This is a genomic window from Mycobacterium montefiorense (assembly GCF_003112775.1).
Classification (GTDB): domain Bacteria; phylum Actinomycetota; class Actinomycetes; order Mycobacteriales; family Mycobacteriaceae; genus Mycobacterium; species Mycobacterium montefiorense.
Genome location: NZ_BFCH01000002.1, coordinates 56,176 through 113,846, shown reverse-complemented (window position 1 = coordinate 113,846; position 57,671 = coordinate 56,176). Strand labels below are relative to the sequence as shown.

Genomic DNA, 57,671 nt, shown 5'->3' with positions numbered 1-57,671 from the left:
ACCCTACCGAATCGCGGCGCGAGGAACCGACCATGGCGACGAAGTCGACCGACCTCACCAGCTACCTGCGTGACCAACTCCATCCGGCACTGATGACATTCGGCGGATTCTTCCTGATGTGTGCATTGACGGGAAAAGTACTGGTACGTAGACCAATTCACTGGCGCGAGTTCGTCCTGCAATGCTGGTTCATCCTGAGAGTGGCCTTGCTGCCCACGCTGATGGTGTCTATCCCATTGACGGTGCTGTTCGTCTTCAGCCTCAACATCCTGCTATCCGAGTTCGGTGCGGCCAGCCTGTCCGGGGTGGGGGCAGCTCTCGGTGCGGTCACCCAACTCGGGCCTGCGGTCACCGTTCTCGTCGTGGCCGGCGCCGGCTCGACCGCCATCTGCGCGGATCTCGGAGCGCGCACCATCCGAGGAGAAATCGACGCCATCGAAGGTATGGGCATCGATCCCATCTACCGGTTGGTGGCCCCCAGGGTGGTCGCCGCCATCGTCATCTCGACTCTTCTCAACAGTCTGGTGATCACCGTGGGGCTGGTCGGGGGATACTTTTTCGGCGTTTGCTTGCAAAACGTTTCGGGCGCCGATTACCTGGCCACCTTGACCACCATCACCGGGCTGCCGGAGGTCATCATCTCCATGATCAAAGCGGCGTCGTTCGGGCTGATCGCCGGCTTGGTCGGCTGCTATCGCGGATTGACCACTCGCGGTGGACCCACCGGACTTGGCCGGGCTGTCAACGAGACCGTGGTGCTGTGCGTGCTTGCGCTCTTTGCGGTCAACGTCGTGCTCAGCAGCATCGGTGTACGCTTCGGGACCGGACGCTGAGGCAGTCGATCAGCCGTAATCCCAAGTCGCTATCCGGGTTTGGGCTGTGCAGCCCACCGACAGCCGGAGGCCGGGCTAGCCGTCATTCATTGCGGCGCTAGGAGTGCGCGGCCCTCGTCCTGACAACCGGCTATGAAGTCTGGTCCAGAATCCACTCGGGCTATCTTGCCGCTTTTGAGATCGCTCATGAGAACCTTTTGGCAGTACTGATTCAGGTCGGTGCTGGGACTCAACTGCACGTGGTACTGCTGAACCTGTTCATCAATGGCCTGTTTGCCCTGACCGTAAGAAGGCGAGCCGGGATCGGCCGCTGCGGCAGGCGCGAAGACAAAGGCGACGGCGCCAATGGCCGCTACCAACGTCGATCCGCGATTACAACTCACGGAGGACATCTTACCTTCACACTGGCAGAATCACGACAGGGATGTTTGCCACATGCTATGACCGCTCTTAAAAGGTCCACGAACCGGAGGATTGAAGTACAAACCCGCGATTCGTGATTGGGTCGATGCAAGCAGTCAGTCGGTCCGCACCCACCAAGCAGGTGGTGTTTGCGGCAGTGATTTTTTGACCGACGTTCAGCACAGGCGCGGTGATGACCGGGCAGGTGCCTTGATAGAAACCGTAGGGGCCCAGATCCGAGTGCAGCGAGCTTGCCACTCCAACCCTTTCGCAGCCAGCTTGTCCACGGGGAGCGTTTTCCGGCAGGCCCGGTAGTGGCCCGTTGCACTCGGCACTGACGTGATCTGCCGGCCCGTTAGCCAGCGAACCCCATCCGCACTGCAATCCGTCGGGGGTTGCGAAAAATACCCCGCCGCCACCCCGCCCGAAGTGCATTGTGTACGGCACGGGATTGATTGATTGAAAGGCGTTGAGGTCGGGGAATTTTGGAGGCGCTGCTGTCGCAACGACATTTCCGGCGTGGCAAGAGCCCAGCCCCAGAATCGCGAAGGTCCCGCTTGCTACAGCAATGGCCATCCGTATCAGCATGCGACGCCGCCTTCTACTCAGTGTTGGACGGTAAAGGTTGTCGTCCACGTGTTGGGGTCGTAGAAATTCGGATCGGCCGGGTTGAAAGGCCAAGTGCTTACCCGCATTTGAATCGTCTCGAGCCCTGTCACCGGATCCAGCGTGGTGCCCGTGACGGTGGGTCCGTACACGCTCGGGAGGGTACCCTGGGTCACCAGCGGAACCGGCGCAGCGGTAATCAGTCCTTGTGGGGTAGCCGCAGTTATCGCTTGCACCGCGTCGCCGTTGGTCGCGCCGACAAGCATGAAACCGCCGCCCTTGAGTGAAACCAGTTGGCTTTCACGATCACCGGGAAGGCTGACATTGCCGGCGGGCTGCAACGAAGTGACCCAGCCGTTGGGGTTAGCCGGGTCGATTGGTCCGGACACCCACAGGCCGCGGTTGAGATCGCCCGTCCTGTTGCTGGTGTTGCCGACGATCACCATCCGTCCGGTGGCAGGGTCATAAGCGCCGCTTGCCTGGAATATCCCTGGCAGGTCACCAACTTTCACGGGATGAGCGGGATCCGTGTAATCCCACACAGATCCGTTGGTCGCGAACTGGTTGACCCCTTCTTGGACACTCCCGTCTGGGTTGCTGAAAAACGCGTACCGGTGTCCATCTGGCCCGAGCGCGGTCCCCGTCGGCAGCGGCCGGGTGCCCGGGGGGCCTTGGGCCAGCTGGGAAGCCGGACTCCGGGGCAAGCCATCTCGGGGATCGCCACCGAAGATGGGACCTTGGCCGTCTTGGAATTGGTCTTGCAGGTCGTAGGTGTTCTGCTCGTGTTGAGGCTGGCCGGCTGGACCGGTGATCCTGGGATCGCCGGGCGGATCTCCTTGGCCTTCGCCGAAGTCGGCAGGCTTGAACTCGGTGGTGAGGACAGCCTCCTGTGGGCTGAGGTTTCCGTTTGCTTGCGCTTGATGCAGTAATCGCGTGTAGGTGTCCCGGGTTGACTGCAGATCGCCGACCGCGGCCTTGGTGTCGCGGATGGCATCGTCTTCACGGCCGGTGATAAACGCATTCAGCGTTTGTCTATCCGCGGCGGTGAGGGTTGGGTCTTTCTCCATCTCCACCGCCTGGCCGATCATGTTGTCGAGCGTCTGCAATTGAGTCTCGAGAGCGGCGATCCGTCCGGCCGCGGCCTTTTGTGCCTCGGCCAGTGCGGCGGCGATGTTTTCCAAGTCGACCCCGATCTTGGGCAACTGCAGCGACTGCGCACCGAGCAGCTTCGTCACCCGCTGCACTTCAGCGGAATCATTGATCGGGTGCTCGCCACCCTCCCGGTTCCACGAGGCCTCGAAGCGGCGACGGGCTTCCTCGAAGGCCTTGCTGGACTCCGCCGTACAGACACCCGCGGCGTGAAACGCCTCGGCAAGGTCAGAAATCTGAGCGGGGCGGCCAGTTTGCAGGCTTTGATTGAGTTTCCAGGGATCACCGCCGGCCTCTGCGACCAGAAGCGGAATGCTTATGTAGCGGAGCTGCATCGCGCAACCCGCAGTTTTGCGGCGTTGCGTAACATCGCCACCCCTCCCCTGCTGGCCGTAAGACTACCGCGACGGACTGGTCGCCGATTGCAAAATGGCGTTCAGGATGGGAGGTGCCGGAGGCCACGAAAGGTCTCTGACTAAGGCTTGAACGGGTTGGCCGCGAACTGGATCACCCGATAGGGCGCGGCCACCCGGGCGCGAGTGTCCCACTGGCTGACAAAGATTCGTAGCTCGTCGAGCGTGGAGCCGGGCGAGATATACCCGCCATAGGGTTGTGCCAGCCGGTTATCAGTAGGTGGCGGAAGGCTTTCCGCCGGCTCCGGCCACTCGTCGTGCTGCACCACCGTGGTCACCGGAGCGTCGCCCAACCCCGTCGGGCCGTCCGCCACCCGGACCTCCATGTTGAGGGTGCTGGCATTGAAGTAAGACAGCACCGCCTTGCCGTCGATCTGCCTGACGGACATCTCGCCCACCTGATCGGGCCACAACGGCGTCGGTGGTTTGTTCCACCCGCCGCCCGGCCCGGCCGCCCAGCCCTGCCAGCGCGACCGGTCCGTGAAGTTCTGCGGCGTAACCCGATACAGCACCACCGGCTGACTGCGGGTGAAGCTGTTGGCCACGATGTACACCCACCCCGTCGTCGAATCGGCGGTCGGGATCGGGTCGTAGTACCCGCTGATCTGCGTCTGGGAGCCGCCCTGAAAGGAGCTGTCGCGCGTGGACCCCGGAACCGTCTGCCAACCGGCGCGCGCCGCTTCGGCCGTCACCAGCCGCGAGCTCTGCGGCGCGAGGTCCTTCGTGGTCGTCACCATCAGGTAGTTGCGCCGGTTGATCTGCACCACACCGGCCGGCAACTGTGAGTCACCCGGGGGCGCGGGGTCGGCCAGCAGCGGCTTGCTGATCCCGGTGACGCCTGTGTAGCGCACCCCGGCCGGATCATCGACCGACGAGGTATCGACGTGCAGGGCGACCGGCGAATACCAGCCGCCGAACCCCACGCCCTGTCCGGCGAAGCTGTCGCCGCAGACCTGCAGCAGTTCGGTTGGAAACTCCAGGAATTCACAGAGATCTGTGGCTCCGATTCCGTAATCCTTTGTGGGAGTGCCAGTTCCGGCCGTCGGGCCGATTCGCAGCACCTGACCCGGCGCCAGCGGTGCCACGATTGGCCCCGGAGCGGGTGCCGGAGGATCTGCATGCACGACCCAAACAGATTGTGAGACAACCACACACACTGCCAACGCGACCAATAGCGGGTACCGCGCACCGAGGCGAGTGTGAGCGGACCTCACCCGCGGATCACAATGCCGATTGCAATTCCGAGGCCAGCAGCTCGGCGATCTGAATGGTGTTGAGTGCGGCACCCTTACGCAGATTGTCCCCCGAGACGAACAGCGCGAGTCCCCGCCCGTCCGGCACCCCTTCGTCGCGGCGGATCCGGCCGACCAGCGATTCGTCGACTCCGGCGGCATCCAAAGCGGTTGGTACGTCCACGACCTTCACGCCGGGTGCGACACTGAGCAGTTCGGCCGCCCGCTGCGGCGAAAGTGGCCGGGCGAACTCGGCATTGATCGACAACGAGTGCCCGGTGAACACCGGAACCCGCACGCAGGTCCCGCTTACCAGCAGCTCGGGAATGCCGAGGATTTTGCGGCTCTCGTAGCGCAGCTTCTGGTCCTCGTCGGTCTCCTCGGAGCCGTCGTCCACCAACGCCCCGGCCAGCGGCAGCACATTGAACGCGATGGGCGCGACGTAGGTCTTCGGCGCCGGAAAATCCAGGGCCCGCCCGTCGTGCACCAGTTGCTCGGCGTCGTCGATGACCGCACGCGCCTGCGTCACCAGCTCCTCGACACCGGCCAGCCCGCTACCGGACACCGCCTGATAGCTCGACACCACCAGACGCTGCAGCCCGGCTTCCTCGTGCAGCGGCTTGAGCACCGGCATCGCGGCCATCGTGGTGCAGTTCGGGTTGGCAATGATGCCCTTCGGCCGGTTAGCGGCGTCACGGGCGAAGTTGACCTCCGACACCACCAACGGCACATCCGGGTCCTTGCGCCACGCCGAGGAGTTGTCGATCACAATCACCCCGGCTGCAGCGAACCGCGGGGCCTGCACCAGTGACATCGTCTTTCCGGCCGAGAACACCGCGATGTCCAGGCCGGTCGGGTCCGCCGTCGCGGCGTCTTCAACCTCGATCTCCTGGCCGCGGAACGGCAGTTTGCGGCCCTGCGAGCGGGCGGACGCGAAGAACCGCACCGTCGTCGCCGGGAAATCGCGCTCGTCGAGCAGATTGCGCATCACCTGGCCCACCTGACCGGTGGCGCCTACTACCCCTATTGCAACCATCTAACGGCCCGTCCCCGCATACACCGTGGCCTCCTCGTCGCCGCCGAGCCCGAACGCCTCATGCAACGCCACGACGGCCTTATCTAGTTCGGTGTCGCGGCACAGCACCGAGATGCGGATCTCGGAGGTGGAGATCAGCTCGATGTTGACGCCTACGGCGGCCAGCGCCTCACAGAAGGTCGCGGTAACGCCGGGGTGGCTGCGCATGCCCGCACCGATCAGCGACACCTTGCCGATGTGGTCGTCGTAAAGCAGTTGGGTGAAGCCGATCTCGTCTTGGAGTGAGTCCAGCTTGGCCACCGCGGTGGGCCCGCTGTCGCGCGAGCAGGTGAACGTGATGTCCGTCTTGCCGTCCTCGACCTTGGACACGTTCTGCAACACCATGTCGATGTTCACGTCGGCCTCGGCGATGGCGCGAAAGACCCGGGCCGCATAGCCGGGGATGTCCGGAATCCCGACGACGGTCACCTTGGCTTCGCTGCGGTCGTGCGCAACTCCGGTCAGCAGGGGGCTTTCCATAGTTATGTCCTTGATCGATCCGACGACGACGGTGCCTAGTTTGTCCGAGTACGACGACCGGACGTGTACGGGCAAGTTGTACCGGCGGGCGTATTCCACGCAGCGCAGCATCAGCACCTTGGCTCCGCACGCCGCCAGCTCAAGCATTTCCTCGAAGGTGACGGTGTCCAGCTTGCGAGCGGTACGCACGATCCGCGGGTCCGCGCTGAAGATGCCGTCCACGTCGGTGTAGATCTCGCAGACGTCGGCATTCAGGGCGGCGGCCAGCGCGACGGCCGTGGTGTCCGAGCCGCCGCGGCCCAGCGTGGTGACGTCCCGGCTGTCCTGGCTGACGCCCTGGAAGCCGGCGACCAACACGACGTCGCCTTCGTCGAGCGCGGACCGCAACCGGGTCGGCGTGACGTCGATGATCTTCGCGTTCCCGTGCGTGCCGGTGGTGATTACACCGGCTTGCGAGCCGGTGAACGACCGGGCGCGGGCGCCGAGCGATTCGACCGCCATGGCCACCAGCGCGTTGGAGATGCGCTCACCGGCCGTGAGCAGCATGTCCAATTCGCGGGCCGGTGGCACCGGGCACACCTGCTGGGCCAGATCCAGCAGGTCATCGGTGGTGTCACCCATCGCCGAGACCACCACGACGACGTCGTTGCCCTGCTTCTTGGTCTCGACGATGCGTTCCGCGACACGGCGGATCCGGTCGGCGTCGGCCACCGAGGATCCGCCGTACTTCTGTACGACGAGCGCCACTGTTTCTCTGCCTGCCCTTCCACACCCACAGACGTGGTTCAAGTTCACAACAGGATACGTGGCGGCGCATCTTGTTTTTTGACCCGATGGCGAGTGCCACAGCCTGCGGTTTTGGTCTCGATGCGGCGTAGTTTTCGCCCAGGCGCTGATCGCGGTAGAGTTCACAACGTGCAGCGGATGCTCCTTCTCGGACGCCGCGACGGGGTCTGATCCAGACCGGCCTCCCGTCGCGGGTGTTCGCGATGCGCCGGTTTGAAGCCCCTTCTGACACCCCCGGAGCAATTACCGTGACCAACTTCCCTGAACCTGCCCACCCCGACGCGTACGCGTCGTCGCCTGTCAAGGCCCGCACCATCCAAAAGCCCGCGGGCCCGCACCGATCTGATCAGCCCACGTGGAACCCCCAGCGTGGCTCGTCGATGCCAGTGAATCGATACCGCCCGTTTGCCGACGAAGTCGAGCAGGTCCAGGTCGCCAACCGCGGCTGGCCGGACCGCGTCATCAATGGCGCCCCGTTATGGTGTGCGGTGGATCTGCGCGACGGCAACCAGGCGTTGATCGACCCGATGAGCCCGGCTCGTAAGCGCCGTATGTTCGAACTGCTGGTTACCATGGGCTACAAGGAGATTGAAGTCGGATTCCCGTCGGCCAGCCAGACCGACTTCGACTTCGTTCGCGAGATCATCACCGACGGCGCCATTCCCGACGACGTCACCATCCAGGTGCTGACGCAGTGCCGCCCGGAGCTGATCGAGCGCACCTTCCAGGCGTGCCAGGGCGTGCACCGGGCGATCGTGCACTTCTACAACTCGACGTCAATCCTGCAGCGGCGCGTGGTATTTCGCGCCGATCGCGCCGCGGTGCAGGCCATCGCGACCGAGGGCGCGCGCAAGTGCGTCGAAGAGGCGGCCAAATACCCGGACACGCAATGGCGATTCGAGTATTCGCCGGAGTCCTACACCGGAACGGAATTGGAGTACGCCAAGCAGGTGTGCGACGCCGTTGGCGAGATCATCGCGCCGACACCACAAAACCCGATCATCTTCAATCTGCCCGCCACGGTGGAGATGGCCACCCCGAACGTCTACGCCGACTCGATCGAGTGGATGAGCCGCAACCTGGCCAACCGGGAGTCGGTGATCCTGAGCCTGCATCCGCACAACGACCGCGGAACCGCTGTTGCCGCAGCCGAATTGGGTTATCAGGCCGGCGCTGACCGGATTGAGGGCTGCCTGTTCGGCAACGGGGAGCGCACCGGCAACGTGTGCCTGGTGACGCTGGGGCTGAACCTATTCTCCCGCGGCGTGGACCCGCAGATCGACTTCTCCAACATCGACGAGATCCGCCGCACGGTGGAGTACTGCAACCAGCTTCCGGTGCATGAGCGTCACCCGTACGGCGGCGATCTGGTCTACACCGCGTTCTCGGGCAGCCACCAGGACGCCATCAACAAGGGCCTGGACCAGATGAAGGCCGACGCCGACGCCGCGGACAGCGATGTCGAAGAGATGCTCTGGCAAGTGCCGTATCTGCCGATCGACCCGCGCGATGTCGGCCGCACCTATGAGGCGGTGATCCGGGTTAACTCCCAGTCCGGCAAGGGCGGGGTGGCCTACATCATGAAGGCCGACCACGGTCTGGCCCTGCCGCGACGACTGCAGATCGAGTTCTCGCAGGTGATCCAGAAGATCGCCGACGGCGAGGGCGGCGAGGTGTCGCCGAAGGAGATGTGGGACGCGTTCTCCGAGGAGTATCTGGCGCCGATCATGCCGCTGGAGCGGATAAAGCAGCGGGTCGATGCCTCCGAGGAGGACGGCGGCACCACCAGGATCGCCGCGACGGTCAAGATCAACGGGACCGAGACCGAAATCGGCGGCTCCGGCAACGGCCCGCTCGCCGCGTTCGTCGACGCGCTGGGAGACGTGGGGTTTGACGTCGCCGTCCTGGACTACTCCGAGCACGCGATGAGTTCCGGCGACGACGCGCAAGCCGCGGCGTACGTGGAGGCGTCCGTGGGTGGCCGCACGGTCTGGGGGGTGGGCATCGCCCCGTCGATCACCACCGCCTCGCTGCGTGCTGTGGTGTCCGCGGTCAACCGCGCATCGCGCGGCTAGCGGCGCTGGGCGTCGAGGAACGCGTGCACCGCAAGGTTCGGTCTAGAACAACGCGAGCTGGTCGTCGGCCGTCGTAGCGTCGACGAACTCCTCCATGTTGGTGCCGCCGATCACGGCCCCGACGCCGTCCATGAACTGGGCGTCGGATACCACCGGAACCCCCAGCTGCTGGGCCTGATAGCCCTTGCCCTGCTCGGGGGCATCGTGGTTGCAGACCACCAGCGAGGTCTCGCGGTCGACGACATCGGTGTAGGCCAGCCCGGCGTGCAGGATCCGTTCGACGAGCTCCTCGTGGGTGCGCCGCACCTCGGCGGCCAGCGCCACCCGCATGCCCTGGACCAGTGGCCGGCCGCGGACATAAGGCCCCGGGTTGAGATATGGGCAGGGCATCCGGGATGCCAGCGACTTCAGCGGGCGCAGCTCGTCATGGGTCACGCGGCCGTTGGGCCAGCGGCGCCGGGTGACCGGATGCACCGGCAGCCAGATGTCACGTTCGCGGGCGCGGGCGAGCGCCGACGCGAGAACCCCGGTCAACACCATCGCGTCGTCGAAGGCGTCGTGCGGTCGCTCCTGGATCACGCCCCAATGCGCGGCGAGGGTCTCCAACCGCAGGTTCTCGACGCCCAGATTGAGTCGCCGGGCCAGCTCGACCGTGCACATGACGCTGTCGACGGGCAACTCGGTGGCGGTGAGCTCGGCCTCCGCGGCCAGGAATGCGTAGTCGAATGCGACGTTGTGCGCCACCAGCGTGCGGCCGCGCAGCACCCCGATCACGTCGCCGATGATGTCGCCAAACTGCGGCTGATCCTCCAGCATGGCGGCGGTCAGCTCGTGTACGTGGGTGGGGCCGGGGTCGACGCCGGGGTTGAGCAGGCTGACGACGGATTGCTCGACGCGGCCGTCGACGTCGAGTCCGAGCACCGCAAGGCTGATGATCCGGGCCTGACCAGGCCGGAAACCCGAAGTTTCGACGTCGATGACGGCCCAACCCGCGTCCGGATCGCTCGCGGGCCGGCCCCAGGGCGTCGGATTTTTGGGGCTCATGAACTGAGAATGGCACGTCTAACCGACATCATCCGGTCGCTGCGCAGCCGTGTCGGCCGTTAACTCGAGCTGGCAAAAGGTGCCGCGCTGGCGATCGCCCTCGACTTGATCAGGGCGACCCGCTGCACCCGGCAAAAAGCGCCGCGCTGGCGATCGCCCTTAAACTGCGCGGGTGGTCACCACCCGTGCGCGTCTAGCCCTCGCCGCAGGGACGAGCGCGCGCTGGGCATCGCGGGTGACCGGGCGCGGCGCCGGGGCGATGATCGGCGGCCTGGTCGCGATGACATTGGACCGCTCGATCCTGCGCCAGCTCGGTGCGGGACGGCGCACGGTCGTCGTCACCGGCACCAACGGAAAATCCACGACCACCCGGATGGCCGCGGCGGCCCTGGGCACGCTGGGGTCGGTGGCCACCAACGCCGAAGGCGCCAATATGGACGCTGGCCTGGTGGCCGCGCTAGCCGCCGACCGCGGCGCCGGGCTGGCGGCGCTGGAAGTCGACGAGATGCACGTGCCGCACGTGTCCGATGCCGTCGAGCCCAGCGTCATCGTGCTGCTCAACCTGTCGCGCGACCAGCTGGACCGGGTCGGCGAGATCAACGTCATCGAACGCACGCTGCGGGCCGGCCTGGCCCGCCACCCGAATGCGGTCGTCGTCGCCAACTGCGACGACGTGCTGATGACGTCGGCAGCCTACGACAGCCCGAACGTGGTGTGGGTTGCTGCCGGCGGCGGGTGGACGAACGACTCGGTCAGCTGCCCGCGCAGCGGTGAGGTGATCGTCCGCGACCCGGGCCACTGGTATTCCACCGGCGCGGACTTCAAACGGCCCAGCCCGCAGTGGTGGTTCGACGAGGACACGTTGTATGGACCCGACGGGCTGGCCCTGCCGATGCGGTTGGCGCTGCCGGGCGCGGTGAATCGGGGCAATGCCGCCCAGGCCGTCGCGGCCGCCGCCGCGCTGGGCGCCGACCCCGCGAAAGCCGTCGCCGCGGTGTCGGGAGTCGACGAGGTCGCGGGTCGCTACCGGACCGTGCGGGTCGGCCAGCACGACGCGCGAATTCTGCTGGCCAAGAACCCGGCCGGCTGGCAGGAAGCGCTGTCGATGGTCGACAAGCACGCGGCCGGGGTGGTCATCTCGGTCAACGGGCAGGTGCCCGACGGCGAGGACCTGTCGTGGCTGTGGGATGTGCGCTTCGAGCATCTCGCTGGTGAGCCTCGTGCGCCACGAGGCGAATCAAGCGAGGAGCCGCAGCGCGAGGAGACCGCCGTGGTGGCCGCCGGCGAACGCGGCACCGACCTGGCGGTGCGGTTGGGGTACGCCGGCGTCGAGCACACGCTGGTGCACGACACCCTGGCGGCGATTGCGTCCTGCCCGCCGGGGCGAGTCGAGGTCGTCGCCAACTACACCGCCTTCCTGCAGCTGCACCGAGCACTGACCCGGCATGGCTGAATCGGCGGTGCGGATCGGGCTGGTGCTGCCCGACGTGATGGGCACCTACGGCGACGGCGGCAACGCGGTCGTACTGCGCCAACGGCTCCGGCTGCGGGGTATCGACGCCGAGATCGTGGAGATCACGCTGGCCGACCCGGTGCCGGAATCCTTGGACCTGTACACCCTCGGCGGCGCCGAGGACTACGCGCAGCGGCTGGCCACCCGGCACCTGCAGCGCTACCCGGGCCTGCAGCGCGCGGCGGAGCGCGGCGCGCCGGTGCTGGCGATCTGTGCCGCCGTCCAGGTGCTCGGGCACTGGTACGAGACGTCGTCCGGGGAGCGGGTCGACGGTGTGGGCATGCTGGACGCGACGACCTCCCCGCAGGATGCGCGCAAGATCGGCGAGCTGGTGAGCAAGCCGCTGCTGGCCGGACTGACCCGGCAGCTCACCGGCTTTGAAAACCACCGCGGCGGCACGGTGTTGGGCCCCGCCGCCGCACCGCTGGGCGCGGTCGTCAAGGGGGCCGGCAATCGGCTCGGCGACGGCTTTGACGGCGTGATTCAGGGCAGCGTCGTGGCGACGTACATGCATGGGCCGTGTCTGGCCCGCAACCCGGAGCTGGCCGACCTGCTGCTGAGCAAGGTGGTGGGCGAGCTAACACCGCTGGAGCTGCCCGAAGTGGACCTGTTGCGCCGCGAACGACTGGCGGCGCGCTAGCCGTGCGAGCAGCGACGACGAAGATCAGCCCGAGACTGGCCGCCGGTGCCGCACTGCTGGCAGGTGCCGCGTTCATCACGTCGTCAACACCGGCGAACGCCAACCCCGAAGTCCTGAACGGCCGGTACAACGTGCGCTACGCGGACAACGACAAATCGACGGCCTGGCTTTTCGTCCCGTGCGGATCGGACTGCATCCTGGCGACCTCGCAAGATGGCGGAACATTCGTCATCAGCTGGGAATTCCACCTGGCGAATGGACGATGGACTCACACCGGCACGGCCCAGGCGCCGTGCCCGAACGGGGCATCGGCCCCGGTGACCGTCGACTACAGCTTCGATGCCGTGTCGCTTGCCGGCGAAGGCCAGCAGACGACGACGTCCGACGCGTGTGGTGCAGAGCCGGGCAAGACCTTTACCAGACCATTCCAATTGAGCAAGGTCTGAACCGTCGGCTCGCGGCCGGCGAGTACTCGGCCCTACCTGCACAACAAGGTTCCTTATAGGCCCATATCGAATCCTTTCCTCGACACCGACGCGTCTCGCGGCGGCTCGAGAAAGGGGCTCCGATGACGAGCACCGCAGGAACCGTGGTCCCGACGGCACGCCTCGGCGCACTCGTGGCGTTGTTGACCGCGGCCGCCGCCGGCTGGGCGATCGGAATCACCGGTGTGGCCAACGCCGCTCCGAGGGTGCCTGCCCCACACATCGCCGCCGGGATGCATGGCGACCCGGCCGCCGCCGCCGCACCCTACTGGCGCTATCAGCAACAGAAACTCGACTGTGGGGAGATGGCGGTGGCCGACGTGATCGGCCAGATCAGCGGGCACGAGCCCAGCGAGGAAGAGATCACCGGCGCGGCCGAAAACATCCCGAGCGCCGCCCACCCCGGGCCGATCTACCACCCCGGCGGCCGGACGAGCAATCGCGACATCGTCCCGCTACTGGCGCACTACGGCATCCACGCCGACGCACTGCACCCCGACACTGACGCGCTGGCGCGCGATCTGGACCGCGGGCGCAAGGTGATCATCGGGGTGAACGACAACGTCATCTGGAACAGGCCCGGCGATCGCACCAGGGAAAACCACTTCGTGGTGGTCATCGGTATCGACACCGACGCCGGTGTGGTGCACCTCAACGACAGCGGCGTGCGCACGGGCCGCGACGAGCAGGTTTCCCTCGCGACATTCGAAGAAGCGTGGGCCGCCAGCGACAACTTCGCCGTCGTGACGACGTGACGGACGGCCCAGCGATCAGACCATGGACCGGCGGCCGGTGAGCGCGCGCCCCAATGTCAGCTCGTCGGCGAACTCCAAGTCGCCGCCCATCGGCAGCCCGGACGCGATTCGCGTGACCGTCAGACCGGGGATGTCGCGCAACACCCGGACCAGGTAGGTAGCCGTCGCCTCCCCCTCGGTGTTGGGGTCGGTCGCGATTATCACCTCGGTGATGTCCACACCGTCGACTCGCTCACCGATGCGGCTCAGCAGCTCGCGGATCCGCAGCTGATCGGGGCCCACGCCGGACAGTGGATCAAGCGCACCGCCCAGCACGTGGTAGCGGCCGCGGAATTCGCGAGTGCGCTCGACGGCCGCGACGTCCTTGGGCTCCTCGACGACACACACCTGCGAGCCATCCCGGCGCGGATCGCCGCAGATCCGGCAACGCTCGTCGTCGGAAACGTTGCCGCACACCGCACAAAAGCGCACGCCATCGCGGACCTTCGACAGCACCGCGGTGAGTCGGTCGATGTCCGGCGGTTCGACCGACAACAGGTGGAAAGCGATGCGCTGCGCACTCTTTGGCCCGATACCCGGCAGCTTGCCGAGCTCGTCGATCAGATCCTGGACCGGTCCCTCGAACATGGCGGTAAGTGAGTTAGAGCCCCGGGATCTGAGTCGGCGAGCCGGGGGGAGCCGGGGGGGCCGGCGGGCCGCCCAAGCCGGCCGTCAATGACCCCAACTGCTCCTGTGCCATCCGGGTGACCTGCTTGGAAGCATCGACCATGGCGCCGACGATCAAGTCCTGCAAGGTCTCGATGTCCGAGGGGTCGACGACCGAAGGATCGATCTTCACCGCGATGACCTCGCCGCTGCCTTTGACGATGGCCTCGACCAAGCCGCCACCGGCCTGACCGCGGATCTCGGCGTTCGCGAGTTGTTGCTGAGCCTCCATTAGCTTTTGCTGCATCTGCTGCGCCTGGGCGAGCAGCGCCGACATATCGCCTCCGGGTTGCATGACAATCCCCTCGCATCTTGGTCTCGAGTTGGTTTCGCCTGTGGGTGTCGGGCGATTCGAAACACCCAGCGTAGACTGCGCGGCGTTACCTTTGCGCCGTGGACCTACCAGTGAGCAGGCGTGTCGGGATCCGGACGCTCGTCGGCATGATTGTTGCTGTTTCGACGATCATTATCCCGACCGCCACCGCAACCCCTTCCAACATCGCCGGCATGGTGGTCTTCATTGACCCCGGCCACAACGGCGCGAATGACGCGTCCATCGGCCGACAGGTGACCACCGGTCGCGGCGGCACGAAGGATTGTCAGACCAGCGGCACCGCGACCAACACCGGCTATATGGAGCACACGTTCACCTGGGACACCGCGTTGCGGGTGCGGGCCGCGCTGACAGCACTCGGTGTCAGGACCGCATTGTCCCGCGGCAACGACAACGCGCTGGGGCCGTGTGTCGATGAGCGCGCCAACATGGCCAATTCGTTGCGGCCCAACGCGATCCTAAGCATCCACGCCGACGGCGGCCCATCGTCGGGGCGCGGGTTCCACGTCAACTATTCGGCCCCGCCGCTTAACCAGGTGCAGGCCGGCCCGTCAGTGCAGTACGCGCGGATCATGCGCGACCAGATGGCGGCCGCCGGCATCCCGCCGGCCACCTACATCGGCCAGAACGGGCTGTACGGACGCTCGGATCTGACCGGTCTCAACCTGGCGCAATACCCCTCGATCCTGGTCGAGTGCGGCAACATGAAGAACCCTGTCGATTCGGCTCTGATGGAGTCCGCGGACGGTCGCCAGAAGTACGCCGACGCGCTTGTCCGGGGCGTCGCGGGCTTCCTGGCCACCCAGGGCCAGGCGCGCTGAACCCCGGGGCGGGGCTGCAGCATGACTGTCCGGGTGGCGGCCACGCCTTACAGTCGGTAGCCTGGACAGGACTTTGCAGGATCTTCGCTCCTGCCGGCTAGGAGGCGGGATCACTTGCGGCGCTGGCACTTTCGCAACGCGAAATTGGCCGGGCAAAATACGGCGCCGTACGCCGAGCGAAGATCGCGAACTTTGCCGAAACCTTGTTAGTGCCCGATTTTTTCCACTAGCGTTTGTTCCACTCATGTCGATTAGACGTGTGGGGAGTACTGGTGAGCAACAATTCGTCGGCGCCGACAAGGACAGCCTCGAGCCGAGGGTCAACGACGACCAGCGGCACCGCCCGGAGTGAGCTTTCGCAGATATCAGTGCCCATGGTGAAGCGGTTAGCCAAGCGGCAAATCATGCCGCCGTTTTCGACTGCGCCGCACGCTATTGCACCGAAGTACGGCCAACGGATCTGCGGAACCCGGCACCAGATAAGGCCGTTATCACGTAGGCCATTTGGGTAGGGGCAATCGAATGAAACTTGACGCCCGTGCCCTTCCGCTGACGCGCCGGCAATTAGATATTTGGCTCTCGCAGGAAACGGGTCGCTCCGGCACTGACTGGCAACTCGGCCTATTCATCAGAATCGAAGGCTCAGTTGAGCCTGATTTGCTCAAGCAGGCAATCAGCAAAGCCCTGCAAGAGGCCGAGCCCTGTCGCGCTACCTTTTTCGAAGCCGACGGTCAGGTCTTCCAAAAGGTGATCGATTACCCGGATTTCGAGCTGGCCGTCCACGATCTCAGAGGTTCGCGCGACGCCGTGGCCGAAGCCCGAGAAATTGCGTCATCCATCCAACGCACACCGATGCCGCTGGATGGCCGGTTACTCAAATTTGCTTTATTCCGAACGAAGTTCGACGAATACTACTGGTCCGCCTGCTGCCACCACATAGTCCTCGACGGATTGGGTATTGGACTGGTTGGCCGTCGGATTGCAGCTATCTACACCGCAATTGTTTCGGGTACGCCCGCCTCTCCCCCGTTCTTCGGCTCACTGCAGGACCTGGTTCGCAGCGAGCTGGAGTACGAGGCGTCGACCGACTACTCCGAAGATCAGGCCTACTGGAGCGCGAACCTCCCGTCGGAAAACGGACCGGATTATCGATTACCTCAGGCCACCGGCCGGCAGCAATCGAATCAGCCGACCACACCGGTTCAGTTGGACCCGTCCCTCGTCGGCCGAATCAAACAGCTAGCCAAGGCGCTGGGTGTCCGTCGAACCTCGATCATCACGGCCGCGTGCGCCCTGTTGGTGCGGGGGTGCGCTGGCGGTTCGGAGGTCGTGCTCGACTTCCCGGTCAGCAGGCGCGTGGATCCCAAGTCGAAGACGCTTCCCGGGATGGTTGCCGGGGTGGTGCCACTCGTCTTGAAGGCGCCACCAGGGTTGACGGTGGCCGACTTTTGCAAGCATGTCGACGCCCAAGTACGAGAAGCGTTGCAGCATCAACGATTCCCAGTGCAGGTTGCTGGGACCGGTCGGGTGGTAGTCAATTTCATCCCGTCCAGACTCACCCTGAATTTTGCCGGGGTACCGGCGACGGCGACCTACACGAGTTTTGGACCAATAGGCCACTTCGGGCTTTTCTTCGTCGGTGCCGGTGACGAACAGTTCCTTACCACGGCCGGCGCGGGACAGCCGTACGCGAATTTCGCCGTCGCGGAACTGACGCAGCGGTTGCAACGCGTCTTGGCGGCGATGATCGCCGACCCCGGCTTGGCGCTTTCGTCGATGGATCTGTTGGACGTCAACGAGCACGCCGAGATGGATCGGTTGGGCAACCGGACGGTGCTGACGCGGCGCGCGACCGAGGTATCGGTGCCGGCATCGTTCGCCGAACAAGCCGCTTGCACCCCCGATGCGGTCGCCGTTACCCATGACGGCCGCTCGATGACATACCGCGAACTCGACGAAGCCGCCAACCGGCTAGCACACTTGCTCGCCAGCCGGGGCGCGGTCCCGGGACAGTCTGTGGCACTGCTGTTTTCGCGTTCAGCCGACGCCATTGTCGCAATCTTGGCGGTGTTGAAAGCCGGCGCGGCGTATCTCCCGATCGACCCGGCCCACCCCGCAGCGCGGATCGAGTTCATGCTCGCCGATGCGGCGCCGGCGATCGCACTGACCACCACCGCACTTGCCGACCGTTTGAGCGGCTACGACCTGCGGGTCATCGATATCCACGACCCCGCGGTCGTCGCACAACCCGGCACCGCACCCCCGATACCGGCAGCCGCAGACATCGCCCACATCATCTACACCTCCGGCACCACCGGCGTGCCCAAGGGCGTGGCCATCACCCACCTCAACATCACCCAGCAGCTCGACTCACTCGATGTCGGCCTGCCGCCGGGACAGGTGTGGACCCAGTGCCACTCCTACGCGTTCGACTTCTCGGTGTGGGAGATCTGGGGTGCCCTGCTGCACGGCGGACGACTGGTGGTGGTACCCGAGACGGTGACCGCCTCACCGGATGACTTCCACGCCCTGCTGGTCGGCGAACGCGTCACCGTGTTGACCCAAACCCCCTCCTCCGTGACGGCCTTGTCCCCGGAAGGCTTGGAATCGGCGACACTGCTGATCGGCGGGGAGGCATGCCCGGCCGAGGTGGTCGATCGCTGGGCGCCCGGACGCGTGATGATCAACGCCTACGGCCCCACCGAGACCACGATCTATGCCGCGATGAGCGCGCCCCTGAGCGCGGGGGCAACGGTACCGATCGGTGCGCCGGTGTCGACGGCGGCGCTGTTTGTGCTCGACGACTGGCTGCGCCCGGTGCCCGCCGGGGTGGTCGGCGAGCTGTACGTAGCCGGTCGCGGTGTGGGATACGGCTATATGAGCCGAGCCCGGTTGACCGCATCACGGTTTGTGGCCTGCCCATTCGCGGGGGCCGGCGCGCTTGGACAAAGGATGTACCGCACCGGTGACCTGGTTCGCTTTGGTGCCGATGGGCAACTGGACTACGTCGGGCGTGCCGACGAGCAGGTCAAGATTCGCGGTTACCGCATCGAACTCGGCGAAATTCGTTCTGCCCTAGCGGGATTGGACGGGGTGGAGCAGGCGGCGGTGGTCACCCGCGAAGACCGCCCGGGTGACAGGCGTTTGGTTGGCTATGTCACCGGAACCGCCGACCCAGCCGCACTGCGCGGTGCGTTGGCCCAGCGGTTGCCGGCGTACATGGTGCCGGTTGCGGTGGTGGTGATCGACGCGTTTCCGTTGACAGTCAACGGAAAACTCGACACGCGGGCCCTGCCGGCACCGGACTACCGTGACATTGAGCATTACCTCGCGCCGGCCACCGCGGTCGAGGAGATCCTGGCCGGGATCTACGCCCAGGTCCTCGGTGTGGCGCGGGTAGGGATCGAGGAGTCCTTCTTCGATCTGGGTGGCGACTCGCTCTCGGCGATGCGGGCCATCACCGAGGCCAATCACGCACTCAATGCCGGACTTTCGGTGCGAACATTGTTCGAGGCTCCCACGATCGCCGAGCTGGCACCCCGCATCGGCACGGGCCAGGGTGGGCTGCAGCCGTTGGTAGCTTTCGAGCGGCCGGCGGTGATGCCGTTGTCGTTCGCCCAATCGCGGTTGTGGTTCCTGGGCCAGTTACAGGGACCGTCCGCGATGTACAACATCGCGGTGGCGTTGCGGCTGTCCGGCCACCTTGATTCCGACGCTCTAGCCGCCGCACTGGCCGATGTGATCGCCCGTCACGAAACCCTGCGTACGATGTTCCCGGCGGTCGGCGACACCCCACAGCAAGCGTTGCTGGCCGCTGATCGCACCGAGTTCGGCTGGCAGATCATTGATTCCGATGGCTGGCCCGCGGCCCGACTGGACGAGGCTATCGAGGCGGCGGCAAGCTACACCTTCGACCTGGCCGTCGAAATCCCCTTACGGGCCACCCTTTTCCGCCTCGGCGATGACGAGCATGTACTGGTGGGCGTGGTCCACCATATCGCCGCCGACGGCTGGTCTATCGCGCCGCTGGTCCGCGATCTGGGCGGAGCATACGCCGCCCGGTGTGCGGGAGAAGCACCGCGCTGGGCCGAATTACCGGTGCAATACGCCGATTACACCCTATGGCAGCACACACAATTCGGCGCTCCGGACGATCCCGCCAGCCCGATCGCGTCGCAGTTGGCCTATTGGGAAGATGCGTTGGCCGGGATGCCCGAGGTACTGGCGCTGCCCACCGATCGGCCTTACCCGCCGGTGGCCGATTTGCGCGGCTCCAGCGTGGCCGTGCAGTGGCCGGCCGAATTGCAGCAGCGGGTGCGCGAGGTGGCTCGCGAACACAATGCGACCAGCTTCATGGTGGTCCAGGCCGCACTTGCGGTGCTGCTGTCGGCGCTGTCCGCGAGTAGTGATGTGGCAGTGGGATTCCCGATCGCGGGACGCAGTGACCCCGCTCTCGACGAGCTGGTGGGCTTTTTCGTCAACACGCTGGTGCTGCGTGTTGACACGGCCGGAGATCCCACTGTCGGCCAGTTGTTGGCCCAGGTTCGCCAGCGAAGCGTGTCCGCCTATGAACACCAAGACGTGCCCTTCGAGGTCCTCGTCGAACGCCTCAACCCCATCCGGTCCCTGGCCCATCACCCGCTGGTGCAGGTGATGTTGGGCTGGCAGAACGCCGAGCCCGCCGGGGTGGAATTGGGCGATCTGCACGCCACACCGATACCGATCGACACCCACACCGCACGAACGGATTTGGCTTTCACCCTGACCGAACGCTTCACCGCATCCGGTGAGCCCGGCGGGATTTCCGGAACAGTGGAGTATCGGACCGACGTGTTCGACACGGGAACCATCGAGGCGCTGCTCGGGCGGCTGCATCGGGTGTTGGTGGCGATGACCGCTGATGCGGCACAGCGACTTTCCTCGATCGAGATGCTGGGTGCCGACGAGCACGCCCACCTCGACGAAATCGGCAACCGCGCGGTCCTGACCCGGTCAGCGGCCCGGGTATCTGTTCCGGCGCAGTGGGCCGCGCAGGTTACCCGCGCCCCAGAGGCGGTGGCGATCACCTTCGAGGGTCGATCGATGACCTACCGCGAGGTCGACGTGGCCGCCAACCGGTTGGCGCACCTACTTGCCGCCGAAGGAGCGCGCCCCGGACAGTTTGTCGCACTGCTATTTTCACGGTCCGCCGAAGCAATCATCGCAATCTTGGCGGTGCTCAAGTCCGGCGCGGCATACTTACCGATCGACCCGGCCCACCCCGCGGCGCGAATCGAGTTCATGGTGGCCGATGCCGCGCCGATCGCCGCGATCACCACCCCCGAGCTGAGACCGCGGTTGCAACAGTGCGGCCTACGGATCATCGATGTCGACGACCCGCGCATCGACAACCAGCCCGACACCGCGCTGCCCGCGCCGTCGCCCGATGATACCGCCCACATCATCTACACCTCGGGTACCACCGGCGTGCCCAAGGGTGTTGCGGTCCGTCATCACAACGTCACTCAACTGTTCGACTCGTTGGATGTCGGGCTGGACCTGTCGGCCGAACAGGTGTGGACACAGTGCCATTCGTATGCGTTCGACTTCTCGGTATGGGAGATCTGGGGCGCGCTGCTGCACGGCGGACGGGTGGTGGTGGTACACGAGGCTGTGGCCGGTTCACCGGAAGAGTTCCACGCCCTACTCGTCGCCGAACAGGTCACCGTTCTCACCCAGACCCCGTCGGCGGTCGGGATGCTCTCGCCACGGGGGTTGGAGTCGACCGCGCTGGTGATCGGCGCCGAACCCTGCCCGGTCGACTTGGTCGATCGGTGGGCCAGCGGACGGACAATGGTCAACGTCTACGGACCGACCGAGACAACGATGTGGGCATCCAAGAGTGCACCGCTCGTACCGGGTTCGGGTGTGCCGCCGATCGGTTCGCCGGTGACAGGTGCGGCGTTCTTTGTTCTCGACGAATGGTTGCGCCCGGTACCCGTCGGGGTGGTCGGTGAGTTGTATCTGGCCGGCCGCGGCGTGGGACACGGGTATTGGCACCGGGCAGAGTTGACCGCGTCGCGGTTCATGGCGTGCCCGTTCGCGGAGGCCGGCTCCCCGGGACAAAGAATGTATCGCACCGGGGACCGGGTGCGATGGCGCACCGACGGGCAGCTCGACTACCTGGGCCGCACCGATGAGCAAGTCAAGATTCGCGGCTACCGCATCGAAATCGGCGAAATCCGGTCAGCCCTAGCTAATTTCGCGGGAGTGGAGCAGGCCGCCGTCGTCGCCCGCGAGGACCTTCCCGGGACGAAGCGCCTCGTCGGCTACATCACCGGGACTGCCGACCCCGCCCAAGCACGCGCGGCACTGGCCGATCGGTTGCCCACGTATATGGTGCCGTCGGCAGTGGTCGTGATCGACGTGTTGCCGATGACGGTCAACGGCAAACTTGACACCCAAGCCTTACCCCCGCCCGAGTATCACGATGCGGATCACTACCGCGCCCCCACCGACGCCATCGAGGAGATCCTGACCGAGATTTACGCCCAAGTTTTGGGGTTGGAGCGAGTGGGGGTCGACGAGTCCTTCTTCGACCTGGGTGGCGACAGCATCTTGTCGATGCAGGTGGTGTCCCGGGCGCGCGCGGCCGGGGTGGTGTGCCGTCCGCGGGATATCTTCGTCGAACAGTCCGTCGCCCGGGTGGCTCGAGTAGCCAGTGTCTCGACGGATGAGGCCGGTGTAGTTGATGAGGGTGTGGGCGAAGTCCTGGCCACACCGATCGTCCGCTGGCTAGAGGACGTAGCGGGTCACGTCGAGCAGTTCAACCAGGCAGTGGCCATTGCGGCCCCGGTCGCGGCGACCGAGGCCGACGTGGTGGTGGTGTTGCAAGCGTTGCTCGATCGACACGCGACGCTGCGGCTGCGCGTCGACGAAGACGACGCCGGGAGCTGGTCATTGTGGGTCCCCGACCCCGGCGTGGTGGATGCGCGCGGCTGCCTGAACACCGTCGAAGAGCTATCCGACGAGGCGCTGGTCCGGGCGCGGGCCCGGTTGAATCCGGCCACCGGAACGATGCTGAGCGCATTGTGGGTGGCGCCGATGGGTGAGCTGGTGTTGATCATTCATCATCTGGCCGTCGACGGAGTCTCGTGGCGAATTCTGTTGGAAGACATCAACCTTGCCTGGGCCCAGCTGTGCGCCGAGCAAGAGGTGGCCTTGCCGGCGCCGGGGACCTCGTTTGCCCGGTGGGCGTCGTGGCTCGATGAGCACGCTCAGGCTCCCGAGGTGGTAGCTCAGGCGGAGGTGTGGCGGCAGGTGGCCGCGACCCCGGCATTACTGCCCGCACCCCAGCCCGAGCTGGATACCTACGCCAGCGCGGGACGCTTATCGGTGGATCTGGACATCGAGACAACCCGGATGCTGCTGAGAGAGGTGCCCGCGGCGTTTCACGCTGGGGTGCAAGACATTCTGCTGGTCGCATTCGCGTTGGCCTGGGCCGAATTCTTGGGTACCGGCCGTGCGCCGATCGGCATCGATGTGGAGGGCCATGGGCGCTACGCCGATCTGGCCGGCGACGTGGACTTGTCGCGCACCGTGGGTTGGTTTACCAGCAAATATCCAGTAGCCCTGAGCGTTGGCGGGCTGAGCTGGGCGCAGGTGATCTCAGGTGAGTCGGCACTGGGCGCGTTGATCAAAGACGCCAAAGAGCAACTGCGCGCGCTGCCCGACGGCCTGAACTACGGACTGCTGCGCTACCTCAATCCCGAGGTGAATCTGGATTCGGCCGACCCGGCGATCGGGTTTAACTATTTCGGGCGCCTGGGCGCCGGTGCCGTCGAGCACTCCGACGACTTGTGGCTGATCAGTGAGGACGGTGTGTCGGTGGCCGCCGTGGCCTCGGCGATTCCAATGCCGTTGGGGCACAGTGTGGAACTCAATGCTGGCACGCTCGACACGGACGCCGGGCCGCATTTGCACGCGACCTGGACCTGGGCAGTCTCGGCGCTCGACGTCGAGCAAGTCAGCCGGCTGAATCAATTGTGGTTTACCGCTCTGGCCGGGATCTGCGCGCATGTCTGCGGCGGCGGCGGCTTGACGCCGTACGACATCTCGCCGGCCCGGCTCAGCCAGTAGCAGATCGATGAGCTGTGCCGGCGCGAGCACATCGCCGACATCTTGCCGCTGACTCCGCTGCAGCAGGGTCTGCTTTTCCACGCCAATAGCCACGGCCGCAGCGCTTTGGGCGAGTTGTATGCGGTGCAGCTGGACATCACCGTCGCCGGCTCGCTGGAGCCCGACCGGCTGCGGAAGGCGGTCAACGTCGTGGTCGGCCGCCATCCCAACCTGGCAGCCCGATTCTGCCCGGAGTTCGATCCGCCGATCCAGGTCATTCCCGCCGATCCCGTATTAGCTTGGCACTACGCCGAACTCGCTGACGACGTCGATATCGAGGAACAGATCCAGCGGCTATGCACCGCCGAGCGTGCCGCGGTCGCCGACCTGACCAATCCGCCCGCATTCCGAGTCGTGTTGACGCGCACCGACAAAGACCTGCACCGGTTGGTGCTGACGAACCATCACATTGTGCTCGATGGCTGGTCACTGCCAATCCTGTTGCAGGAGATCTTCACTACATACTGCGGACAGCGGCTTCCCGCACCCGCGCCCTATCGCCGGTTCGTGGCCTGGCTGAGCGAACAAGACCGTCACAGCGCCGCGACGGCCTGGCGTGAAGTCTTCGCCGGCTTCGAGGTCCCCACCCTGGTAGGTCCGCCTGGCCGGGTCGGGCTCGGCCGGCGAGAGGTGGCCACATCGCGGGTCTCCGCCGAAACGACGCGGGCCGTGGTCGAACTGGCGCGCGGGCACCACACCACCATCAATACCGTCTTGCAGGCGAGTTGGGCGCAGCTGCTGATGTGGCTGACCGGTCAGCGTGACATCGCCTTCGGCACCGCGGTATCCGGGCGCCCCGTCGAGCTGGCCGGTTCGGATTCAATGGTGGGCCTACTGATCAACACCATTCCGGTTCGGGCCACCATCACCACGACCACCACCACCGCCGACCTACTCGAGCAGTTGCACCGGGCCAACAACCACACACTTGAGCACCAGCACCTGGCGCTACCCGACATTCACCACGCTGCCGGACACGACCAACTCTTCGACACGCTGTTCGTCTACGAGAACTACCCCGTCGACCCCGCTCTTTTCGGCGTCGACGGTTTGACCGTGACCGGGTACACCGCCCGCGAGAACAACCACTATCCCCTGACGCTGCAGGCCATGCCCGGCGACGAACTCGGCCTGCGCGTCGAGTACGACAGCGAGATCTTCACCGCCGACAGCATCGACACGCTCATCCGGCAATTGGAGCGAGTGCTGGTGGTCTCGACCACCGTACCCACCCGCAGGTTGTCGTTGATGGACCTGCTCGACGCCGAAGAGCACATCCGCCTCGACGACATCGGCAACCGGGAAATCTTGGCCAGGAACGGTATTGGCGTATCGATCCCGGAGTTGTACGCCGCGCAGGCCGCGCGTACACCCGATGCGGTGGCGATCACCTTCGAACGCAGCTCGATGACTTACCGCGAGCTCGACGAGACGTCCAACCGGCTGGCACACCTGCTCGCCGACCGGGGAGTATGTCCGGGACAGTCGGTGGCGTTACTGTTTTCGCGCTCGGCCGAGGCCATCGTCGCGATACTAGCGGTATTGAAGACCGGGGCGGCGTATGTGCCGATCGATCCGGCTCATCCCGCGGCGCGAATCGAATTCATGCTGACCGACGTCGCACCGATCGCTGCACTGACCACCACCGAGCTGCTCGTGCGGCTCGACGGGTACGACTTGGTCACGGTTGATGTCCGCGACCCCGCCGTCGCTACTCAGCCTGCCACCGCGCTACCGATGCCGGCACCCGACGATGTCGCCCACATCATCTACACCTCAGGGACCACCGGTGTCCCCAAAGGCGTCGCGGTCAACCACGCCAACGTCACCCAGCTGTTCGACTCGCTGGAAGCCGGTCTCGAGCTGACAGCGAAACAAGTGTGGACGCAATCCCACTCGTATGCGTTCGACTTCTCGATCTGGGAGATCTGGGGTGCCCTGCTACACGGCGGACGGCTGGTGGTGGTGCCCGAGCCGATGACCCGCTCACCGCAGGACTTCCACGACTTAGTCGTCAACGAACACGTCACTGTGCTTACCCAGACTCCGTCTGCGGTGGCGGCGCTTTCGATCGACGGTCTGGGCTCGGCGGCATTGGTGATCGGTGCCGAGGCTTGCCCACCCGAGGTGGTCGATCGATGGGCGCCCGGTCGAACGATGATCAACGTCTATGGCCCCACCGAGACGACGATGTGGGCATCCAAGAGTGCGCCTCTGGCCCCGAAAGCCGGTGCAGTGCCAATCGGTTCGCCGATTGCCGGCGCAGCCTTCTTTGTGCTCGACGGCTGGTTGCGCCCGGTGCCCATCGGGGTGGTCGGCGAGTTGTATCTGGCCGGCCGCGGCGTGGGACACGGGTATTGGCGCCGGGCGGGTTTGACCGCGTCGCGGTTCATAGCGTGTCCTTTCGCCGGCGACGAGGCGTCTGGACAACGGATGTACCGCACCGGGGACCTGGTGCGCTGGGATGCCGACGGGCAGCTGCAGTACGTCGGGCGGGCCGATGAGCAAGTCAAAATCCGCGGCTACCGCATCGAGCTCGGCGAAATCCGGGCGGCCCTAGCTGGTTTGGAAGGTGTCGAACAGGCCGCCGTGATCGCCCGTGAGGACCGCCGCGGGACCAAGCATCTCGTCGGGTATGTCACGGGAACCGCCGATTCGGCCCTGGTACGCACTCAACTCGCCGAGCAGCTGCCGCCCTACATGGTGCCGGCCGCGGTACTGGTGATCGACGCGTTGCCGATGACGGTCAACGGCAAACTCGACACACGGGCCCTGCCGGCACCGGACTATCGCGACGCCGATCACTATCGCGCGCCGGCGACCACCGTCGAGGAGATCCTGGCCGGGATCTATGCCCAAGTGCTTGGTGCGGAGCGGGTCGGAATAGACGATTCCTTCTTCGACCTGGGTGGAGACTCGCTATCGGCAATGCGGGTGATCGCCGCGATCAATACCCTCCTCGACGCCGATCTGAAGGTGGGCAAGCTTTTCGACGCACCGACGGTCGCCCAGTTGGCATTCCAACTCGACGTAGACGCGAGTCACCGTGAGCCGCTGGTTGCTCTCGAGCGGCCGGCGGTGCTTCCCTTGTCGTTTGCCCAGTCGCGGTTGTGGTTCCTGGAGCAGTTGCAAGGGCCTTCTGCCGTCTACAACATGACGGTGGCGTTACGGCTGTCCGGCCGGCTTGAGGTCGACTCACTGGCTGCCGCGCTGGTCGACGTGGTGGCACGGCATGAGAGTCTGCGAACAGTGTTCGTGGCTCCCGACGGCATACCCGAGCAAGTGGTGGTGGCGGCCGATCGGGCCGAATTCGGTTGGCAAGTAATCGATGCCAGCGACTGGTCCGCAGCCCGACTTCACCGGGCAATCGACGCCGCGGTGAGCCACCCATTCGATTTGACCGCCGAACTCCCACTGCGGGCCACGCTCCTGCGCGTTAACGAAGACGCGCACGTGCTGGTGGGAGTCGTGCACCACATTGCCGCCGACGGCTGGTCGATCGCACCACTGGTGCGCGATCTGGGCCAGGCGTACGCCGCCCGATGCGCAGGACAAACCCCCGGGTGGGCCGAACTGCCCGTGCAGTATGCCGATTACGCCCTGTGGCAGCACACCCATTTCGGCGATCTCAACGATGCCGAGAGCCCGATAACCGCCCAGCTGGACTTTTGGCAGGATGCCCTGGCCGGGATGCCCGAACGCACAGCGCTGCCAACCGATCGGCCCTACCCGCCGGTGGCCGACCAACGCGGGGCAACTGTGCCCGTGGATTGGCCCGCCGAACTGCAGCACCGGGTGAGCGAGGTGGCTCGTGAACACAACGCGACCAGTTTCATGGTGGTCCAAGCTGCCTTGTCGGTTCTGCTATCGGCCGTCAGCGCGAGTTCAGATGTGGCCGTCGGGTTCCCGATAGCGGGACGACGCGACCCCGCACTCGATGAGCTGGTGGGCTTTTTCGTCAACACCCTGGTGCTGCGCCTCAACGTGGGCGGCAACCCAACCGTCGCAGACCTGCTGGCTCAAGTCCGCCAGCGCAGCCTCGCCGCCTACGAACATCAAGACGTGCCCTTCGAGGTCCTCGTCGAACGCCTCAACCCGATCCGGTCCCTGGCTCACCACCCGCTGGTACAGGTGATGTTGGGCTGGCAGAACACCGAGCCCGCAGACCTGGCTTTGGGCGAAGTACAGGCCACCCCGCTGCCGATCGACAGCCATACCGCCCGAATGGATTTGTCGTTCTCACTGACCGAACGCTGGACCCAAAGTGGTGAGCCCGGCGGCATCTCCGGGATGGTGGAATACCGCACCGATGTGTTCGACGCCGAAACCGTCGAGGCACTCGTCAGCCGGCTGCAGCGGGTACTGACGGCCATGACCACCGATGCGGCGCAGCGGCTTTCCTCGATCCAGTTGCTGGGCGCAGACGAGATCGCACGGCTGGATATCCAGGGCAATCGCACGATGCTGGCGTTGCCCGCTCCAGCGACGGTGTCGGTGCCGGAGTTGTTCGGCCAGCACGTGCAGCGGACCCCGGATGCGGTGGCGGTGACTTTCGAGGGCGGCACGCTGAGCTATCGGGAACTCGATCGGGCCGCTAACCGGATAGCAAATCTCTTAGCCAGCCGCGGCGCCGGCCCGGGGCAGTTTGTGGCGCTGCTGTTTTCGCGCTCGGCCGACGCGATTATCGCGATGCTGGCGGTACTCAAATCCGGCGCGGCGTATCTGCCGATAGACCCGGCCCACCCCGACGCCCGCATCGACTTCATGCTCACCGACGCCGCCCCGGTCGCCGCGCTGACCACCGGCGAGCTGCGGTCACGCCTGGACAGGAACGGCCTGGCAGTCATCGATGTCAACGACCCGGTCGTCAACCGCCAGCCCGTCAGCCCGCCACCGGCACCGGCACCGGCACCGGCACCGGCACCCGACGATCTCGCGTACCTGATTTACACCTCGGGCACCACCGGTGTTCCCAAAGGCGTTGGTGTCAGCCACCGCAACCTTGCCCACCTCGCTGTGTCAACACCAACCCAGCTGTGTGTGGCGCAGGTGTGGACGCAGTGTCACTCTTATGGCTTCGACTTCTCGGTGTGGGAAATCTGGGCAGCGCTGCTCAGCGGTGGACGCCTGGTCGTCGTACCAGAATCAGTGACCGCCTCACCGGAAGACTTCCGTGCCCTGCTCATCACCGAACACGTGAATGTGCTCACCCAAACACCCTCGGCCGCAACGGTATTAAGGCCGGACGGGTTGGAATTCGTGGCGCTGTTACTCGGCGGGGAGGCCTGCCCCGCCGAAGTGGTGGACCAGTGGGCTCCCGGCCGGGTGGTGCTCAACGCCTACGGCCCCACCGAAGGCACGGTGTACGCATCCATGAGCGCGCCGTTGGCAGCGGGATCGGGCGCCGCACCCATCGGCGCACCGGTGGCCACCGCGGCCCTGTTCGTCCTGGATCCCTGGCTGCGCCCGGTACCCGCCGGGGTGGTCGGCGAGTTGTACATTGCCGGAGCCGGAGTGGCGTGCGGATATCTCGGCCAGGCCGAATTGACCGCATCGCGGTTTATCGCCTGCCCGTACGGCTACCCCGGAACTCGGATGTATCGCACCGGCGACCTGGTTCGCTGGCGCACCGACGGCCAACTGGACTACCTCGGCCGCGCCGACGAACAAGTCAAGATCCGCGGCTACCGCATCGAACTTGGCGAAATCCAAACGGCTCTAGCCGGTTTGGAAGGTGTGGAGCAAGCTGTCGTCATCACCCGCGACGAGCACGCCGCAACCCGCCTTGTGGCCTACACCACCGGCGCCGCCGACCCCACTGCGATACGTGCGCAGCTGGCCGAACAACTCCCCGCCTATATGGTCCCGTCTGCTGTCATGGTCCTCGACGAGCTACCGCGGACCGTCAACGGAAAACTCGACACTCGCGCCCTACCCGCCCCTGACTACCACAGCGCCGATCACTTCCGCGCCCCCACCGATGCCATCGAAGAAATCCTGGCCGGCATCTACGCCCAAGTACTCGGCCTCGAACAGGTCGGCGTCGATGACTCATTCTTCGACCTGGGCGGCGACAGCATCTTGTCGATGCAGGTCGTCGCGCGAGCGCGGGCGGCCGGCGTATTGTGTCGTCCACGTGACATTTTCGTCGAACAGACGGTTGCCCGACTGGCGGGCGTAGCCAGCGTGGTCACCGGTGACGGCGACGTCGTCGATGAGGGCATCGGTCCCCTGCCGGCCACACCGATCATGCGCTGGCTGCAGGGCGTGGATGGCCCCATCGAGCAGTTCAACCAGACGATCGTGGTGCAAGCACCCGCCGGAGCGACGGAGACTGATGCGGCGGTCATGTTGCAGGCCTTGCTGGATCGGCACGCCATGTTGCGGTTGCGTGTCGACATCGACGACAGCGGTGCCTGGTCGTCTCGGGCGCCCGAGGCCGGGTCGGTCGATGCGCAAAGCTGCCTTCAATCCGTGGAAGTGTTCTCCGGCGAGGCGCTCGCCGGAGCCCGGGCCCGGCTGAACCCGGCAACCGGCGCGATGGTGAGCGCGCTCTGGGTTACCTCGACGTCGCAGTTGGTGTTGATCATTCACCATCTGGGCATCGACGGGGTGTCATGGCGAATTCTATTGGAAGACCTCAATATCGCCTGGTCCCAGCATCGCGGTGGGCAGCCGGTGGCGCTGCCGGCTCAAGGAACCTCATTTGTCCGGTGGGCGTCGCTGCTCGAAGAACACGCCCGCACCCCGGATGTCCTAGCCCAGGCCGAAGCCTGGCGTGAAGTGGCGGCTGTGCCGGCCGCACTGCCCGCAACCCAGCCCGCGGTGGATACCTACGCCAGTGCGGGACAGCTGTCGGTGAAATTGGATGTCGAGACCACCAGCATGCTGCTGGGTGAGGTCCCCGCCGCGTTTCATGCTGGGGTGCAAGATATTCTGCTGATCGCATTCGGGCTGGCCTGGGCCGAGTTCTTGGGTCAGAGCTCGCCAATCGGTATCGATGTCGAGGGTCACGGCCGCCACGAGGAGCTAGCTCCCCACGTCGACCTGTCGCGCACCGTGGGGTGGTTCACCACTAAATATCCAGTGGCCCTGAGTTTTACGGGCCTGAACTGGGCGCAGGTGCTTGCGGGAGATACCGTCTTAGGCGCGGTGGTCAAGGACGCCAAAGAACAATTGCGCGCCCTGCCCGACGGACTGAACTACGGCCTGCTGCGCTATCTGGGCCCCGAAGCGGATCTGGACGGCGCCGACCCCGCGATCGGGTTCAACTACCTTGGACGACTTGGCGCTGGGGCCGCCATGCTGTCCGACGATGTCTGGCGGGTCAGCCAGGACGGCGCGTCAGTGGCGGCCGCGTCCTCTGCAATCCCAATGCCGTTGGGGCACACGGTAGAACTCAATGCCGGCACCATCGACGCCGAAACCGGCCCACATCTGCAGGCGACGTGGACATGGGCAACTTCCGCGCTCGATGATGAGCAGGTCGGCCGCGTGAGCCGGCTGTGGTTCGAGGCCTTGGCCGGGATCTGTGTACACGTGCGGCGCGGCGGCGGCGGGCTCACTCCGTCCGACATTCTCCCGGCACGCTTGAGCCAGCAGCAAATCGATGAGCTGTGCCGGCACGAGCGCGTCGCCGATATCCTGCCGCTCACCCCACTGCAGCAGGGGTTGTTGTTCCACGCCAACGCAACCGCTCGCAATGCCGACGACCTATATGCGATGCAGCTCGATATCACCATCACCGGTCCGCTGGATCCGGACCGGCTGCGTGCGGCCGTGCACACCGTGGCCACCCGCCATCCCAACCTGACCGCGCGCTTCTGCCACCAATTCGACGAGCCGGTGCAGGTCCTGCTCGCCGAACCCGTTGTGCCCTGGCGCTATTGCGAATCGCACTCCGAGGAACAGATCCAGCAGATCTGCGCAGCCGAACGCGCCGCGGTCTGCGACCTCAGCCAACCGCCGGCCTTCCGAGTGGCGTTGATCCGCACCTCCGACGACCTGCACCGGTGCGTACTGACCAATCACCACATCGTGCTGGACGGCTGGTCGCTGCCGATCCTGGCGCAAGAGATCTTCGCCAGTTATTTCGGGCAGCGACTCCCCGCACCCACGCCCTATCGTCGATTTGTCGGCTGGCTGGCCGAGCGAGACGTAGCGGCCGCCGAGGCAGCCTGGCGTAAGGCGTTGGCGGGCTTCGATTCCCCGACACTGGTGGGTCCGCCGGACCGCGTGGGGCTAGGACGCCGCGGCATCGCCACCTCTTCAGTTTCGGCGCAGACAACCGCGACTCTGGGTGACTTGGCGCGTACGCATCACACCACCGTCAACACGGTGTTGCAGGCCGCCTGGGCGCAGCTGCTGATGTGGCTGACCGGCCAGCACGACGTCGTCTTCGGCACCGCGGTCTCCGGCCGGCCCACCGAAGTTCCCGGCGCCGACGCGATGGTGGGCCTGTTGATCAACACCGTTCCGGTCCGGGCAGTCTGCACGGCGGGCACGACGACCACCGACTTGCTCGACCAATTGCACCGGGCCAACAATCACACTTTCGACCACCAGCACCTGGCGCTCACCGATATCCACCGGGCCACCGGACACGACCAACTCTTCGACACGCTGTTCGTCTACGAGAACTATCCGATCGACACGGACGCGGCGCTCGGCAACGGGTTGGCGCTCACCTCGATTACCGCCCGCGAATACAACCACTACCCACTGACACTGCAAGCCATGCCCAGTGACGAAATCGGGCTACGCATCGAATACGACACCGGCGTGTTCGACGCGGAACTCATTGAGTCGCTGGTACGACGGCTGCACCGGGTGCTGGTAGCCATGGCCACCGCGGCGGCACAACCGCTTTCCTCAATGCAGCTGCTGGACCACGACGAGCTCGCCCGCCTCGACGCGATCGGGAATCGGGAGGTGTTGACCCGACCCGGCCCGGCAATCGCGTCGATTCCGGCGTTGTTCGCCGACCAAGTCGCGCGCGCTCCCGATTCGGTGGCGGTGAGCTTAGCGGGCCACTCGCTCACTTACCGCCAGCTCGACGACGCGGCCAACCGGATAGCGCATCTATTGGCCGACCAGGGAGCAGGCCCGGGACAGTCAGTGGCACTGCTGTTTTCCCGCTCCGCCGACGCCATCGTCGCGATGCTGGCGGTGCTCAAGGCCGGGGCAGCGTACCTGGCGATCGACCCGGCCCACCCCGACCCTCGCATCGGGTTCATGCTCGCCGATGCCGCGCCGATCGCCGCGCTCACCACTGCACAGCTGCGCCCGCGGCTGCGCGGGTATGACCTACGGATCATCGACGTCGATGACCCCGCCATCGACCGCCAACCCGCCACGCCACCACCGTCACCGAGCCCGGAAGATATCGCATATCTGATTTACACCTCGGGTACCACCGGCGTCCCCAAAGGCGTTGCGGTCAGCCACCGCAACCTGGCTCACCTGGCTGCATCAACACCCCTCGAGCTACCCGTCGCACAGGTATGGACGCAGTGCCACTCCTATGGCTTCGACTTCTCGGTGTGGGAGATCTGGGCCGCCCTGCTCGGCGGCGGACGGCTGGTGGTGGTACCCGAATCGGTGACTGGTTCGCCGCGGGACTTCCATGCACTGCTTGTCGCCGAACAGGTCAATGTGTTGACCCAAACCCCCTCGGCTGCAGCACTATTGAACCACGACAGCCTGGAATCCGTTGCGCTGTTGCTCGGCGGGGAGGCCTGCCCCGCCGAAGTGGTGGACCAGTGGGCGACCGGCCGGATGGTGATCAACGCCTACGGCCCGACCGAAGCCACCGTGTACGCCTCCATGAGTGCGCCGTTGACACCGGGTATGGCCGTGGTGCCGATTGGCGCGCCGGTATCGACCGCCGCGGTGTTTGTACTCGATGGCTGGTTGCGCCCGGTGCCGGCGGGGGTCGCCGGCGAGTTGTATGTGGCCGGTGCGGGAGTGGCGTGCGGATATCTCGGCCGGCCCGACCTGACGGCGCCGCGGTTCATCGCCTGCCCGTACGGCGACCCCGGCACCCGGATGTATCGCACCGGCGACCTGGTCCGCTGGCGCACCGACGGCCAACTGGACTACCTCGGCCGCGCCGACGAACAAGTCAAGATCCGCGGCTACCGCATCGAACTTGGCGAAATCCAAACGGCTCTAGCCGGTTTGGAAGGCGTCGAACAAGCTGTCGTCATCACCCGCACGGACCGCCCCGGTGCCACACGTCTGGTCGGCTACATCACCGGAACCGCGGACCCGGCCGTAGTGCTCAGCGCGCTGGCCGAGCGACTGCCGTCTTACATGGTGCCAGCCGCGCTGGTGTCGTTGGAGGCGCTGCCGCTGACGCCTAACGGCAAACTCGACACCCGCGCGCTGCCCGCACCTGAATACCGAGGCGTTGCGGTGGATAACCGCCCTTCGGCCAGCGCCATCGAAGAGATCCTCGCCGGCATTTACGCCCAGGTCCTAGGTGTCGAACAGGTCGGCGTCGACGACTCGTTCTTCGACCTGGGCGGTGACTCGCTTTCGGCGATGCGCCTGATCGCCATGATCAACTCTGGCCTCGACCCGGGCCTGCAAGTGCACACTTTGTTCGACGCGCCCACCATCGCCAGGTTGGCTCCCCTCATCGGCTCGGGCCGTGGATGGCAGGAACCGTTGGCGGCCGGGGAGCGACCCACCCTGGTGCCGTTGTCGTTTGCCCAATCGCGACTGTGGTTCTTGGATCAGTTGCAGGGGCCTTCCCCGGTCTACAACATGGCAGTCGCACTGCGGCTCTCCGGCCGCCTCGACGTCGATGCACTAGACGCCGCGCTCGTCGATGTGATCGCACGCCATGAGAGCCTGCGAACACTGTTCGTGGCGCCCGACGGCATCCCCCAACAAGTCGTTGTCGCCGCCGATTCGGCGCAGTTCAGTTTGCAAGTAGTAGATGCCGCCGCCTGGTCCGCCACGGAGCGTGGCCAGGAGATCGAAGCCGCGGCGCGCTACACATTCGACCTGGCCACCGAAATTCCGTTGCGAACAACGCTTTTCCGCCTTGGCACCGATGAGCACGTGCTCGTCGGCGTAGTACATCACATCGCCGCAGACGGATCGTCGGTCGCGCCGCTGGTGCGAGATCTCGGTGAGGCATACGCCGCGCGGCGAGTGGGGGAACCACCACGCTGGGCACCACTGCCGGTGCAGTATGCCGACTACACCCTGTGGCAGCACGTCCAGTTCGGGCGCCTCGACGACCCGGCCAGCCCGATCGCGGCCCAGCTGTCCTACTGGGAAGAAGCCTTGGCCGGCATGCCGGAGCGCTTAGCGCTTCCCGTCGATCGGCCTTACCCGCCGGTGGCCGACCAACACGGAGCCACCGTCGAGGTGGCGTGGTCAGCTGAATTGCAGCTGCAGATACGCCAATTGGCTCGCGAGCACAACGCGACGACCTTTATGGTGGTCCAGGCCACTTTGGCGGTGCTGCTATCGCACGTCAGCGCGAATTCGGACGTAGCCGTGGGCTTCCCGATCGCCGGGCGCCGCGACGCAGCCCTCGACGACCTGGTGGGCTTCTTTGTCAACACCCTGGTGCTGCGCGTCGAGGTCGACGGCGACCTTACCGTTGCCGAGCTGCTGGCCCAGGTCCGCCAGCGCAGCCTGGCCGCCTATGAGCACCAAGACGTGCCGTTCGAGGTCCTCGTCGAGCGACTCAACCCCACCCGAAGCCTGACGCATCACCCGCTCATCCAAGTGATGTTGGGCTGGCAGAACCTGCACGGCGAGGACCCCACCCCCGGATTGGCGCTAGGCGATGTCCAGGCCGCCCCGCTGGCGATTGAGACCCACACCGCACGAATGGATTTGGCGTTCTCATTGGTCGAGCGCTACACCCGGGCCGGCGAGCCGGCGGGAATCTCCGGGACGGTGGAATACCGTACCGACGTGTTCGATCGCCGCAGCATCCAGACTCTGGTGCAGCGGTTCGAGCGGGTACTCGAGGCCATCACCGCCGACTCCGGCCGCCGGCTTTCCTCGATCCAACTGTTGGATGCCGATGAGCACGCCCGCCTCGACGAAATGGGTAACCGCGCGGTCCTGGCTCGACCCGCACCAGCCGCGGTGTCGGTCCCGGCGCTGTTCGCCGAACACGTAGCCCGGGCACCCGACACGACGGCAGTCACATTCGAGGGCCGCTCACTGACGTACCGTGGCCTCGACGAGGCGTCTAACCGGTTGGCGCACTTACTGACTGCTTATGGCGTGCGGCCGGGCCATAGTGTGGCGCTACTGATGCAGCGGTCGGCCGAGGCGATCGTCGCGATGCTGGCAGCACTCAAGGCGGGCGCGGCCTATCTGGCGATCGACCCCACCCTGCCCGACGCCCGAATCAAATTCATGCTCACCGATGCCGCCCCAGTTGTCGCGATCACCACCGCCGAGCTGCGCCTCCGGCTCGCCGGATACGACCTCGCGGTCGTCGATATCGACGATCCCGCCGTCGCCGCCCAGCCCAGCACGTGGCTACCGGGTCCGTCGGCCGAGGACATCGCCTACCTCGTGTACACGTCGGGCACCACCGGTGATCCCAAGGGCGTGGCCGTCACACACCGCAATCTCGCCCACATAGCGCAGTCGACTCCCGAAGAGCTGCCGGCGGCGCAGGTATGGACGCAATGCCACTCATATGCGTTCGACTTCTCGGTGTGGGAAATCTGGGCCGCCCTACTCGGCGGGGCACGTCTGGTGGTGGTGCCCGAGTCGGCAACGACCTCGCCCGAAGACTTCCACGCCCTGCTGATCGCCGAACAGGTCAACGTCCTCACCCAGACCCCCTCCGCGGTAGCGGTGTTGGCCCCGCAGCAATTGGAGTCGACGGCGCTATTGCTCGGCGGGGAGCCGTGCCCGGCCGAGATAGTGGATCAATGGGCGGATGGCCGGGTAGTAATCAACGCCTACGGCCCCAGCGAGGCCACCGTGTACGCGTCGATGAGCGCACCGTTGACACCGGGCACAGCCTTGGTGCCGATCGGCGCGCCGGTGTCGACCGCGGCGCTGTTTGTCCTCGATGCATGGTTGCGGCGGGCACCCATCGGCGTGGTCGGTGAGTTGTACATCGCCGGTGCCGGTGTGGCATGCGGATACCGCGGCCAGGCCGAGCTCACCGCGTCGCGATTCGTCGCCTGCCCGTTCGGCCGGTCCGGATCGCGGATGTACCGCACCGGGGACCTGGTGCGCTGGCGGGTCGATGGCCAACTGGATTACCTCGGGCGTGCCGACGAGCAGGTTAAAATCCGCGGCTATCGCATCGAGCTCGGCGAAATTCGCTCGGCCCTAGCAGATTTGGATGGTGTTGATCAAGCTGCGGTGGTCACTCGCGAAGACCATCCCGGCGCGACTCGTCTGGTCGGCTACATCACCGGCACCGCCGATCCCGCACGTGCGCGCGCGGCGCTGTCCGACCGGCTGCCGCCGTACCTGGTTCCGTCGACGGTGGTGCTGATCGAAGCGCTTCCTCTCACGGTCAACGGGAAACTCGATACCCGTGCCTTGCCGGCACCGGAATACAGCGACATCGACCGCTACCGCGCTGCGGGCACCGCGACCGAGGAGATCCTGGCCGGGATCTACGCCGACGTGCTCGGCGTAGAGCGAGTCGGCGTCGACGACTCCTTCTTCGATTTGGGTGGGGACAGCATTTTGTCGATGCAAGTCGTGGCCCGAGCGCGGGCGGCCGGCGTAATGTGCCGTCCGCGTGACATCTTCGTCGAGCAGACCGTGGCCCGACTGGCTCTGGTAGTCAACGTCACGTCCGCAGACAGCGGCATCGTCGACGAGGGCATCGGGCCGGTGGTGCCCACCCCGATCATGCACTGGCTGCAGAACATTGAGGGCCCGATCGAGCAGTTCAACCAGACACTGGCGGTACAGGCCCCGGCCGGCGTCACCGAAGACGACGTGGTGGTGGTGCTCCAGGCATTGCTGGATGCGCATGCCATGCTGCGGCTGCGCATCGACGACGATGGCTCGCTACGGGTGCCCGAGGTCGGCACGGCGGATGCCCGCGCTTGCCTGAACACCGTTGACGGGCTGACGGACGCCGCACTGACCGAGGCGCGGGCACGGTTGAACCCGGCGAGCGGGACGATGCTGAACGCGGTGTGGGCTACGTCCACCCGTCAGCTCATGCTGATCATTCACCACCTTGCCGTCGATGCGGTGTCATGGCGAATCCTGTTGGAAGACCTCAATATCGCCTGGGCCAGCGGCACAACGGGCAGCCCATCGAGCTACCCGCGGGCGGCACGTCGTTTGCCCGGTGGTCGTCACTGCTTGCCCAGCACGCGCGCGCCGCCGACGTCGTCGGCCACGCCGACACGTGGCGGCAGGTGGCGGCAGTGCCAAGCGCGCTGCCCGCGCCCCACCCCGAGCTCGACACCTACGCCAGCGCTGGTCAGATGTCGATGGAGCTGAACGCCGAGACCACCAGGATGCTACTGGGTGAGGTACCCACGGCGTTTCACGCTGGCGTACAGGACATTCTGTTGATCGCGTTCGGATTGGCCTGGGCAGAGTTTTTGGGCACCGGCTCGCCGATCGGCATCGACGTCGAAGGCCACGGCCGTCACGACGAGCTGGCATCGAACGTCGACCTATCGCGCACCGTGGGGTGGTTCACCACCAAATATCCTGTGGCCCTAGAGTTTAGGGGACTGGACTGGGCGCAGGTGATCTCCGGCGACTCCGCGCTCGGCGCGGCGGTCAAAGCCGCCAAAGAGCAACTGCGCTCGGTGCCCGACGGCCTCAGCTACGGCCTGCTCCGTTACCTCAACGCCGAGGTGGAGTTGACCGGGACCGACCCCGCGATCGGGTTCAACTATCTGGGCCGACTCGGCGGCGCGGCGGAACTCTCCGACATGCTGTGGCAAATCAGCCAGGACGGCCTGCTGACGGCGGCGGGTTCCTCCGCGATCCCAATGCCGTTGGGACACAGCGTCGAACTCAACGCCAGCACCCTGGACACCGAAGCCGGCCCACACCTGCATGCCACTTGGACCTGGGCGCCCTCGATAGTCGACGGCCCCGTGATCAGCCGGATCGCCCAGCTATGGTTTGACGCCCTCGCGGGAATCTGCGCGCACGTCCAGCACGGCGGCGGCGGGCTGACCCCGTCGGATATCCTGCCGGCCCAGCTGAGCCAGCAACAGATCGACGAGCTTTGCCGGCGAGACCGCGTCGCCGATATCCTGCCGCTCACTCCGCTGCAGCAGGGACTGTTGTTCCACGCCAACACAATCCGTGGAAGCAGCGACGACATCTATGCGATGCAGCTCGACATCACGATTACCGGGCCGCTGGACCCGGACCGGTTGCGCAATGCCGTCCACACCGTGGTCGGCCGCCATCCCAACCTGGCCGCCCGCTTCTGCGGGCAATTCGACCAGCCGGTCCAGGTCGTTCCGGCCAACCCCCAGCCGGCGTGGCAATACATCGAGGTCGGCGAGGATACTCAACGAGTCGATGGGGTGGCCGCCGCCGAACGCGCCGCGGTCTGCGATCTGACTGAGCCGCCGGCGTTCCGGGTCGCGTTGCTGCGTACCGCTAAAGAGCGCCACCGATTGGTGCTGACCAATCACCACATCGTGCTCGACGGCTGGTCGCTGCCGATCCTGGCGCAGGAGATCTTCGCCAGTTATTTCGGGCATCGACTCCCCGCACCCACGCCCTATCGCCGATTTGTCGGCTGGCTGGCCGAGCGAGACCTCGACGCCGCCCACCGGGCTTGGCGAGAGGCGTTCGCGGGCTTCGAGACTCCTACGCTAGTGGGCCCGCCGGCGCGGCTCGGGCCGGGGCGGCGCGCAGTGCAGACGTCTCGCGTCAGTGAACAGACGACGCGGGCGCTGGGCGCGCTGGCTCGCGCACACCACACCACCGTCAACACCGTGTTGCAGGTCGGCTGGGCACAGCTGCTGATGTGGCTGACCGGTCAGCACGACGTCGCCTTCGGCACCGCGGTCTCCGGCCGGCCCACCGAAGTTCCCGGTGCGGACGCAATGGTGGGTCTGCTGATCAACACCGTGCCGGTTCGGGCCAACTGCACACCGCTGACCACCACCGCCGACCTACTCGACCAACTGCACGGCGCCAACAACCACACCCTCGAGCACCAACATCTGGCACTACCCGAGGTCCACCGTGTCACTGGCCACGACCAACTCTTCGACACGCTGTTCGTTTTCGAGAACTACCCCGTCGACGCCGCCAACCTCGCCGGGGTCGACGGGTTGGCCATCGGCGAAATTACCGCCCGCGAGTACAACCACTATCCGTTGACCTTGCAAGCCATGCCCGGCAGTGAGCTCGGCCTGCGGGTGGAATACAGCACCGACGTTTTCGCCGCCGACTGCATCGACACACTCCTTGTGCAACTTCACGACGTGCTCTTGGCCATGATCACCGATCCCACTCGCAGGCTGTCTTCTATCGAGCTATTGGATGCCGACGAGCAAGCCCTGATGGCTGCGATGGGTAACCGCGCGGTGTTGACCCGACGCGCGGTTGCGCCGGCATCCATCCCAGAGTTGTTCGCCGAACAAGTACAGCGCGGCCCGCACGCGGTGGCGGTGAGCTTCGAAGGCCGCTCGCATAGCTATCGCGAGCTGGACGAGGCCGCTAATCGGTTGGCGCAGCTGCTCTTTGCCCACGGTTCCTGCCCGGGACAGTACGTGGCACTGGTGTTTTCGCGTTCTGCCGAGGCCATCATCGCGATGCTGGCGGTGCTGAAGACTGGGGCGGCGTACCTGGCGATCGACCCCGCCCTCCCCGACGCACGGATCGGCTTCATGCTGGCCGACGCCGCCCCGATCGCCGCACTCACCACGATCGAACTGTGCCCCCTGCTGGACGGACACGACGTACGCATTATCGACATCTACGACCCCGCCGTAGTGAGCCAGCCGGCTACCGCACCGGCGGCACCATCACCCGACGATATCGCGTACCTGATTTACACCTCGGGCACCACCGGTGTGCCGAAAGGTGTTGCGGTCAGCCATCGTAACGTGGCACACCTGGCCAGCTCCGGGCCCGCGCACCTGCCGCTGACTCAGGTGTGGACGCAATGCCACTCCTACGGATTCGACTTCTCGGTGTGGGAGATCTGGGGGGCGCTGCTGCATGGCGGACGACTCGTCGTGGTGCCGGAGTCGGTGACCGCCTCTCCGGTGGACTTCCAGACCCTGCTGGTCGACGAAGGCATAAATGTCCTGACCCAAACGCCCTCCGCGGTAGCCGCATTGACGCCACGGCAGTTGGATTCGGTGGCGGTGCTGCTGGGTGGAGAGGCCTGCCCCGCCGACGTGGTCGACCAATGGGCGGACGGCAGCAGGACGGTGATCAACGCCTACGGCCCCACTGAAGTCACCGTCTACGCGTCGATGAGTGCGCCCTTGACCGCAGGGTCGGGAGCGGCGCCCATCGGCGCACCGGTTTCGACCGCGGCGCTGTTCGTGCTCGATGGCTGGCTGCGTCCGGTGCCCATCGGCGTGGTGGGTGAGTTGTACGTCGCCGGCGACGGCGTGGCATGCGGGTATCTGCGCCGGCCGGAGTTAACGGCGTCGCGGTTTGTGGCCTGCCCCTATGGCGAACGTGGCGCCCGGATGTACCGCACCGGCGACCTGGTGCGCTGGCATCCCGACGGGCAGCTGGACTATGTCGGACGCGCCGACGAACAGGTCAAGATCCGCGGCTACCGCATCGAACTCGGCGAAATTCAAACCGCCCTGGCCAGTTTGGACGGTGTCGAACAAGCCGCCGTGATCACCCGCAAAGACGGGGCCGGCACGACCCGTGTGATCGGGTATGTCACCGGAACCGCCGACCCGGCCGAGCTACGAACTGCGTTGGCCGACAAGCTGCCCGCCTACATGATTCCCGCGATCGTCGTGGTGCTCGAGACCCTGCCCCTGACCGCGAACGGCAAACTTGACACCCGCGCCCTGCCCGCGCCGGACTATCGCGACACCGACCACTACCATGCGCCCGCCAATGCCGTCGAAGAGATCCTGGCCGGCATCTACTCCCACGTCCTGGGCATCGAACAGGTCGGCACGGACGATTCCTTCTTCGACCTCGGCGGCGACTCCCTCTCGGCGATGCGCCTGACTACCGCCATCAACTCCGTGCTGGACGCCGATCTCCAAGTGCACAGCCTGTTCGACGCACCCACCATCGCTGCGCTGGCGCCGCGCATCGGCGCAAACGAGACCGGCCGGCGGAAGCCGTTGGCGGCCGGCCCACGGCCCGCACTGGTTCCGCTGTCCTTCGCTCAATCCCGGTTGTGGTTCCTTTACCGCTTCGAAGGTGGGGTGGCGACCTACAACATGCCGACCGCGTTCCGGATCAGCGGGGCACTGGATGTCGAGGCGCTGGACGCGGCGCTGGACGATGTAATCGCCCGCCACGAATCGCTGCGCACCATCTTCGTCGACATCGACGGTGTGCCTTATCAGGAAGTGCTGCCTGCCACGCCTGGACTGTGGCGACGCGGTGGCGACGCGGCGGTGTCGCTGGCGCCGCATCAGATGGTGCCCAACCTGGTGGCGCTGGCCAAATACAGCTTCGATTTGTCTGCCGAGATCCCGATTCGCGCGCAGATCTACTCGGTGGGTCCCGAGGATTACGTCGTCGGAATTGTAGTGCACCACATCGCGTTTGACGGCTGGTCACTGGCGCCGATGGTCTCCGATATCAGCGCGGCCTATCGGATTCGACGGCAACGCCAACTTCCGCAGCGGGTGCCGTTGGCGGTGCAGTATGTCGACTACACGCTTTGGCAGCGCGCCCAATTCGGTGATCTGGCCGACGCCGACAGTCCGATCGCGGCCCAGCTGGCCTACTGGGAACACGCTCTGGCTGGAATGCCGGAGCGGCTACAGCTGCCCACCGATAGGCCCTATCCGTTGGTTGCCGACTACCGCGGCTACAACGTGGCGCTTCAGTGGCCGGCCGAATTGCAACAGCGCATCCGCGAGGTGGCTCGCGAGCACAATGCGACCAGCTTCATGGTGATCCAGGCTGCTCTGGCCGTACTGCTGTCGGCAGTCAGCGCCAGTTCCGATGTGGCAGTTGGCTTCCCGATCGCCGGTCGGCGCGACCCCGCACTCGATGCGCTGGTGGGCTTCTTCGTCAACACCCTGGTGTTGCGCGTCGAGGTAGCCGGGGATCCCACCTTCGCCGAGCTGTTGGGTCAGGTCCGACGGCGCAGTCTGGCCGCGTACGAAAACCAGGACGTGCCCTTCGAGGTCCTCGTCGAGCGGATCAACCCCGCTCGATCGCTGACCCATCACCCGCTGGTCCAGGTGATGCTGGCCTGGCAGAGCGTCGTGGGGCACCGAGTCGATCCGGCATCCGGGTTGGCTTTGGATGATGTGCAGGTCACCCCGCTGCCGATGGACACCCACACCGCCCGAATGGATTTGGTCTTCCACCTCGCCGAACATTGGAGCGACGTCGGCGAGCCCGCCGGGATCGAGGGGATGGTCGAATTTCGTACTGACGTATTCGACGCAGCCACCATCAGCGCCCTGATCGAGCGGCTGCATCGGGTGTTGGTCGCGGTCACCACCGACCCCACCCGCCGACTATCGTCGACGGATCTCCTCGCGGCCGACGAGTACGCGCGGCTCGATCGCTGGGGCAATCGGGAGGTGTTGAGCCAGAACGCATTACCAGCGTTGTCGATCCCGGAACGGTGGGCCGAGCAGGCCGCGCTCACCCCACAGGCTCTGGCCGTGACTTTCGCCGGCCTGTCGATGACCTATCGGGAAGTCGAGGATGACGCGAACCGGTTGGCGCACCTGCTGGCCGCGCACGGAGCGGGCCCGGGACAGCCGGTGGCGCTGCTATTCACCCGTTCCACCGAGGCGATCATCGCGATCCTCGCGGTGCTGAAGACCGGGGCCGCCTATCTGGCGCTCGACCCGGCTCACCCCGATGCCCGGATCGGATTCATGGTGGGCGATGCCAAACCGGTCGCCGCGATCACCACTGCCGCGCTGGCCGACCGGCTTGACGGGTACGGCCTGGCGGTCATCACCATCGACGATCCCCGCATTCCCGGCTACCCGTGCGCCCCATTGCCGATGCCGGCCCCCGATGACATCGCCTACATGATCTATACGTCGGGCACCACCGGCACCCCCAAAGGTGTAGCAGTACCGCACCGCAACGTCACCCAGTTGCTGGGATCGCTACAAGCCCAGCTGGATATGAAACAGGTTTGGGCACAGTCTCATTCGCTGGCCTTCGACTTCTCGGTCTGGGAGATCTGGGGTGCGCTGCTACACGGCGGCCGGCTGGTGGTGGTGCCCGAATCGGTGACCCGCTCGCCCGAGGACTTCCACGCACTGCTCGCCGCCGAACACGTCGGCGTGCTGAGCCGAACCCCCACGGCTTTCTACGCGTTGCAAACCGCCAATAGGTTGCAGCCCGAATTGGCACGGCAGCTGAAACTTCAAACGGTGGTGTTCGGCGGTGAAGCCCTTGAACCCCAACGCCTTCGGACCTGGCTGCAGCATCACCCGGGACCGCCACGGCTGATCAATATGTACGGCATCACCGAGACAACGGTGCATGCCTCGTTCCGCGAGCTCTCCGACGGCGACATCGACAGCAGTGTCAGCCCGATCGGTGGGCCTCTCGCGCATCTCGCGTTCTTCGTGCTGGACAAGTGGTTGCGCCAGGTGCCGACGGGGGTGGTCGGCGAGTTGTACGTGGCCGGCGCCGGGCTCGCGGACGGCTATCTACGCCGGCCGGATCTGACGGCGGCGCGGTTCCTGGCATGCCCGTTCGCCGGTGCGGAAGCGCCTGGACAAAGGATGTATCGCACCGGGGATCTGGTCTCCTGGGGGGCCGACGGGCAGCTGCGGTACCTCGGGCGCGCCGACGAACAGGTCAAGATCCGCGGCTATCGCATCGAACTCGGCGAAATCGAAAGCGCCCTGCTGGACTGCCCGCAGGTAACCCAGGCCGTCACCACCGTGCACCACGGCAATGCCGGCGACCACCTCATCGCCTACATCACCCTCGGGCACGAGACCAGCGCCGACCACGACACCGAGATCGTCGGACAGTGGCAAGGCGTCTACGACGAGCTGTACGACGGTCGCGACGCAATGCCGCAGTTCGGCATGGACTTCCGGGGTTGGAACAGCAGCTACACCGGTGAACCGATTCCGCTCGAGGAGATGTTCGAATGGCGCACGGCTACGGTGGATCGGATCATGGCCCTGCGGCCGAACCGATTACTGGAGATCGGCGCCGGCTCGGGGTTGCTGCTGTCGCAGATCGCCCCACACTGTGAGCACTATGTCGCGACCGACATGTCGGCAGTGGCCATCGACAACCTCGCCCGCTCGCTGGAGCGGTTGCAGATCCCGTGGCGTGATCGGGTCGAGGTGCTCACCCGGCCCGCCCACATCACCGAGGGTCTGCCGCAGGGCTACTTCGACACGATCATCGTCAACTCGGTCGTACAGTACTTCCCCAACAGCGCATACCTGGCCGGCCTGATCGACAGCGCCATGGAGCTGCTGGCTCCCGGCGGCGCGTTGTTCCTCGGCGACATCCGTAACTACGCCCTTCAGGACGCCTTCCAAACCGGAGTCGCGCTGGCCCGCACCACCACTGCCGACGCCGCCGAGATCCGGCAACGGGTCCACCGTGCCGTCGTCAGCGAACCCGAATTGTTATTGACACCAGACTTTTTCACTGGCTGGGCGGCCGACCACGCATCTGTTGCCGGACTCGACGTCCAGGTAAAGCGCGGGTTGGCCGACAACGAACTCAACCGGTACCGCTACGACGTCGTCATCCGCAAGACTCCCGCGCCGGTGCGTTCCGTCACGACCGCACCCACCTGGACGTGGACCGATTGCGCGGGTCTGCTCGGATTGCACGCCCGCTTGGCCTCGCGACGTCCTGCCGCGGTGCGCATCACCGAGATTCCGCGCGCCGGGGTGGCCACCGACGTCCGCATCGAACACGCCCTCGCCGAGGGGCTGCCGCTGGCCGACGCGCTCACTCCGCCCCCAGCGGCGCCCGACATCGTCACGCCCGAACAGCTACATCGGCTCGGCGAGAATGCCGGATACCGCGTCGCCGTGACTTGGGGCGCCGAGCCCGGCACTCTCGACGCCGTCTTCCTCAGCCCCGCCGAGCCGGACACTGCGCTGACCGACCTCTACCTGTCCAGCGCCGGAACCCGGCACCGCGGCACTCACGCCAACAACCCCAATACCAACATGGAGATCAGCGCGGTGCGCCAGCGTTTGGCCGCGCGGTTGCCCGAGTACATGGTGCCGGCGCAGATCGTCGTGCTCGAGGAGTTCCCGTTGACCTCCTCCGGCAAGATCGACTCCAAGGCGCTGCCCACACCGCTGTTCGCTGCCACGCCTTTTGCGGCCCCGCACGGCGAGACCGAGCAGCTCATCGCCGGCATCTACGCACAGGTGCTGGGCATCGAGCGAGTCGGGGTCGAAGACTCGTTCTTCGATCTCGGTGGCGATTCACTCTCAGCGATGCGGGTGATCGCGACAATCAACGCCGCACTCGACGTTCACCTTGCGGTGCGCACCATGTTCTATGCCCCCTCTGTCAGGAGCCTGACCGAGCAGTTGAGCCGGCAGGACAATACGTCTGAAGTGGTCGGAGTCGAGGTGTTCCAGGAGGGCACCGGCGCTCCGCTGTGCTGCATTCACGACGGCCTCGGACTGAGCTGGCCGTATCGGGCTCTGGGCAACTATCTGGATTGCCCGATCATCGGGATCAACCAAATCGCGCAAGACGGTGAACCCGAGGCCGCCTCGATCCGCATCATGGCGGCAAACTACGCGGACCGGCTACAAGCCCGCTATCCGGACGGGCCATACAAGATTCTCGGCTGGTCATTCGGCGGCGTCGTCGCGCACGAACTCGCCGTTGAACTCCAGCGGCGTGGATGTGAGGTCCAAAGCCTGGTCCTGCTCGACCCGGTTTTCAGCGCGCACAAGCTCATGGCAAAGATGACCGCCAACCGGGCCGTGGCAAAGAATCACACGCTGGACGAAAGCCAAGTCCTGGAACACATCCTGCGGACCAATCGCATCGACATTCCGGAGCGGTCCGAGCCCCTGACCTACCGGCAGGCCGCGGAACTGGCTCAGCAGCAAGGGGTCATGTTCGGACTTCCGCCCCAGCAGCTGCTGGCGTTCATGGCGCAGAGCGTCACGGCGAATCAGCTACATCTGGCCGAGCACGAACCCGGCGTATTCGACGGCGACATGGTCATCTTCTCCGCGGCCCGAGCCAGAAGCGACAACGGCGATGGCCACCGACGCCGGCGAGGACAGCGCATCGGGCGGGTAGCCCGGTCCCAGCAACGGGTTTGGCGGCCTTATGTTGCCGGGGAGATCGCCACGTACTCAGTCGACAGCACGCATCTTGAGATGTTGACCGCCGATTCGCTGAGCGAGTACGGCGAACAACTCAAGCTGTTCCTGGAAACCAGGGTGACACCGCGCTGAGGCCTAGCTTTCGAGTTCTCTCTTCAGGTTGGCCAGCACCTCGCCCTGAATTTTCTTCAGCCCCAACGGCGCAAACGTCTTTTCAAAGAAGCCCTTGACGCCGCCCGCGCCGGTCCAGCTAGTTTTCACGGTCACGCTGGATCCGGGGCCCGCCGGCGCCACCGTCCAGTTGATCACCATCGACGAGTTCGCGTCCTTCTCGATGACGCTGTGACCAGCGACGTCGACGCTGGCCGCGACGTTGCGGCTACGTGATTTGGTGGCCTGCAACTTCCACTTGACGACAGTGCCCTGGCCCTGTCCGCCCTGCAGCACCTGGTACTCGCTGTACTGCGGGGACAGGATTTTCGGGCGGACGTTCTGGTAGTCCGCCACTGCGGCGAGCGTGGCCGCCGGATCGACGTTGATCAAGATGGTGCTGGCTGCGCTGACCTGTGCCATCAGGCGCGACTCCTCTGTTGTGATGCCGTCCGCGCGCGGATGCACGTGGTGTGGTCGAAGACTAGGGTATATGTGGTGCCAGGTTCGGAATCTGCACTCTCGGCTCACAGGTCGGGCGTCGATCGGTTGGTGGCGAGTTATCGAACCATCCCCGTGACGTCCGCGGTCCGTCTCGCTAAACCCACGTCAAATCTGTTCCGCGCCCGCACTAAACGCGATGGGCGCGGCCTGGACACGTCCGGACTGACCGGAGTCCTGGGCATCGATGCCGCAGCACACACCGCCGAGGTCGCCGGCATGTGCACGTACGAGCACTTGGTGGCGGCGACTCTCCGCTACGGGTTGTCGCCGCTGGTAGTCCCGCAGCTCAAGACCATCACCGTCGGCGGCGCGGTCAGCGGCCTGGGCATCGTTCCGCAATGGTCTGCCACACGAGTCGGTGCTGGAGATGGATATCCTTACCGGCGCTGGCGAATTGGTCACCGCATCACGTAGCCAGCACTCCGACCTGTTCCGGGCTTTCCCCAATTCCTATGGGACACTGGGATATTCAACACGATTGCGGATCGAGCTGGAACCTGCCGCACCGTTCGTGGCGTTGCGGCACATCCGCTTCCGCTCGTTGCCGGAACTGGTCGCCGCAATGGACCGCATCATCGACACCGCCGGACAGGGCGACACCCCGGTCGACTATCTCGACGGCGTGGTCTTCAGTCCCGACGAAAGCTACCTGTGCGTGGGCAGACGGACCACCACACCGGGACCCGTCAGCGATTACACCGGCAAAAGGATCTACTACCAGTCGATGCAGCACGATCGCGCCGGCCCGGAATACACCAAAGACGACCGGCTCACGATGAACGACTACTTCTGGCGCTGGGACACCGATTGGTTTTGGTGCTCACGCGCATTCGGCGTGCAGAACCCCCGGCTGCGACGCTGGTGGCCGCGCCGTTACCGGCGCAGCAGCGTCTACTCCAAGCTGGTCGCCGCGGATCGCCGCTTCGGTGTGTCCGACCGGATCGAGGCCCGCCACGGACGCCCGGCACCCGAACGGGTGGTCCAGGACGTCGAGGTGCCGATCGCACATTCCTGTGAATTCCTGGAGTGGTTTCTGGGCAACGTGCCGATCACACCGATCTGGTTGTGCCCGTTACGACTTCGCGATCGCGTGAGTTGGCCGCTGTATCCGATACCGCCGGATGTCAGCTACGTCAACATCGGCTTCTGGTCTTCGGTTCCCGGTGGCGACGGCCTGGGCGCCACCAATCGGGCGATCGAGGCGAAGGTCGGTGAACTCGACGGACACAAGTCGCTATACTCCGACTCCTTCTACACCCGCGAAGAGTTCGACCAGCTCTACGGCGGCGAGGCCTACAAAACAGTGAAGAAATCCTACGATCCCGACTCGCGTCTGCTTGATCTGTATGCAAAGGCGGTGCAACGGCGATGACGACGACCAGAGAGTCCGACCACCCGACTGCTGGCAAGCTCAACATGGCCGAGGTGCTGGCCATCTTCACTGCCACCGGCGACTGCCCACTCAAGTTCACCGCGTATGACGGCAGTACCGCCGGAAATGAAGACGCCGTGCTCGGCCTGGACCTTTGCTCACCGCGCGGCACTACCTATCTGGCGACGGCACCCGGCGAGCTCGGCATCGCCCGCGCCTACATAGCCGGCGACCTGCAGACCTACGGCGTGCATCCTGGCGATCCGTACGAGCTGCTCAGGATGCTGGCCGACCGGGTGGATTTCAAACGGCCGTCGGCGCGGACGCTGGCGCAGGTGATCCGGTCGATCGGCATCGAGCATTTGGTACCGATCCCGCCGCCTCCGCAGGAGACGCCGCCGCGATGGCGCCGGGTCGCTGATGGCTTGCTGCACAGCAAGACTCGTGATGCAGAGGCGATCCACCATCACTACGACGTTTCGAACACATTCTACGAATGGTTACTCGGGCCGTCGATGACCTACACCTGCGCGGTCTACCCACACGCCGGCGCGACGCTGGAAGAGGCGCAGGAGAACAAGTACCGGCTGATCTTCGACAAGCTGAGGCTCGCGCCGGGCGACCGGCTGCTCGACGTCGGCTGCGGCTGGGGCGGCATGGTGCGTTACGCGGCACGCCATGGTGTCCGGGCGATCGGGGTCACCCTGTCGGGAGAACAGGCCAAGTGGGCGCAACAAGCGATCGACAAAGATGGGCTGTCGACGCTGGCCGAGGTGCGCCACTGCGACTACCGCGATGTGCCCGAAGCGGAGTTCGACGCCGTCTCGTCGATCGGGCTGACCGAGCACATCGGAGTCAAGAACTACCCGGCCTACTTCGAGTTCCTCAAGTCGAAGTTACGCACCGGTGGCCTGCTGCTCAATCACTGCATCACCCGCCACGACAACAAGCAGACCTCGTTTGCCGGCGGATTCACCGACCGTTACGTCTTCCCGGACGGCGAGCTGACCGGCTCGGGACGCATCCTGACCGAGGTCCAGGAGAGCGGCTTCGAAGTGCTGCACCAGGAGAACTTCCGCCATCACTACGCGATGACACTGCGCGACTGGTGCCGCAATCTGGTAGAGCATTGGGATATCGCGGTCGCCGAGGTGTCGCTGCCGATCGCGAAGGTGTGGGGTCTGTACATGGCGGCGTCACGAGTTGCGTTCGAGCAGAACAACCTTCAGCTTCATCACGTGCTGGCCGCCAATGTCGAGCGGCGAGGCGCCGACAGCCTGCCGCTGCGGCCCTGGTGGCAGCCTTAGCTGCCGTCGATCCGGCGCGCGCCCAACTCGTTCTGCAGTAGTTCGAGTGCGGCTTCTTCGGGGTCGCGGCGTGGCGCCGACGGATCGGTGCGACCGGCCTCGGCGAGCATGTGCTCCTCTTCGTCGCGCTGCGCGGATTCCACAGCGGCAGCGATGTTTACCGAAGGTTCCTCTTCGGCGGGCGGTGGGGCCGCTTCGGTGGGCGCCGGCCCCCCTACCTCACAGCGCACCCGCCAATTGACGCCCAGCACTTCCTTGAGCGCTTCGGCGATCACGTCGGAGTTGCGCTGTTCGCACAGCCGCTTGGCCAGCGGCGCCGAGGCGTGGCTGAGCACCAGCGTGTCGCCGTCTACCGCGCGAACGGTGGCGCCGGCCAGCATCACCTCAGTGGTGCGGCTGCGCTGACGCACCTTGTCGCGCACCTCCGGCCAAATGGACCGCACCGCCGTTGCATTGAGTTCGCCTGGGGCAGAAGCTGATTCGGGCGTGGGATCTGGTGCCGGCGACGGTGGCGGCGGCGCAGGCGGCGGCGGTTCACTGGCCGGCTCGGGTGCCGCGGTCGGCCGACGGAATCTGACAGGTTCGGCCGGGGGTTCGGCCGGGCGTTCGGCCGGGGCGGGTGGCCGGGATGGCCGGCGCGGCGTGGCAGCCACCGCCGGTGCGGTCACGGGTGGCGCAGCCGCCGGTGTGGCTTCGGCAGCAGCGACGGAGATGGCCAGCCGGGTCTCGATGCGCTCGATACGTTGCAGCAGCGCCGATTCGGCGTCGCTCGCCGAGGGCAGCAACAGGCGTGCACAGACCACTTCGAGCAGCAGCCGGGGTGCGGTCGCACCGCGCATCTCCCCCAGTCCGGCTTGCACCACTTCCGCGCACCGGGTCAGCGTCGCCGCGCCGATTCGGGCCGCTTGCTCGCGCATGCGGTCCAGCACGTCTTCCGGCGCGTCCACCACACCGCGGCTGATCGCATCCGGAACCGCTTGCAGCAGCAGGAGATCACGGAACCGCTCGAGCAGATCGGTGGCGAAGCGCCGCGGGTCGTGGCCGGCGTCGATCACCGATTCGACGGCCCCGAACAGCGCCGCGGCATCCCCGGCTGCCAGCGCGTCGACGGCGTCGTCGATCAAGGCGACGTCGGTGGCACCCAGCAATCCCAACGCGCGCGGGTAGGTGACGTGGTCGTCGTCGGCCCCGGCGACCAATTGGTCCAGCACCGACAACGTGTCGCGGGGCGAACCACCGCCGGCGCGGATCACCAACGGGTACACCGCATCGTCGACGACGACACCTTCTTGTTCGCAGATCCGCCCGATCAGCGACCGCATGGTCTTGGGTGGCAACAACCGGAACGGGTAGTGATGGGTGCGCGACCGGATCGTCGGCAGCACCTTCTCCGGCTCGGTGGTGGCGAAGATGAAGATCAGGTGTTCGGGCGGTTCTTCGACGATCTTGAGCAGCGCGTTGAACCCGGCCGTGGTCACCATGTGCGCCTCGTCGACGATGAACACCCGGTAGCGCGACTGCGCCGGCGCGTAGAAGGCACGGTCACGCAGCTCGCGGGTGTCGTCCACGCCGCCGTGGCTGGCGGCGTCGAGCTCCACTACGTCGATGCTGCCCGGCGCGTTTGGCGCCAGACCCTGGCACGAATCGCAAACCCCGCACGGGCTGGCCGTCGGCCCCTGCACGCAGTTCAGCGACCGGGCCAAGATGCGCGCCGACGAGGTCTTTCCGCAGCCGCGCGGACCGGAGAACAGGTACGCGTGGTTGATCCGGCCGGCTTCCAGGGCAATGGACAGCGGCTCGGTGACATGCTCCTGCCCGACCACTTCGGCGAAGGTTGCCGGTCGGTACTTGCGGTAGAGAGCCACGGTCAGCAGGCTACCGGCGCGGCCCGACGACGATGCGGGCACCGCACGTCCCACTGTGGAGTCGGGCGGTGGTCACTGTGACTAGAGCCCGGCGTCGAGTGCGCATGGGTTCGGGTGTGGGTCAGCGGCTTCGAGGGTGCAGCCCGGGCGCGATTTCGCCGGATTTCCCGCCCTCAGCGCACACCCGACACCGTCAGTTCACGCTCGGCGCCGGGGCACCCAGCCGGGCCTCGGAAGCCGCCAGCAGCGCGCAGGTGGCCAGCCCGTCGACCGCGTCACGCAGATCCGGCAGCGACGGGAAGGTGGGCGCGATCCGGATGTTCTTGTCCTCCGGATCCTTGCGGTACGGGAAGGTCGCTCCGGCCTCGGTGACCGCGATACCGGCGTCCTTGGCCAGCGCGACGGTTCGGCGTGCCGTCCCGGGCCACACGTCCAAGCTGATGAAGTAGCCCCCCTTGGGCTCGGTCCACGAGGCGATCTTGGAGTCCCCGAGCCGCTGCTCGAGGATCTCCAGCGTCAGGTCGAATTTCGGTGCCAGGATCTGCTGGTGGCGCTGCATCTGCAGGCGGACGCCGTCGGCGTCGCCGAAGAAGCGCAGATGCCGCAGTTGGTTGATCTTGTCCGGGCCGATCGACTTCTTCCCCGCGTACTGCAGGTACCAGGCGATGTTGCCCAGCGACCCGCCCAGGAAGCTGACCCCGGCGCCGGCGAAGGTGATCTTCGAGGTCGACGCGAAGACGTACGGCCGGTTCGGGTTGCCGGCCGTGGCGGCCAGCCCGAGGATGTCGACCTGGCGCAGGAAGTCATGTGTCAGGGTATGCACCGCGTACGCGTTGTCCCAGAACAGCCGGAAGTCGGGCGCCGCCGTCCGCATCTGCACCAGCCGGCGAACGGTTTCCCAGGAGTACGTGACGCCGGTGGGGTTGCCGAATACCGGCACCGTCCACATGCCCTTGATCGCGGGGTCGACCGCGACGAGCTCCTCGATCAAGTCGACGTCGGGACCGTCGTCACGCATCGGGATCAGGATCATTTCGATGCCCATGGTCTCGGTGATGGCGAAGTGCCGGTCATACCCGGGCGCGGGGCACAGAAACTTGATGCTGGGCTCGTCCTTCCAGGGCCGTTGCGAGTCCACGCCGCCGTACAGCATCGAGAACGCGACGAGATCGTGCATCAGCTCCAGGCTGGAGTTGTTCCCGGCGATCAGGTTGGGCACCGGAATACCAAGCAGCTCTCCGAAGATGGCTCGCAGGCCGGGCAGGCCGTGCAGGCCGCCGTAGTTGCGGGTGTCGGTGCCCTCGGCGTCGCGGAAGTCGTCGCCGGGCAGGCTCAACAGCTGGTTGGACAGATCGAGCTGCGCCGGAGCCGGTTTGCCGCGGGTCAGATCCAAGTGCAGCTTCTTAGCTTGCAGCTGCGCGTAGTCCTGCTGGTTGCGGGCGTGCAGTGCGGTGAGCTCTTGCACGCTCAGGGAATCGAACGCCACCATGTTTTAACAGGGCCCCTTCGCTGTCGAACGCCGGAGAGTGACGGGCCGGCTACCGGCGAAAGCACTTGTCGCGCCGCCCCACACATGGGGGACCCCGCGCACCCGACAGAGCCCATTGACCCTTGCTGCCTTCCGGCCCTGGGGGAGTTCACAGGATAGACGCCGCGCGGGGTCCACCGCGAGTGTAATACCTGGCCCGCATCCGCCGATGACGGCCGACCGACATTCCGCGTTGACCCAGCCGCTACCATTGCGACGGAGGATTCGCCTAGTGGCCTATGGCGCTCGCCTGGAACGCGGGTTGGGTTAATAGCCCTCGCGGGTTCAAATCCCGCATCCTCCGCAAATCGGGTGCACTCGGTTCAAGACGCGGCCAAGCGGTTGTTTGGAATCGGTTTGGCTGCCTCTAGGCTGACGTGGGCTCACCAGCATGAGGGAGGCGTATGGGGCGCAAGGTTGCCATACCGTGGCACTTGGCGTTTTCGATCGGTGCCGGCGTCCTCTATTTCCTCTGTGTGTTGCCCCGCTGGTCGGAATTGCTGGGCGACACCTCACGCGCATTGGGGATGGCGGGCCGGATCGGGTCGGGCGCGCTGTTTGCCCTGGCCGCGCTGCCTGTGGTGTTTACCCTGCTGAGGACCCGTAAGCCGGAACTGGGCGTCCCGCAGATGGCTCTCACGCTGCGGCTCTGGTCCATCGTGGCCCACATCCTGGCCGGGGTGCTGATCATCGGCACCGCGATCAGCGAGATCTGGCTCAGCCTGGACTCCGCCGGACAGTATCTGTTCGGTATTTACGGCGCTGCGGCCGCGATCGGCATCATCGGGTTTTTCGCGTTCTATCTATCTTTCGTCGCCGAGTTGCCGCCTCCGCCGCCGAAGCCGATCAAAGCGAAGAAGCCCAAGCGCCGTGGTACCCGCCGCAAGAAGGGCGACGAGTCGGCGGCTGAGGAAGCCACGGACACCGCCGAACACACCGAGGATGCGGAATCCGGCGAAGCCGAAGATGCCGAGACCGTCACGGCGGACGAAGCTGGAGACGAAGCCGACGAAGAGACGGAAGAACCCGTCGAGCCCACCGCGAAAGCCGTCGAAGCCGTCAAGGCCGAGAAGCCGGCGACCGAGGAGCCGGCGGCGGACGCCGAGACTACCGAGGACAACGAGGAATCCCGCAGCGGGCTGCGCAACCGCCGGCCCGAGGGCAAGGGTTCGCATCGCATGCGGCGCCGGCGCACCCGTGGCGGCGTCGCGCTCGACGAGTGATCAGTCGCGGCGCTTAAGGCTTTCGACGTATGCGGCGATGCGCTGCTGCGTCTCGTCGGCACCCCACAGCTCACGAACGTCGGCGTCGGTAGCGCCACCTTGGCGGATCCGCGCCACGGCCGGCGCTCGTAGCTGGGCTTTCGTGTCGCGATAGGCCTCGACCGGGATGCTGCCCAGATCTGCGGCCTCCGCAACCGCCGCCTCGAGGAGATCGTCGGCGACGACGCGGTGGGCAAGCCCGCGGGTGATGGCGTCGGCCCCCTTGTAGGTGCGGGCGCCGAGCAGCACTTCCTCGGCGCGATCCCCGCAGGCGTAACGCATGACTTCCAGCGCGGCGACCGGGAACGAGACGCCGACCCGGACCTCGGCCGCCCCGATCCCCGCCTCGGGGCCGATCAGGCGGCGATCGCAGGCACACGCCAGCACGCACCCGCCGGCGATGGCGGCACCATTGATGGCAGCCACCGTCGGCCACGCAAAGCTGAACAGCGCGTCGAACGTGTCCGACAGCGCGGGAACCAGCCGATCGGTGTAGGCGCTGCCACCCTCGACCACACGGTTTAGGTCGACCCCGGCGCTGAACACCCGACCGGCGCCGACGATGACCAGCGGACCGTTACCCGACTCTTGCAGTTCACGGACGGTTCGGGTCAGCTCTTCGAGCACTTCGACATCGAGGGCGTTGACGCGCCCGGCCGAAAGGGTCAACACCCGCACCGAGCCGACGCTCTGGATCTCCATCACAAGGACACTCAAGCATCCGCCGCCGGCGCTACTGCTGGTGGGTCAGTCTCGCCAGGATCACTGGAATGCCGGTGTTCTCGTCGGTGCGGTAGCTGCCGTCTTCAGTCACCGAGGCCGGGGCGAATCGGTTGAGTCGTTGATACCCGCGCGTGTATCTCATTGAGGTAGTTGTAAACCGTATAGCGAGTGACATCTAGTGCGGCCGCAGCTGTCTCGGCGGATTGTTTGACCAGAAAGTAGCCTTGCTGATCGAGTTCGGCGACAACCTCCATCTTGTGTTCCTTGCGCATCTCGGCAACGCGCACGCCAACATTGGCGATCGCCGTATCGATGAGCCGTGCCGATAACTCCTCCACACTGTGCGGAAAATGTTCACTGTCTGGGTCGCCGAGCGCAGGTCGGACAATTGGCGTGGAGGTTGGCAGCGGAATCGGTACGGCTTCGCCGTCCCCGTCGGCTGGTAGTAAGCCGTCGAGAGCGCCGCGGAGATGCGCCCAGGGCGTCACGTCGGTATTGATGCAGAGCGCAGCGGCGGGCTCGTCGTCGCGGGCGGTGAACATGATCGTGCTGGAGCGCAGCACTCGTCCGTCGGGCAGCACGGACCGATATGCGATCTCGTGGCGGATGTCTCCGGCGGCCACACTGCGCAGCAGTTTGTCCGTGGGAGGGTCTCCCGGTCGCCGCCCGGTGATGTCACCGGCAATCGCGCGCACGGTGTTGGGGATTCGGCGCAGGTCGTGCAGGACCACCTCGGTGGGCTGCGGATAGCTGCCCTGCAGTGCATCGACCATTTGCTCGAGCATCAGGTTGATCGTCTCGGCGTCGAGGATGCGCAAAGCGGCCACCAGCTGCCCGACGTCCTTCTTCAACATGTTGTCGATTTTAGCTGCCATGAACGTTAGACACTCCACAACGATTTGTGTAATCTTCGCCGCGGGGCGGAGATCTTTCAACGTACTGTTGAGATAGCTTTGCGTCGTCGGTCTCTCCGGTCCAACTGATGAGGACGCCACACATGACGAATGAGGTCGCCGCCGCATCGGTCGCCGACGAGAGCGCTCCGCACCTGCGCCGCGGCCTTGCCAACCGACATATCCAACTGATCGCGGTCGGTGGCGCGATCGGCACCGGCCTGTTCATGGGATCAGGGCGCACGATTTCTCTCGCCGGTCCGGCGGTGCTGCTGGTGTACGGCGTTGTTGGGTTTTTCGTGTTCTTCGTACTGCGGGCGATGGGCGAACTTCTGTTGTCCAACCTGAACTACAAGTCTTTCGTCGACTTCACCTCCGACCTGTTGGGGCCCGGCGCCGGATTCTTTATGGGGTGGTCCTACTGGTTCGCCTGGATCGTCGCCGGCATCGCCGAGGTTGTTTGCATCACCGGCTACTCGCAGTACTGGTGGCCCGACGTGCCAGCATGGCTACCGGCCATTCTTACCGTGACGCTGATCCTCTCGCTGAACTTGTTCAACGTTCGCAGCTTCGGCGAGATCGAATTCTGGTTCGCGTTGATAAAAGTCGCGGCGATCCTCTGTCTGATCGCCGTCGGAGCGATTTTGGTGAGCACCGACTTCGTCAGCCCCGACGGTACCCACGCGGCACTGGCGAACCTGTGGAATGACGGCGGGTTCTTCGCCACCGGCGCGACGGGCATGGTCGGCGGCTTTCAGGTCGCATTCTTCGCCTTCGTCGGTGTCGAACTGCTGGGCACGGCGGCCGCAGAGACCGCTAATCCGCGTCGCACCCTGCCGCGTGCGATCAACGCCGTGCCGGTGCGGATAGTCGTCTTCTACATCGGGGCCGCTGCTCGCGATCCTGTGCGTCATCCCGTGGCGACATATCGCGCCCGGACAGTCGCCATTCGTGATGATGTTCTCGCTAGCCGGACTTGCTGCGGCGGCTTCGATCATCAACTTCGTCGTCATCACTTCGGCAACCTCGGCAGCCAACTCGGGGGTCTTCTCGACCGGCCGCATGCTGTACGGCCTCGCCGACGCGAGCAGCGCGCCTGCAGGATTTCGCTGGCTCAACCGCGGTGGGGTGCCGGC

Annotated in this window: 22 protein-coding genes, 1 tRNA gene, 1 other RNA gene and 3 pseudogenes (1 of these 27 running past the window's edge); 13 read left to right on the top strand and 14 right to left on the bottom strand. The window is 65.7% G+C overall.

Going from position 1 to position 57,671, the window contains the following annotated elements; all coding sequences use genetic code 11:
* The first annotated feature begins 32 nt into the window (after positions 1-32).
* Positions 33-833, top strand: coding sequence for an MlaE family ABC transporter permease (locus tag DB708_RS01555; protein WP_108920195.1), 801 nt, complete (start codon positions 33-35; stop codon positions 831-833).
* Between the two features lie 86 nt (positions 834-919).
* Here DB708_RS01555 and DB708_RS01550 read toward each other — a convergent pair whose 3' ends face one another.
* The 5 genes from DB708_RS01550 to DB708_RS01525 form a co-directional block, all read right to left on the bottom strand.
* Complete coding sequence (locus tag DB708_RS01550) at positions 920-1,225, bottom strand: hypothetical protein (RefSeq protein WP_201263391.1); 306 nt, start codon at positions 1,223-1,225, stop codon at positions 920-922.
* A 615-nt stretch (positions 1,226-1,840) separates the two neighbouring features.
* Positions 1,841-3,325: a putative alpha/beta hydrolase gene (locus tag DB708_RS01540; RefSeq protein WP_108920193.1), complete on the bottom strand. Its 1,485-nt coding sequence runs from the start codon at positions 3,323-3,325 to the stop codon at positions 1,841-1,843.
* Positions 3,326-3,465: 140 nt separating this feature from the next.
* The gene (locus DB708_RS01535) at positions 3,466-4,617 is read right to left on the bottom strand and encodes a DUF4185 domain-containing protein (protein ID WP_108920192.1); all 1,152 of its coding nucleotides are present in this window, start codon (positions 4,615-4,617) and stop codon (positions 3,466-3,468) included.
* Between the two features lie 7 nt (positions 4,618-4,624).
* Positions 4,625-5,671 carry an aspartate-semialdehyde dehydrogenase gene (locus DB708_RS01530; RefSeq protein ID WP_108920191.1) on the bottom strand — a complete coding sequence of 349 codons (1,047 nt, stop codon included), beginning with the start codon at positions 5,669-5,671 and terminating at the stop codon, positions 4,625-4,627.
* Positions 5,672-6,937: an aspartate kinase gene (locus DB708_RS01525; RefSeq protein WP_108920190.1), complete on the bottom strand. Its 1,266-nt coding sequence runs from the start codon at positions 6,935-6,937 to the stop codon at positions 5,672-5,674. It abuts the gene before it with no gap.
* A 242-nt stretch (positions 6,938-7,179) separates the two neighbouring features.
* Here DB708_RS01525 and leuA point away from each other — a divergent pair, with 242 nt between their 5' ends.
* A complete protein-coding gene (leuA, locus tag DB708_RS01520) occupies positions 7,180-9,051 on the top strand; it encodes a 2-isopropylmalate synthase (RefSeq protein ID WP_235616575.1) in 1,872 nt (623 codons plus the stop codon).
* 42 nt (positions 9,052-9,093) lie between these two features.
* Here leuA and DB708_RS01515 read toward each other — a convergent pair whose 3' ends face one another.
* The gene (locus DB708_RS01515; protein WP_108920188.1) at positions 9,094-10,095 is read right to left on the bottom strand and encodes a DEDDh family exonuclease; all 1,002 of its coding nucleotides are present in this window, start codon (positions 10,093-10,095) and stop codon (positions 9,094-9,096) included.
* 172 nt (positions 10,096-10,267) lie between these two features.
* Here DB708_RS01515 and DB708_RS01505 point away from each other — a divergent pair, with 172 nt between their 5' ends.
* From DB708_RS01505 to DB708_RS01490, 4 genes are all read left to right on the top strand, one after another.
* Positions 10,268-11,548, top strand: coding sequence for a Mur ligase family protein (locus tag DB708_RS01505; RefSeq protein ID WP_108920187.1), 1,281 nt, complete (start codon positions 10,268-10,270; stop codon positions 11,546-11,548).
* A complete protein-coding gene (locus tag DB708_RS01500; protein ID WP_108920186.1) occupies positions 11,541-12,248 on the top strand; it encodes a type 1 glutamine amidotransferase in 708 nt (235 codons plus the stop codon). The genes DB708_RS01505 and DB708_RS01500 overlap by 8 nt, the downstream gene beginning before the upstream one ends.
* 2 nt (positions 12,249-12,250) lie before the next feature.
* Entirely contained in the window at positions 12,251-12,694 is a 444-nt protein-coding gene (locus DB708_RS01495; protein ID WP_108920185.1) for a hypothetical protein, read from the top strand.
* 122 nt (positions 12,695-12,816) lie between these two features.
* Positions 12,817-13,488 carry a C39 family peptidase gene (locus DB708_RS01490; RefSeq protein ID WP_108920184.1) on the top strand — a complete coding sequence of 224 codons (672 nt, stop codon included), beginning with the start codon at positions 12,817-12,819 and terminating at the stop codon, positions 13,486-13,488.
* A gap of 15 nt (positions 13,489-13,503) precedes the next feature.
* On the opposite strand, the gene recR is transcribed toward DB708_RS01490, so the two are convergent.
* Complete coding sequence (gene recR / locus DB708_RS01485) at positions 13,504-14,115, bottom strand: recombination mediator RecR (protein WP_108920183.1); 612 nt, start codon at positions 14,113-14,115, stop codon at positions 13,504-13,506.
* A gap of 13 nt (positions 14,116-14,128) precedes the next feature.
* Entirely contained in the window at positions 14,129-14,488 is a 360-nt protein-coding gene (locus DB708_RS01480; protein WP_108920182.1) for a YbaB/EbfC family nucleoid-associated protein, read from the bottom strand.
* A gap of 98 nt (positions 14,489-14,586) precedes the next feature.
* On the opposite strand from DB708_RS01480, the gene DB708_RS01475 reads away from it, so the two are divergent.
* Positions 14,587-15,348, top strand: a complete 762-nt coding sequence (locus DB708_RS01475; RefSeq protein ID WP_201263390.1) for an Rv3717 family N-acetylmuramoyl-L-alanine amidase — start codon at positions 14,587-14,589, stop codon at positions 15,346-15,348.
* Positions 15,349-15,897: 549 nt separating this feature from the next.
* Positions 15,898-47,063 (top strand): annotated as a pseudogene (locus DB708_RS28360) (non-ribosomal peptide synthase/polyketide synthase); the annotation flags it as partial.
* A 3-nt stretch (positions 47,064-47,066) separates the two neighbouring features.
* Here the strand turns inward: DB708_RS28360 and DB708_RS01460 are convergent.
* Complete coding sequence (locus DB708_RS01460) at positions 47,067-47,504, bottom strand: SRPBCC family protein (RefSeq protein ID WP_108920527.1); 438 nt, start codon at positions 47,502-47,504, stop codon at positions 47,067-47,069.
* A gap of 72 nt (positions 47,505-47,576) precedes the next feature.
* On the opposite strand from DB708_RS01460, the pseudogene DB708_RS01455 reads away from it, so the two are divergent.
* Both DB708_RS01455 and DB708_RS01450 read left to right on the top strand, forming a co-directional pair.
* Positions 47,577-48,957 (top strand): annotated as a pseudogene (locus tag DB708_RS01455) (FAD-binding protein).
* The gene (locus DB708_RS01450; protein ID WP_201263389.1) at positions 48,954-50,264 is read left to right on the top strand and encodes a class I SAM-dependent methyltransferase; all 1,311 of its coding nucleotides are present in this window, start codon (positions 48,954-48,956) and stop codon (positions 50,262-50,264) included. The pseudogene DB708_RS01455 and the gene DB708_RS01450 overlap by 4 nt, the downstream one beginning before the upstream one ends.
* Here DB708_RS01450 and DB708_RS01445 read toward each other — a convergent pair.
* From DB708_RS01445 to ffs, 3 genes are all read right to left on the bottom strand, one after another.
* The gene (locus tag DB708_RS01445; RefSeq protein ID WP_108920525.1) at positions 50,261-52,129 is read right to left on the bottom strand and encodes a DNA polymerase III subunits gamma/tau; all 1,869 of its coding nucleotides are present in this window, start codon (positions 52,127-52,129) and stop codon (positions 50,261-50,263) included. The two genes, DB708_RS01450 and DB708_RS01445, sit on opposite strands and share 4 nt — an antisense overlap.
* 193 nt (positions 52,130-52,322) lie before the next feature.
* Positions 52,323-53,615 carry an aminotransferase class I/II-fold pyridoxal phosphate-dependent enzyme gene (locus tag DB708_RS01440; RefSeq protein ID WP_108920524.1) on the bottom strand — a complete coding sequence of 431 codons (1,293 nt, stop codon included), beginning with the start codon at positions 53,613-53,615 and terminating at the stop codon, positions 52,323-52,325.
* Positions 53,616-53,700: 85 nt separating this feature from the next.
* Positions 53,701-53,797, bottom strand: an RNA gene (ffs, locus tag DB708_RS01435) — signal recognition particle sRNA small type.
* Positions 53,798-53,875: 78 nt separating this feature from the next.
* Here ffs and DB708_RS01430 point away from each other — a divergent pair.
* Together DB708_RS01430 and DB708_RS01425 are read left to right on the top strand one after the other, a co-directional pair.
* Positions 53,876-53,961 (top strand) — tRNA-Ser (locus tag DB708_RS01430).
* 100 nt (positions 53,962-54,061) lie between these two features.
* The gene (locus DB708_RS01425; protein WP_108920179.1) at positions 54,062-54,880 is read left to right on the top strand and encodes an ICP22 family protein; all 819 of its coding nucleotides are present in this window, start codon (positions 54,062-54,064) and stop codon (positions 54,878-54,880) included.
* Here the strand turns inward: DB708_RS01425 and DB708_RS01420 are convergent, their stop codons facing one another.
* Both DB708_RS01420 and DB708_RS01415 read right to left on the bottom strand, forming a co-directional pair.
* Positions 54,881-55,621, bottom strand: a complete 741-nt coding sequence (locus tag DB708_RS01420; protein WP_108920178.1) for an enoyl-CoA hydratase/isomerase family protein — start codon at positions 55,619-55,621, stop codon at positions 54,881-54,883.
* A 104-nt stretch (positions 55,622-55,725) separates the two neighbouring features.
* Positions 55,726-56,496 carry a helix-turn-helix transcriptional regulator gene (locus DB708_RS01415; protein ID WP_108920523.1) on the bottom strand — a complete coding sequence of 257 codons (771 nt, stop codon included), beginning with the start codon at positions 56,494-56,496 and terminating at the stop codon, positions 55,726-55,728.
* Positions 56,497-56,639: 143 nt separating this feature from the next.
* On the opposite strand from DB708_RS01415, the pseudogene DB708_RS01410 reads away from it, so the two are divergent.
* Positions 56,640-57,671, top strand: a pseudogene (locus DB708_RS01410) (amino acid permease); it runs 424 nt beyond the window's last position.

Bases quoted from the DNA above. Each gene is read 5' to 3' on its own strand.
- DB708_RS01555 (WP_108920195.1), top strand. From the start codon at position 33: ATGGCGACGAAGTCGACCGACCTCACCAGCTACCTGCGTGACCAACTC.
- DB708_RS01550 (WP_201263391.1), bottom strand. From the start codon at position 1,225: ATGTCCTCCGTGAGTTGTAATCGCGGATCGACGTTGGTAGCGGCCATT.
- DB708_RS01540 (WP_108920193.1), bottom strand. From the start codon at position 3,325: ATGCAGCTCCGCTACATAAGCATTCCGCTTCTGGTCGCAGAGGCCGGC.
- DB708_RS01530 (WP_108920191.1), bottom strand. From the start codon at position 5,671: ATGGTTGCAATAGGGGTAGTAGGCGCCACCGGTCAGGTGGGCCAGGTG.
- leuA (WP_235616575.1), top strand. From the start codon at position 7,180: ATGCGCCGGTTTGAAGCCCCTTCTGACACCCCCGGAGCAATTACCGTG.
- DB708_RS01515 (WP_108920188.1), bottom strand. From the start codon at position 10,095: ATGAGCCCCAAAAATCCGACGCCCTGGGGCCGGCCCGCGAGCGATCCG.
- DB708_RS01500 (WP_108920186.1), top strand. From the start codon at position 11,541: ATGGCTGAATCGGCGGTGCGGATCGGGCTGGTGCTGCCCGACGTGATG.
- DB708_RS01490 (WP_108920184.1), top strand. From the start codon at position 12,817: ATGACGAGCACCGCAGGAACCGTGGTCCCGACGGCACGCCTCGGCGCA.
- recR (WP_108920183.1), bottom strand. From the start codon at position 14,115: ATGTTCGAGGGACCGGTCCAGGATCTGATCGACGAGCTCGGCAAGCTG.
- DB708_RS01480 (WP_108920182.1), bottom strand. From the start codon at position 14,488: ATGCAACCCGGAGGCGATATGTCGGCGCTGCTCGCCCAGGCGCAGCAG.
- DB708_RS01460 (WP_108920527.1), bottom strand. From the start codon at position 47,504: ATGGCACAGGTCAGCGCAGCCAGCACCATCTTGATCAACGTCGATCCG.
- DB708_RS01450 (WP_201263389.1), top strand. From the start codon at position 48,954: ATGACGACGACCAGAGAGTCCGACCACCCGACTGCTGGCAAGCTCAAC.
- DB708_RS01425 (WP_108920179.1), top strand. From the start codon at position 54,062: ATGGGGCGCAAGGTTGCCATACCGTGGCACTTGGCGTTTTCGATCGGT.
- DB708_RS01420 (WP_108920178.1), bottom strand. From the start codon at position 55,621: ATGGAGATCCAGAGCGTCGGCTCGGTGCGGGTGTTGACCCTTTCGGCC.
- DB708_RS01415 (WP_108920523.1), bottom strand. From the start codon at position 56,496: ATGTTGAAGAAGGACGTCGGGCAGCTGGTGGCCGCTTTGCGCATCCTC.